This is a genomic window from Pseudomonas sp. GW704-F2 (genome assembly GCF_059423025.1).
In genome coordinates this window covers 1-50,514 of record NZ_JBWKXO010000040.1, presented here as the reverse complement: position 1 = coordinate 50,514, position 50,514 = coordinate 1, and the positions used below count along the sequence as shown (strand labels likewise).

At 62.0% G+C, this 50,514-nt stretch carries 45 protein-coding genes and 1 pseudogene; 19 read left to right on the top strand and 27 right to left on the bottom strand.

All coding sequences use genetic code 11. The features are described from left to right. Positions 1–108: 108 nt before the first annotated feature. The 4 genes from mapR to AC07W0_RS25225 form a co-directional block, all read right to left on the bottom strand. Entirely contained in the window at positions 109–1,518 is a 1,410-nt protein-coding gene (gene mapR / locus AC07W0_RS25240; protein ID WP_017848443.1) for a GntR family transcriptional regulator MpaR, read from the bottom strand. 94 nt (positions 1,519–1,612) lie between these two features. Then, positions 1,613–3,028: a cytochrome c oxidase accessory protein CcoG gene (gene ccoG, locus AC07W0_RS25235; protein WP_102618721.1), complete on the bottom strand. Its 1,416-nt coding sequence runs from the start codon at positions 3,026–3,028 to the stop codon at positions 1,613–1,615. A gap of 184 nt (positions 3,029–3,212) precedes the next feature. After that, the gene (locus AC07W0_RS25230; protein WP_046483643.1) at positions 3,213–3,452 is read right to left on the bottom strand and encodes a DUF3203 family protein; all 240 of its coding nucleotides are present in this window, start codon (positions 3,450–3,452) and stop codon (positions 3,213–3,215) included. 13 nt (positions 3,453–3,465) lie between these two features. Further along, positions 3,466–3,633, bottom strand: coding sequence for a hypothetical protein (locus AC07W0_RS25225; protein WP_164887046.1), 168 nt, complete (start codon positions 3,631–3,633; stop codon positions 3,466–3,468). Positions 3,634–3,837: 204 nt separating this feature from the next. On the opposite strand from AC07W0_RS25225, the gene AC07W0_RS25220 reads away from it, so the two are divergent. From AC07W0_RS25220 to AC07W0_RS25205, 4 genes are all read left to right on the top strand, one after another. After that, positions 3,838–5,826 (top strand): alpha-1,4-glucan--maltose-1-phosphate maltosyltransferase, encoded by a 1,989-nt coding sequence (locus tag AC07W0_RS25220; protein WP_102618720.1) that lies wholly within the window; start codon positions 3,838–3,840, stop codon positions 5,824–5,826. 145 nt (positions 5,827–5,971) lie between these two features. Beyond that, positions 5,972–9,319: a maltose alpha-D-glucosyltransferase gene (gene treS / locus AC07W0_RS25215; RefSeq protein ID WP_017848448.1), complete on the top strand. Its 3,348-nt coding sequence runs from the start codon at positions 5,972–5,974 to the stop codon at positions 9,317–9,319. Further along, positions 9,316–11,553, top strand: a complete 2,238-nt coding sequence (gene glgB / locus AC07W0_RS25210; protein WP_102618719.1) for a 1,4-alpha-glucan branching protein GlgB — start codon at positions 9,316–9,318, stop codon at positions 11,551–11,553. The genes treS and glgB overlap by 4 nt, the downstream gene beginning before the upstream one ends. A gap of 51 nt (positions 11,554–11,604) precedes the next feature. Next, complete coding sequence (locus AC07W0_RS25205) at positions 11,605–12,771, top strand: GGDEF domain-containing protein (protein WP_046483636.1); 1,167 nt, start codon at positions 11,605–11,607, stop codon at positions 12,769–12,771. Between the two features lie 3 nt (positions 12,772–12,774). Here AC07W0_RS25205 and AC07W0_RS25200 read toward each other — a convergent pair whose 3' ends face one another. The 3 genes from AC07W0_RS25200 to AC07W0_RS25190 all read right to left on the bottom strand — a co-directional run bounded on the left by AC07W0_RS25200 (position 12,775) and on the right by AC07W0_RS25190 (position 17,370). Then, the gene (locus tag AC07W0_RS25200) at positions 12,775–14,961 is read right to left on the bottom strand and encodes a GAF domain-containing protein (protein WP_102618718.1); all 2,187 of its coding nucleotides are present in this window, start codon (positions 14,959–14,961) and stop codon (positions 12,775–12,777) included. A 158-nt stretch (positions 14,962–15,119) separates the two neighbouring features. Next, positions 15,120–15,974 carry a CAP domain-containing protein gene (locus AC07W0_RS25195; RefSeq protein WP_017848452.1) on the bottom strand — a complete coding sequence of 285 codons (855 nt, stop codon included), beginning with the start codon at positions 15,972–15,974 and terminating at the stop codon, positions 15,120–15,122. Positions 15,975–16,167: 193 nt separating this feature from the next. Continuing rightward, the gene (locus AC07W0_RS25190; protein ID WP_102618717.1) at positions 16,168–17,370 is read right to left on the bottom strand and encodes an MFS transporter; all 1,203 of its coding nucleotides are present in this window, start codon (positions 17,368–17,370) and stop codon (positions 16,168–16,170) included. 113 nt (positions 17,371–17,483) lie between these two features. Between AC07W0_RS25190 and AC07W0_RS25185 the strand changes: the two genes are divergently transcribed. Beyond that, positions 17,484–18,365 (top strand): LysR family transcriptional regulator, encoded by an 882-nt coding sequence (locus tag AC07W0_RS25185; protein WP_102618716.1) that lies wholly within the window; start codon positions 17,484–17,486, stop codon positions 18,363–18,365. A gap of 136 nt (positions 18,366–18,501) precedes the next feature. Continuing rightward, entirely contained in the window at positions 18,502–19,179 is a 678-nt protein-coding gene (locus AC07W0_RS25180) for a GNAT family N-acetyltransferase (RefSeq protein WP_102618715.1), read from the top strand. Positions 19,180–19,189: 10 nt separating this feature from the next. Here AC07W0_RS25180 and AC07W0_RS25175 read toward each other — a convergent pair whose 3' ends face one another. Then, positions 19,190–19,801: a TetR/AcrR family transcriptional regulator gene (locus AC07W0_RS25175; protein ID WP_017848456.1), complete on the bottom strand. Its 612-nt coding sequence runs from the start codon at positions 19,799–19,801 to the stop codon at positions 19,190–19,192. A 69-nt stretch (positions 19,802–19,870) separates the two neighbouring features. On the opposite strand from AC07W0_RS25175, the gene AC07W0_RS25170 reads away from it, so the two are divergent. Together AC07W0_RS25170 and AC07W0_RS25165 are read left to right on the top strand one after the other, a co-directional pair. Beyond that, positions 19,871–20,470: an NAD(P)H-dependent oxidoreductase gene (locus tag AC07W0_RS25170; protein ID WP_017848457.1), complete on the top strand. Its 600-nt coding sequence runs from the start codon at positions 19,871–19,873 to the stop codon at positions 20,468–20,470. Positions 20,471–20,543: 73 nt separating this feature from the next. Continuing rightward, entirely contained in the window at positions 20,544–20,921 is a 378-nt protein-coding gene (locus tag AC07W0_RS25165) for a hypothetical protein (protein WP_102618714.1), read from the top strand. Between the two features lie 67 nt (positions 20,922–20,988). Here AC07W0_RS25165 and AC07W0_RS25160 read toward each other — a convergent pair whose 3' ends face one another. The 3 genes from AC07W0_RS25160 to AC07W0_RS25150 all read right to left on the bottom strand — a co-directional run bounded on the left by AC07W0_RS25160 (position 20,989) and on the right by AC07W0_RS25150 (position 23,310). Further along, positions 20,989–21,375 (bottom strand): hypothetical protein, encoded by a 387-nt coding sequence (locus AC07W0_RS25160; RefSeq protein WP_046383210.1) that lies wholly within the window; start codon positions 21,373–21,375, stop codon positions 20,989–20,991. Between the two features lie 32 nt (positions 21,376–21,407). Continuing rightward, on the bottom strand, positions 21,408–22,664 hold the full coding sequence (gene aroA / locus AC07W0_RS25155) for a 3-phosphoshikimate 1-carboxyvinyltransferase (RefSeq protein WP_102618713.1): 1,257 nt from the start codon (positions 22,662–22,664) through the stop codon (positions 21,408–21,410). A 91-nt stretch (positions 22,665–22,755) separates the two neighbouring features. Beyond that, a complete protein-coding gene (locus AC07W0_RS25150) occupies positions 22,756–23,310 on the bottom strand; it encodes a UPF0149 family protein (protein ID WP_102618712.1) in 555 nt (184 codons plus the stop codon). Positions 23,311–23,515: 205 nt separating this feature from the next. On the opposite strand from AC07W0_RS25150, the gene AC07W0_RS25145 reads away from it, so the two are divergent. Both AC07W0_RS25145 and nudC read left to right on the top strand, forming a co-directional pair. Continuing rightward, the gene (locus AC07W0_RS25145; protein WP_017848462.1) at positions 23,516–24,328 is read left to right on the top strand and encodes a crotonase/enoyl-CoA hydratase family protein; all 813 of its coding nucleotides are present in this window, start codon (positions 23,516–23,518) and stop codon (positions 24,326–24,328) included. A gap of 5 nt (positions 24,329–24,333) precedes the next feature. After that, positions 24,334–25,167, top strand: a complete 834-nt coding sequence (gene nudC, locus AC07W0_RS25140; protein WP_017848463.1) for an NAD(+) diphosphatase — start codon at positions 24,334–24,336, stop codon at positions 25,165–25,167. Here nudC and AC07W0_RS25135 read toward each other — a convergent pair. From AC07W0_RS25135 to AC07W0_RS25125, 3 genes are all read right to left on the bottom strand, one after another. Further along, entirely contained in the window at positions 25,135–25,914 is a 780-nt protein-coding gene (locus AC07W0_RS25135; RefSeq protein WP_102618711.1) for a TSUP family transporter, read from the bottom strand. The two genes, nudC and AC07W0_RS25135, sit on opposite strands and share 33 nt — an antisense overlap. 122 nt (positions 25,915–26,036) lie before the next feature. Beyond that, entirely contained in the window at positions 26,037–26,753 is a 717-nt protein-coding gene (pcsA, locus tag AC07W0_RS25130) for a phosphatidylcholine synthase (protein ID WP_017848465.1), read from the bottom strand. Between the two features lie 148 nt (positions 26,754–26,901). Next, complete coding sequence (locus AC07W0_RS25125; protein WP_046483619.1) at positions 26,902–27,828, bottom strand: class I SAM-dependent methyltransferase; 927 nt, start codon at positions 27,826–27,828, stop codon at positions 26,902–26,904. A gap of 191 nt (positions 27,829–28,019) precedes the next feature. Between AC07W0_RS25125 and mdeB the strand changes: the two genes are divergently transcribed. Further along, the gene (gene mdeB / locus AC07W0_RS25120; protein ID WP_102618710.1) at positions 28,020–30,710 is read left to right on the top strand and encodes an alpha-ketoglutarate dehydrogenase; all 2,691 of its coding nucleotides are present in this window, start codon (positions 28,020–28,022) and stop codon (positions 30,708–30,710) included. A gap of 94 nt (positions 30,711–30,804) precedes the next feature. Here the strand turns inward: mdeB and AC07W0_RS25115 are convergent, their stop codons facing one another. Continuing rightward, a complete protein-coding gene (locus AC07W0_RS25115) occupies positions 30,805–31,293 on the bottom strand; it encodes a DUF1289 domain-containing protein (RefSeq protein ID WP_017848468.1) in 489 nt (162 codons plus the stop codon). 55 nt (positions 31,294–31,348) lie between these two features. Next, entirely contained in the window at positions 31,349–32,599 is a 1,251-nt protein-coding gene (locus AC07W0_RS25110) for a ribonucleotide-diphosphate reductase subunit beta (protein ID WP_079443666.1), read from the bottom strand. Positions 32,600–32,958: 359 nt separating this feature from the next. On the opposite strand from AC07W0_RS25110, the gene AC07W0_RS25105 reads away from it, so the two are divergent. The 3 genes from AC07W0_RS25105 to AC07W0_RS25095 all read left to right on the top strand — a co-directional run bounded on the left by AC07W0_RS25105 (position 32,959) and on the right by AC07W0_RS25095 (position 34,940). Continuing rightward, positions 32,959–33,477 carry a sigma-70 family RNA polymerase sigma factor gene (locus tag AC07W0_RS25105; RefSeq protein WP_046486489.1) on the top strand — a complete coding sequence of 173 codons (519 nt, stop codon included), beginning with the start codon at positions 32,959–32,961 and terminating at the stop codon, positions 33,475–33,477. After that, positions 33,474–34,382 (top strand): FecR domain-containing protein, encoded by a 909-nt coding sequence (locus AC07W0_RS25100; protein ID WP_102618899.1) that lies wholly within the window; start codon positions 33,474–33,476, stop codon positions 34,380–34,382. The genes AC07W0_RS25105 and AC07W0_RS25100 overlap by 4 nt, the downstream gene beginning before the upstream one ends. A gap of 342 nt (positions 34,383–34,724) precedes the next feature. Further along, positions 34,725–34,940, top strand: a complete 216-nt coding sequence (locus AC07W0_RS25095; RefSeq protein WP_003173733.1) for a TOBE domain-containing protein — start codon at positions 34,725–34,727, stop codon at positions 34,938–34,940. Between the two features lie 515 nt (positions 34,941–35,455). Here AC07W0_RS25095 and AC07W0_RS25090 read toward each other — a convergent pair. Together AC07W0_RS25090 and AC07W0_RS25085 are read right to left on the bottom strand one after the other, a co-directional pair. Further along, a complete protein-coding gene (locus tag AC07W0_RS25090; RefSeq protein ID WP_146013204.1) occupies positions 35,456–35,878 on the bottom strand; it encodes a hypothetical protein in 423 nt (140 codons plus the stop codon). Positions 35,879–35,995: 117 nt separating this feature from the next. Continuing rightward, complete coding sequence (locus AC07W0_RS25085; protein ID WP_046383215.1) at positions 35,996–37,141, bottom strand: MalY/PatB family protein; 1,146 nt, start codon at positions 37,139–37,141, stop codon at positions 35,996–35,998. A 180-nt stretch (positions 37,142–37,321) separates the two neighbouring features. Here AC07W0_RS25085 and ggt point away from each other — a divergent pair, with 180 nt between their 5' ends. Beyond that, complete coding sequence (gene ggt, locus AC07W0_RS25080) at positions 37,322–39,046, top strand: gamma-glutamyltransferase (RefSeq protein ID WP_017847249.1); 1,725 nt, start codon at positions 37,322–37,324, stop codon at positions 39,044–39,046. A 109-nt stretch (positions 39,047–39,155) separates the two neighbouring features. Here the strand turns inward: ggt and AC07W0_RS25075 are convergent, their stop codons facing one another. From AC07W0_RS25075 to AC07W0_RS25065, 3 genes are all read right to left on the bottom strand, one after another. Beyond that, positions 39,156–39,674, bottom strand: coding sequence for an AAA family ATPase (locus tag AC07W0_RS25075; protein WP_102618900.1), 519 nt, complete (start codon positions 39,672–39,674; stop codon positions 39,156–39,158). Beyond that, entirely contained in the window at positions 39,671–40,237 is a 567-nt protein-coding gene (gene pnuC / locus AC07W0_RS25070) for a nicotinamide riboside transporter PnuC (RefSeq protein WP_017847251.1), read from the bottom strand. The genes AC07W0_RS25075 and pnuC overlap by 4 nt, the downstream gene beginning before the upstream one ends. Positions 40,238–40,344: 107 nt before the next feature. Continuing rightward, positions 40,345–41,979 carry a methyl-accepting chemotaxis protein gene (locus AC07W0_RS25065; RefSeq protein WP_102618901.1) on the bottom strand — a complete coding sequence of 545 codons (1,635 nt, stop codon included), beginning with the start codon at positions 41,977–41,979 and terminating at the stop codon, positions 40,345–40,347. 230 nt (positions 41,980–42,209) lie between these two features. Here AC07W0_RS25065 and AC07W0_RS25060 point away from each other — a divergent pair, with 230 nt between their 5' ends. Further along, positions 42,210–43,040: an undecaprenyl-diphosphate phosphatase gene (locus AC07W0_RS25060; RefSeq protein ID WP_046486484.1), complete on the top strand. Its 831-nt coding sequence runs from the start codon at positions 42,210–42,212 to the stop codon at positions 43,038–43,040. Then, positions 43,037–43,420, top strand: coding sequence for a DUF1294 domain-containing protein (locus AC07W0_RS25055; protein WP_017847254.1), 384 nt, complete (start codon positions 43,037–43,039; stop codon positions 43,418–43,420). The genes AC07W0_RS25060 and AC07W0_RS25055 overlap by 4 nt, the downstream gene beginning before the upstream one ends. On the opposite strand, the gene AC07W0_RS25050 is transcribed toward AC07W0_RS25055, so the two are convergent. Beyond that, positions 43,409–43,765 carry an MmcQ/YjbR family DNA-binding protein gene (locus tag AC07W0_RS25050; RefSeq protein ID WP_046383220.1) on the bottom strand — a complete coding sequence of 119 codons (357 nt, stop codon included), beginning with the start codon at positions 43,763–43,765 and terminating at the stop codon, positions 43,409–43,411. The genes AC07W0_RS25055 and AC07W0_RS25050 overlap by 12 nt on opposite strands. Then, complete coding sequence (locus tag AC07W0_RS25045; protein ID WP_017847256.1) at positions 43,762–44,670, bottom strand: LysR substrate-binding domain-containing protein; 909 nt, start codon at positions 44,668–44,670, stop codon at positions 43,762–43,764. The genes AC07W0_RS25050 and AC07W0_RS25045 overlap by 4 nt, the downstream gene beginning before the upstream one ends. Before the next feature lie 124 nt (positions 44,671–44,794). On the opposite strand from AC07W0_RS25045, the gene AC07W0_RS25040 reads away from it, so the two are divergent. Further along, positions 44,795–45,406 (top strand): FMN-dependent NADH-azoreductase, encoded by a 612-nt coding sequence (locus AC07W0_RS25040; protein WP_017847257.1) that lies wholly within the window; start codon positions 44,795–44,797, stop codon positions 45,404–45,406. 229 nt (positions 45,407–45,635) lie between these two features. After that, on the top strand, positions 45,636–46,673 hold the full coding sequence (locus tag AC07W0_RS25035) for an alpha/beta hydrolase family protein (RefSeq protein ID WP_102618902.1): 1,038 nt from the start codon (positions 45,636–45,638) through the stop codon (positions 46,671–46,673). Here AC07W0_RS25035 and AC07W0_RS25030 read toward each other — a convergent pair. From AC07W0_RS25030 to AC07W0_RS25015, 4 genes and pseudogenes are all read right to left on the bottom strand, one after another. After that, a complete protein-coding gene (locus AC07W0_RS25030; protein ID WP_102618903.1) occupies positions 46,667–47,842 on the bottom strand; it encodes an MFS transporter in 1,176 nt (391 codons plus the stop codon). The genes AC07W0_RS25035 and AC07W0_RS25030 overlap by 7 nt on opposite strands. Before the next feature lie 155 nt (positions 47,843–47,997). Next, positions 47,998–49,584: an ABC-F family ATPase gene (locus AC07W0_RS25025; RefSeq protein ID WP_026140064.1), complete on the bottom strand. Its 1,587-nt coding sequence runs from the start codon at positions 49,582–49,584 to the stop codon at positions 47,998–48,000. Between the two features lie 20 nt (positions 49,585–49,604). After that, positions 49,605–49,921 (bottom strand): annotated as a pseudogene (locus tag AC07W0_RS25020) (site-specific integrase); the annotation flags it as partial. A 145-nt stretch (positions 49,922–50,066) separates the two neighbouring features. Then, positions 50,067–50,514 (bottom strand): FMN-dependent NADH-azoreductase (locus AC07W0_RS25015; protein WP_218260426.1); only part of this gene is annotated, 448 nt, incomplete at its 5' end.

The window sequence follows — 50,514 nt, the reverse complement described above, 5'->3', positions numbered from 1 at the left end:
GGGCAGGGGTGCAGGCCTTGGGGGTACAGAAACGCTCATAGGAAACCTCTGGTTCGAACCAGGAATAGTGAGTGTCCTGTGTGGTACGTGCGTCGATCTGGTTCCGCGTCAAAACGAGCGCACAATGCGTCCCAACGTCTCCATCGCTTTTTCCGATGCTTCCGACCACGGGCTGCCGTAGTTCAGGCGGATACAGTTCCTGAAACGCTGGGTCGCCGAGAAAATCGGCCCCGGCGCGATGCTGATGCCCTGGGCCAAGGCCATCTGGAACAACTTCAATGAATCCGTCTGCTCCGGCAATTCCAGCCAGAGGAAATACCCGCCGGCCGGCTGGCTGACCCGCGTCTGCGCCGGAAAATACCGGGCGATGGCCGCGAGCATGGCGCTTTGCTGTTCTTCCAGGGCGTAGCGCAATTTGCGCAAGTGCCGGTCATAGCCGCCATGTTGCAGGTAGTCGGCAATCGCCGCCTGGGCGGGCATCGACGGGCACAACGAGGTCATCAGCTTCAAACGCTCGACCTTCTGCGCATAGCGCCCGGCCGCCACCCAGCCAATGCGATAACCCGGTGCGAGGCTCTTGGCGAAGGAGCCGCAGTGCATCACCAGGCCCTCGGTGTCGAAGGCCTTGGCGGGTTTCGGTGCCTGTTGTCCGTAGTACAACTCTGCGTAGACGTCGTCCTCGATCAACGGCACCTGATGGCGGCGCAGCAGCTCCACCAATTCCTGTTTCTTCGCTTCCGGCAGCGTGGCGCCCATGGGGTTCTGGAAACTGGTCATGGTCCAACAGGCTTTGATCGGGTAGCGCTCCAGGCTTTGCGCCAGGGCGTTGAGGTCGATGCCGTCACGCGGATGCACGGGGATTTCCACCGCTTTGAGTTTCAGGCGTTCGAGCACTTGCAGGCAGGCATAAAACGCCGGCGCTTCAATGGCCACCAGATCGCCCGGCTCGGTGACGGCCTGCAGGCACAGGTTCAGGGCTTCGAGGGCGCCGTTGGTGATCAGCAGCTCTTCCATCGGCAACATCAGGCCGCCGACCATATAACGCAGGGCAATCTGCCGGCGCAGTTGCGGGTTGCCCGGCGACATGTCGGTAACCACCAGGCGCGGGTCCATCTCACGGGCAGCGCTGGCCAGGGAGCGAGCCAGGCGGGGCAGCGGGAACAGCATCGGGCTGGGGAAGGCCGAGCCGAACGGCACGGTATTCGGGTCTTTGATGGACTCGAGCACCGAGAACACCAATTCGCTCACATCGACTTCGGTGGATTCATGCACGTGTTCACTCACCACCGGTTCGGAGAACGGGCTGGGCGCATGGGTGTTGACGAAGTAGCCAGAACGCGGTCGCGCCCGGATCAGGCCGCGGCGTTCCAGCAGGTAGTACGCCTGGAACACCGTGGACGGGCTGACGCCGTAGGTCTGGCTGGCATAGCGCACCGAAGGCACTCGCTGGCCAGGGCCGAGCACGCCGGAGCGGATCAGTTCTGCGATGTCGTCGGCGAATTTTTCGTAGCGTTTCATGGTAGCCAAATTAATCTTCTCAAGATGTACGCAGGGCGAAATGTGGCCGCCGGCTTAGCGGCTGCCACATTTGATCTCTTATGCTGGCCAACCCTCAGCGGTTCAGCGGTGCCACGAAACGGCTGTCTGCAGCGCTGTAGACCCATGGTTCGTCGACGTCGGTGACCTTGAAGCGCAGGATCTGCGAACTGCTCGCCGGCTTGTCCGCCAGCAACGCCACCGACACCGGCACGTCGCTGATTTCCCCCGGGGCCAGGCTGATCTGGGTCTTGCCTTGCAGCTGGAAGCCTTCGCCATCCACCAGTTCCAGGCGGTAGTCCTGGGGTTGCTGGGTCTTGTTGATGACCTTGAGGCTGTAGATGTTTTCGATCAGGCCCTGGCTGTTTTCGCGGAACATGCCGCGGTCCTTGGTCACGTCCAGCGACACCATCGGCCGCTGCACCAGTGCCACGACCAACGCCGCGATCATCACCAGCAGCACCGCACTGTAGCCGATCAGACGTGGCCTGAGCAGGTGGGTCTTGCCGCCTTGCAGTTGATGTTCGCTGGTGTAGCTCACCAGGCCGCGGGCGTAGCCCATTTTGTCCATGATCGAGTCGCAGGCATCGATGCACGCCGCGCAGCCGATGCATTCCATTTGCAGGCCGTCGCGGATATCGATGCCGGTGGGGCACACTTGCACGCACAATTGGCAATCGATGCAGTCGCCGAGGCCGACGTCCGCCGGTTTGGCTTCACGCTTGCGCGGGCCGCGGTGTTCGCCACGGGCCGCATCGTAGGAGATGGTCAGCGTGTCTTTGTCGAACATCACGCTCTGGAACCGCGCATACGGGCACATGTGCATGCACACCGCTTCGCGCAGCCAGCCGGCGTTGAGGTAAGTGGCGGCGGTGAAAAACACTACCCAGAACAGGCTCACGCCGCCCATCTGCCAGGTCAGCAGTTCGCTGGCCAGCGGGCGAATGGGTGTGAAGTAACCGACAAAGGTCAACCCGGTTAGCACGCTGATCCCCAGCCACAGCGTATGTTTGGCCGAGCGCCGCGCCAGTTTGTTCAGGCTCCAGGGTGCCGCTTGCAGCTTGATACGCTGGTTGCGCTCGCCTTCGGTGACTTTTTCGCACCACATGAACAGCCAGGTAAACGAGCTTTGCGGGCAGGTGTAGCCGCACCACACCCGGCCGGCGAACACAGTGATCGCAAACAGGCCGAAGGCGCAGATGATCAACAGCGCCGACAGCAGGATGAAGTCCTGCGGCCAGAACGTGGCGCCGAATATGTGGAACTTGCTTTCGGCCAGGTCCCACAGTACGGCCTGGCGACCGCCCCAGTTCAGCCACACCGTGCCGAAAAACGCCAGGAACAGAAAGCCTGCACCAGCCACGCGCAAGGTGCGGTACAGGCCGGTGAAGCTACGGGTATGGATCTGGTTATCGCTGGATTTGGCCGTCACCTTCTTCGGGTGCGCAGGCTCGTGGATTTCCACGGTTCGGACGGGGATCATTTCGCTCATGGTCGTTTGCTCATCAGCCTCCATCAGGCCGGTGAACTATGCTCGTCGTGCTGTTTGCATAACAGACTCAGGTGTGGCGATAAAAAGCGGATCAGATGCGCTGCAAAGGCCCTGCTGCGACAATGTGCTGCACCCCGTGGCGCCTGGGGCGCAGCTCGATTCAGCGTGTGCTGATACAGATCAATCAAATCACCGAATCACTGTCGCTGGCCTTCAGGTGTTTGCGCCCATCCTGGGCGCCGGCGACGGTCAGCGCGTCGGCCTCGACCTCGGTGATGTAGATCCGGTCGTCGTTCAGCGCCACAAAAGACATGGATTTTTCGCTGTCGGTACTGATGGTGACCTGGGACGCCGGCAGGCTTTGTTCCTGGCCGTTGTCATCGACCGTGAAGTAGCAGATCTGGTTTTCGATACGTACAGGCATGGTGAACTCCTTGTCATCGTCTGGTGATGGTGAGGGGATAGCATTGGGCTGAGGGTTCCTCCACCCGCACGGGCGGGTCTTGCGGCGGTTCCTCCTCAGGAGGCGCAGCCGGTTCGGTGGGCGGCAGGGTCGGCTTGTCGATATTCGGATCGGGCGTTTGCGCGGGGATCGGGATATTCATCGGTGTGGCCTCCTTTGTGCTTTGCTCTATCGGTGGACAGCCGCCCGGGGGAATTGATTCCCCCGTCGATGGCGGCACATCCACCTGAACTTTTCACCCGGCCCCGGGCTCGGACCTTATGTGGCCCTGCTCAGGGAGAGCGGTGCCGTATCAGAATTCGGATCAAGCAAAGAGCGTCCACAGGGCGTAAGGGGAAGATGCTCGATGACTGCTGAAACACTGACTCCAGACGATTGTGTATTGCCGCTGTCCCAGGCGTTGTTGCTGCCTCGCATAGCGATTGAAAGCACCATGCCGGTGATCGACGGCGGCGAATTTGCGGTCAAGGCCGTGGTGGGCCAACGCATCAATGTCACCAGCAAGGTGTTCGCCGACGGCCACGACACGCTCGCGGTGCTGATCCGCTGGCGCGCCTTGCACGATGAAAGCTGGCACAGCGAGGTCATGGCCGATATCGGCAACGACGGCTGGGAGGGCGCGTTTACCGTCACCGCCCAAGGGCCCCATGAATATTGCATCGAAGCCTGGATCGATAGCTTTGCCAGCTTCTGCTACGAACTGCGCAAGAAACATGAGGCTGGCGTGCCGGTCAGCCTTGAGTTGCAGGAAGGCCGCAGCCTGGTGCTGCTGGCCGCCGAGCGCAGTGACAGTGAGCTGCGCGAGCGCCTGATGCGCTTGTACCACGAGCTCTCCGGCCTGCTGGAAACCGAGCAGGTTGCGCTGTTCCTGCACGAAGACAGTGCGTACCTGATGACCCGGGCCGATCACCGCGCCTATTTGAGCATCAGTCCCGCGTACCCGCTCGACGTGGAGCGCGAGCGTGCGCAGTTTGCCAGTTGGTATGAGCTGTTTCCGCGCTCTATCACCGACCATCCAGCGCGTCACGGTACGTTCCTCGACGTGCATTCGCGGCTGTCGATGATCCATGACATGGGGTTCGACGTGCTGTACTTCCCGCCGATCCACCCCATCGGCCGCAGCCACCGTAAAGGCAAAAACAATGCCTTGAGGGCCGAGCAGCACGACCCGGGCAGCCCCTACGCGATCGGCAGCGAGGAGGGCGGCCACGACGCGATTCATCCGCAACTGGGCAGCCGCGACGATTTTCGGCGCCTGGTCAAGGCCGCCGCCGACCATGGCCTGGAAGTCGCCCTGGACTTCGCCATTCAGTGCTCCCAGGACCACCCGTGGCTCAAGCAGCACCCGGGCTGGTTCAACTGGCGCCCGGACGGCACGATCAAATACGCGGAAAACCCGCCGAAAAAGTACCAGGACATCGTCAACGTCGATTTCTACGCCGCCGATGCGATCCCCAGCCTGTGGACCGAACTGCGTGACATCGTGCTCGCTTGGGTCGAGGAGGGCGTGAAGACATTCCGCGTCGATAACCCTCACACCAAGCCGCTGCCATTCTGGCAATGGCTGATCAGCGATGTGCGGTCCAAGTACCCGGAGGTGATCTTCCTCGCCGAAGCATTCACCACACCGGCGATGATGGCGCGCCTGGGCAAGGTCGGTTACTCCCAGAGCTACACCTATTTCACCTGGCGCAACACCAAGGCCGAGCTGAGCGAGTACTTGGCGCAATTGAACGAGTCGCCCTGGCGCGAGTGCTACCGGCCGAACTTCTTCGTCAACACCCCGGACATCAACCCCGCTTTCCTGCATGAGTCCGGGCGCCCGGGCTTCTTGATCCGCGCCGCGCTGGCGAGCATGGGCTCGGGGTTGTGGGGCATGTATTCCGGCTTCGAACTGTGCGAAGCCGCGCCGGTGCCGGGCAAGGAAGAGTACCAGGACTCGGAAAAATACGAGATCCGCCCCCGGGACTTCACCGCACCCGGCAACATCATCGCCGAGATCGCCCAACTCAACCGCATCCGCCGGCAAAACCCGGCATTGCACACGCATCTGGGGCTAACGCTCTACAACGCCTGGAACGAGAACATCCTGTACTTCGGCAAGCGCAGCGAAGACGGCAGCAATTTCATCCTGGTGGCGGTCAACCTCGACCCATTCAATGCCCAGGAAGCGCAATTCGAATTGCCGCTGTGGGAGCTGGGCCTGCCGGACGACGCCCACACCCAGGGCGAAGATTTGATGAACGGCCATCGCTGGACGTGGTACGGCAAGACCCAATGGATGCGGCTGGAGCCGCAGATGCCGTTCGGGATCTGGCGCATCACCACGTACTAAGGAGCGACATGTGGGCGGGGGCTTGCTCCCGAAAGCGCTATGCCAGCCTATGGATCAAGTGACTGTCCTGCCGCTATCGGGCGCAAGCCCCCGCACTTCGACCCGCTTCAGTCCGCAAGAATCCTCGAGTTTTCAGGAGTTTCCAATGGCGAAGAAACCCAAGGCTGCCACCTTTATCAAAGACCCGCTGTGGTACAAGGACGCGGTGATCTATCAGGTTCACGTCAAATCCTATTTCGACTCCAATAACGACGGCATCGGTGACTTTCCCGGGCTGATCGCCAAACTCGACTACATCGCCGACCTCGGTGTGAACACCATCTGGCTCCTGCCGTTCTACCCCTCGCCACGTCGCGACGACGGTTATGACATCGCCGAGTACCGCGGCGTGCACAGCGACTACGGGACCATGGCCGATGCCCGGCGCTTTATCGCCGAAGCCCACCAACGCGGGCTGCGGGTGATCACCGAACTGGTGATCAACCACACCTCCGACCAGCACCCGTGGTTTCAGCGCGCACGCAAGGCCAAGCCCGGCTCGGCGGCGCGGGACTTCTACGTGTGGTCCGACGACGATCAGAAGTACGACGGCACGCGCGTCATCTTCCTCGATACCGAGAAGTCCAACTGGACCTGGGACCCGGTGGCCGGCCAGTACTTCTGGCACCGTTTCTATTCGCACCAGCCCGACCTCAACTTCGACAATCCGCAAGTGATGAAAGCCGTGCTGTCGGTGATGCGCTTCTGGCTCGACATGGGCATTGACGGCCTGCGCCTGGACGCGATCCCGTACCTGATCGAGCGCGACGGCACCAACAACGAAAACCTGCCGGAGACCCACGACGTCCTCAAGCAGATCCGCGCCGAGATCGACGCTCATTACCCCGACCGCATGCTGCTGGCCGAAGCCAACCAGTGGCCGGAAGACACGCAGATGTACTTCGGTGACAAAAAGGGCGACGACGGCGATGAATGCCACATGGCCTTTCACTTCCCGCTGATGCCGCGCATGTACATGGCGTTGGCCCAGGAGGACCGTTTCCCGATCACCGACATCCTGCGCCAGACCCCGGAAATCCCGGCCAATTGCCAATGGGCGATCTTCCTGCGCAACCACGATGAACTGACCCTGGAAATGGTCACCGACAAAGAACGCGACTACCTGTGGAACTACTACGCCGCCGACCGTCGCGCGCGGATCAACCTGGGCATTCGCCGCCGCCTGGCGCCGCTGATGGAGCGTGACCGCCGTCGCGTCGAACTGCTCAACAGCCTGCTGTTGTCGATGCCGGGCACGCCGACCCTGTATTACGGCGATGAAATCGGCATGGGCGACAACATCTACCTGGGCGACCGCGACGGCGTGCGAACGCCGATGCAGTGGTCCATCGACCGCAACGGCGGCTTTTCCCGCGCCGACCCGGCCAGCCTGGTGCTGCCGCCGATCATGGACGCGCAATACGGCTATCAGTCGGTCAACGTCGAAACCCAGGCCCAGGACCCGCATTCGCTGCTCAACTGGACCCGCCGCATGCTCGCGGTGCGCAAGCAGTCCAAGGCCTTCGGCCGCGGCAGCTTGAAGATGCTCTCGCCGAGCAACCGGCGCATCCTCGCCTATACCCGTGAATTCACCGGGGACGACGGCCGCACCGAGATCATCCTGTGCGTGGCCAACGTCTCGCGCAGCGCCCAGGCGGCCGAGTTGGACCTCTCGGCCTTCGCCGGCATGGTGCCGGTGGAGATGCTCGGCGGTAATGCGTTCCCGCCCATCGGCCAGTTGAATTTCCTGCTGACCCTGGCGCCGTATGGCTTCTATTGGTTCGTGCTGGCGGCGGAAAACCAGATGCCCAGTTGGCATGTGGAACCGGTGCAAAGCATGCCGGACTTCACCACCCTGGTTCTGAAAAAGCGCATGGAGGAGCTGCTCGACGCACCGTGTCGCGCCGTCCTGGAGCACACCTCGCTGCCGGCCTGGCTGCCCAAGCGCCGCTGGTTCGCCGGCAAGGACACGGCCATCGACAGCGTGCATATCGCCTACGGCGTGCGGTTCGGCGACCTGCAGCACCCGGTGCTGCTCAGCGAAATCGAGGTGAGCGCCGGGGGGCAGGTCAGCCGTTACCAGTTGCCGTTCGGCTTTCTCGGCGAAGACCAGTTCACCAGCGCCTTGCCGCAACAACTGGCCCTGGCCCGTGTGCGGCGCGTGCGTCAGGTGGGGTTGGTGACCGATGCGTTCAGCCTGGAACACTTTATCCGCGCGGTGATCCAGGCCTTGCAGGCCGGCACCGTGTTGAACAGCAGCGAGGGCGAGCTGCGCTTTGAAGCCACGCCGCAACTGGCCAGGCTGGCGCTGACCGATGAGTCGCCCGTGCGCTACCTGGCCGCCGAGCAGTCCAACAGCTCGGTGGTGGTGGGCGAGAGCCTGGTGCTCAAGCTGATCCGCAAGGTCAGCGCCGGGGTCCATCCGGAGCTGGAGATGAGCGCCTACCTGACCGCAGCCGGTTACCCGAACATTTCGCCGTTGCTCGGTTCGATGATTCGGCGTGACGGCCAAGGCCAGGACAACCTGTTGATGATTGCCCAGGGCTACCTGAGCAACCAGGGCGACGCCTGGGGCTGGACCCAGAACAACCTGGAGCGCGCGATCCGCGACGAACTGGCCGAAGCGATGTCCGAACAGGAGCAGCATTACAACGCCTTGGGCGAGCTGGCCGACTTTGCCGGCTTGCTCGGGCAGCGCCTGGGTGAAATGCACGGCGTGCTGGCGGCGCCGACGGCCAACCCAGACTTCCAAGCCGAAGTCACCACCGCCAAGGATGCCGAGGCCTGGGCCAAGGACATCGCGGCGCAGATCGAGCGCGCCCTGCAATTGCTCAAACTGCATCAAAACCAATTGAACCCGGCCGATCAGGCGCGGGTCAGTGAATTGTTGGAGCAGAAAAAAGCCATCGGCGCTCAGGTCCGGGCGTTGGCGCAGGCCACGTTGGGCGGCTTGCGCATTCGCGTCCACGGTGACTTGCACCTGGGCCAGGTGCTGGTAGTGAAAGGCGACGCCTACCTGATCGACTTTGAAGGGGAACCGGCGCGGCCGCTGCACGAACGGCGCGGCAAGCACAGCCCGTATAAAGACGTCAGCGGCGTGCTGCGTTCGTTTGATTACGCGGCGGCCATGGCCCTGAATGTGCAAGGCGTGGACCACTCGCCCGCAGCGGACGCGGCGCGCCAGCGTGTGACCGAGCGCTACCTGATTGAGGCGCGTCTGGCATTTATCAAGGCTTATCACGCGGCGACGGCTACACTGGCGCATGACTGGCAGGATGCCAAAGGCCAGGACGCAGCGCTGACCTTGTTCAGCCTGGAAAAGGCCGCGTATGAAGTGGCTTATGAAGCGGAAAACCGCCCGACCTGGCTGCCGGTGCCCTTGCAGGGTTTGCACGGTTTGCTCAGCGGGCTCATACCTGGATCGAAATCTGTACGCGGTGGGGAGACGTCATGAGTTTTACGAATAAAGAACCGCTGCAGCCGAAACTGACAGCAATGCCGGCGTCCAAGGACGTCGAAGCGCTGGTGCGCGCCGAACACCATGATCCGTTCTCGATTCTCGGGCCCCATGATGACGAGCAGGGCGGCCAGTTTGTCCGTGCGTTCCTGCCGGAGGCCTTGAGCGTCCAACTGCTGAGTCGCGACAGTGGCGAGCCGATCGGCAGCCTCGACGCGACCCAGGTGCCGGGTCTGTTTATCGGGCATTTCAGCAGCCGCCAGGCCTACCTGTTGAAGATCCAATGGGCCGGTGGCGAACAGATCACCGAAGACCCTTACAGTTTCCAGCAACTGCTGCTGGGGGAAATGGACCTGTACCTGTTTGCCGAAGGCAATCACCGTGACCTCAGCAGTTGCCTGGGTGCCCAGTTGACCACGGTCGATGGCGTGCAGGGCGTGCGGTTTGCCGTGTGGGCACCGAACGCCCGGCGCGTGTCGGTGGTCGGCGACTTCAATATCTGGGACGGCCGCCGCCACCCGATGCGCCTGCGCCATCCGGCCGGTGTGTGGGAGATCTTTATCCCACGCTTGCAAGCGGGCGCGGCGTACAAATACGAGATTCTCGGGGCCCACGGCATTTTGCCGCTCAAGGCCGACCCGATGGCCCTGGCCACCCAGATGCCGCCCGACACGGCATCGAAAGTCGCGTCGCCGTTGCAGGTCGACTGGCAGGATCACGCGTGGATGCAGGCGCGTGCGCAAAAGCACAAGCCCACGGCGCCGCTGTCGATTTATGAGTTGCACCTGGGCTCCTGGCAGTGCGAACTGGACGAGGCCGGTGAGGTTTCGCGCCAGTACGGCTGGGGTGAACTGGCCGAGCGGCTGATTCCGTATGTGCAACAGTTGGGCTTTACCCATATCGAGCTGATGCCGATCATGGAACACCCGTTCGGCGGCTCCTGGGGCTATCAAGCGTTGTCCCAGTTCGCGCCGACTGCGCGCTTCGGTTCGCCGCAAGCATTCGCCGAGTTCGTCAATGCCTGTCACCAGGCCGACATCGGCGTGATCCTCGACTGGGTGCCGGCGCATTTTCCCACCGATGCCCACGGCCTCGCGCAATTCGATGGCACGGCGTTGTACGAATACGCCAACCCGCTGGAAGGCTTCCACCAGGATTGGGACACGCTGATCTACAACCTGGGTCGCACCGAAGTACATGGCTTTATGCTGGCCTCGGCGCTGCATTGGCTCAAACACTTCCACGTCGATGGCCTGCGCGTCGATGCCGTGGCCTCGATGCTGTATCGCGACTATTCGCGCAAGGCCGGCGAATGGGTGCCCAACCGCCATGGCGGCCGCGAGAACCTCGAAGCCATCGACTTCCTGCGGCACTTGAACGACGTGGTCGCCCTCGAAGCCCCCGGCGCGCTGGTGATCGCCGAAGAATCCACGGCCTGGCCGGGCGTCAGCCAGCCGACCCAACAGGGCGGCCTGGGCTTCAACTACAAGTGGAACATGGGCTGGATGAACGATTCCCTGCATTACATCCAGCAAGACCCGGTGTACCGCGCCCACCATCACAATGAACTGAGTTTTGGCCTGGTGTATGCCTGGTCCGAGCGTTTCATCCTGCCGATCTCCCACGATGAAGTGGTCCACGGCAAGCACTCGCTGATCGACAAGATGCCCGGCGACCGCTGGCAGAAATTCGCCAACCTGCGCGCCTACCTGAGTTTCATGTGGACGCACCCGGGCAAGAAGCTGCTGTTTATGGGCTGCGAGTTCGGCCAATGGCGCGAGTGGAACCACGACCAGCAACTGGACTGGTACCTGCTGCAATACCCCGAACACCGTGGGGTGCAGAAGCTGGTGAGTGACTTGAATCGGCTGTACCGCGAGGAACCGGCCCTGTATGAACAGGACGACGCGCCCCAGGGCTTCCAGTGGCTGATCGGCGACGATGCGATCAACAGCGTCTACGCCTGGCTGCGCTGGAGCAAGGACGGCAGGCCGGTGCTGGTGGTGGCCAACTTCACCCCGGTGCCCCGTGAAGCCTACAAGGTCGGCGTGCCGTTCGCCGGGCGTTGGAGCGAGGTGATCAACAGCGATGCGGACACGTATGCCGGTTCGAATTATGGCAATGGCGGGGGGGTATTCACCGAAGATGAACCGCATCATGGTCAACCGGTGTCGCTGTCGTTGAATCTGCCGCCATTGGGCGTGCTGATTTTGCGTCCGCAAGACAGTTAACGGCGCCAAGGTGCTGGCGTCTATTGTCCGCGCTAGTGGCAGGGTGCCACAATGGCACCTTTGTCGCGGCAGTTGAATCAGGCGGTTTTCATGAATGGCCTTGGGCATGAGCAAGACCAGGATTGCGTTATTGAGGGGCAGGTGCGAACCGACCGTTTGCATCAGCTGTTTCGTCAGTCATTTGCCGCCATTTTCGGCAGTTATTTCGCGGCGGCGATGCTTTGCTGGCTGTGTTGGGACCGTTTTGACCACCAGGTCATGCAGGTATGGCTGGCGGTGCTGGCGGCGTCATCGCTGCTGCGGGTGAAAATGTTCCTCGAGTGGTTTCGCAGCCCCCACAGCGAGCGCACGCCGGAACGCTGGGAGCGCCGTTACTGGCTCACCTTGATACTGTCCGCGAGCATCTGGGGCGCCGGTGCCTTTGCGGTAATGCCCAGCGACGACCGGATGTCCCAAGTACTGGTGATGTTGTTTACCGTGGGCATGTCCGTCAGTGCTGTCTCGTGCTATTCGGCCTATCGCTACATGACCATGGTGTCCATGGGCCTGGTGTTGCTGCCGTGTACGCTGTGGCTGCTGTTTCAGCCGTCGTCGATGCAGGTCGGCGTGGCGATTGCGGTGCTGGTGTTTTCCTCGTTTGTGGTCAGTGCCTCGCGCAAGTTGTCCGGCGCCCTGGAAAAAGCCTTCCGCCTGACCAGGCAGATGGAACGCGCCCACACTATTTCCGCGCGCGCCGCACAGACCGATGAACTGACCGGGCTGATGAACCGCCGCGCGTTTTTTGAACATGCACAATTGCTGTACGCGCAGTGCCGCCTCAACCGGCAGCCGCTGTGCGCGTTGATGATCGACATGGACCACTTCAAGGAAATCAACGATACCTACGGCCACCAGGCCGGCGACCAGGTATTGCGGCAGATCGGCGGAGTGATCACCGCGTCGTTTCGCCAGGCCGATGTGTACGGTCGTCTGGGGGGCGAGGAGTTTGCGGTGTTGCTGCCCAATACCTCGCTGGAAACCGCCCGGGGTATCGCTGAGCAGTTGATCAAGGCCATCTCCTGCATGGCTTCCGAACCTGTGCAGGGCATGACCGCCAGTCTCGGCGTGGCGTCGACCTGCACCTTGGATGGCGACCTGCACGCGTTGATGAACACCGCCGACAAGGCGCTATACCGCGCCAAGGCCCTCGGCCGCAATCAAGTGGCCGTGGCGGAGTAGGGCTCAGTCCTTGAACATGGCCTTGGCCAGCACCCGCGCCACCTGGTCGGCGGAGTAGGGCTTGGCGAGGAACTCGAACCCTTCGTAGCCGCTTTCCGCGAGTTCTTCGCTGTAGCCGGAGGTGAGCACCACCGGCAGGTCGGCGCGACGTTGGCGCAGGAGCTTGGCCATCGCCACGCCGGTCATGCCCGGCATCACCACGTCCGAGAAAATCGCGTCGAAAGCCGCGGCATCCGGACCGGCCAGCGCCAGCGCCTGTTCGGCATCGGTCGCCCAGGTGGTCTGGTAACCGAGGTCCTGGAGGATCTGGTTGGCGAAACGGCCTACGTCCAGGTTGTCTTCCACGATCAGGATGTTGCGCAGGGTCGTGTCGTGGGGCGGTGCCGGGTCACTAGGGGAAGGCTCGTGGCGGGCGTCCTCCGGCTCGACCTCGGGCAGGTACAGGGTAAACACCGTGCCCTGGCCAAGACGGCTGGCCACGTCGACATTGCCACCGGACTGCTTGGCGAAGCCGAACACCTGTGACAACCCCAGGCCCGTGCCTTTGCCCACGGCCTTGGTGGTAAAGAACGGCTCGAAAATGCGCTCGAACGTTTCCCCCGGAATGCCGCTGCCGGTGTCGGCCAGGGCCACCGTGACAAACGGCTGGCAGGCTTGGGCATCGCCCCGGATGCGCGGCATCGTATCCAACGTGTCCACGCGCAGGGTCAGGGTGCCCTGGCCGTCCATGGCATCGCGGGCGTTGAGTGCGATATTGATCAGCGCGGTTTCGAACTGGCTCGAGTCGACCCGGACATGGCACGGCCGCTCGGGCAATTGAACCTGCACATGAATGCGCGCACCGGTGACACTCTCGAGCATCTCGCCAATGTCCTTGACCCGCTGCGCCACATCGAAGACTTCCGGGTTCAGCGGTTGGCGGCGGGCGAACGCAAGTAACTGGCTGGTCAACTTGCTGGCGCGCTCGACGGTGTCCGACACTGCGCGCATGTAGCGTTGGCGCCGTTCTTCGGGCAGCCCGGGCTGACGCAAAAAGTCCACCGACGAACGAATGATGGTCAGCAGGTTGTTGAAGTCATGGGCCACGCCGCCGGTCAATTGGCCGATGGCTTCGAGTTTCTGCGATTGACGCAACGCCGCTTCGGCCTGGGCCAGCGCAGCGGTGCGTTCTTCCACACGCTGCTCGAGGGTGGCGTTCAATTCGGTAAAGGCCGCCAACCCTTCGCGCACGGCGGCATCGGCGCGCACCCGTTCGATGTGCGCCCAGGACCGCTCGGTGACTTCGGCCAACAGCGCCAGGTCATACGGCGACCAGGTCCGCTCTGCTGTGCTGTGAACCGCCATCAAGGCCGTAAGACGACCGTGTTTGATCAGTGGTATGCAGATCGTGGCGGTGATGCCCAGGGCCTGGAACGCCGCGGCTTCCTGCGCGGGCAGTTCGAGCCGGTTATTGCCGATCACCAGTGGCTCACCGGCCCGCAGGCACCTGACCGCGGTTTGCCCGAAGGCCTGCAGGCGGTAGTGGCCGACGATGCTGGGCGAGCCGGGAGCCGTCCAGTTGTCACGGATGGTGAAGCCGTCTTCATCGGCGTCCATATCGGCGTAGGCGCAGATGGACACTTGCAGGTGCTGCGCCAGCAGGTGCGTGGTGGCGGTCACGATGGCTTCGGCATCGGTGGCATTGGCGACCGTGCTGCCGATGGTATCCAGCACCGCAAGGCGGCGCGAAAGGAACACCGTGGCGGTGGTTTCGGTCACGGTGTCGAGCATGCCGACGACGTGGCCCCGCGGGTCGCGGATCGGGCTATAGCAGAACGTGAAGTACGCTTGTTCCGGCGCCGCGCCGCGTTCGATCACCAGCGGGAAGTTTTCGATATAGGTCGCATGGCCCTGGAAAGCCGCATCGGCGATGGGGCTGATGTCGTCCCAGACCTCGCTCCAGATCTCGCTGAATGGACGCCCCAGGGCATAGGGTTTATTGCCCAGTATCGGAATGAACGCGTCGTTATAGAGGGTCGTCAATTGAGGCCCCCACACGATGGCTTGGGGGAAACTTGAAGCAAAGCACAGCGCCACGGTGGTCTTGAGCACATCCGGCCAGTGTTCCAGCGGACCCAGGGGCGTACTGGCCCAGTCGTGCTGGCGTACCCGCTCGGCCATGTCGCTGCTGCTTTGCAGCCAATTCATCATCGGGTGAACACCTTGTTTGCCACGGTCTGTTTGGATGCCTGATGCGTCAGGCCAATAAGCAACAGACAGAAATGATTGCTGCCGGTTCAGCGCAATTATCCATGAGATGGCACTTTGATGCTTCACCCGCTGGGATAGATCTCATCGCGGGTGTTCACTTACTGTTGTGTTCCGAACACCGCTGTCCAATAAATGCCTGCATCGCTCTTCGGGTCCATGGCGTAGGCGGCGCCCACTTCACGGAATTGCGGGTTCATCAGGTTGGCGCAATGGCCGGGGCTGGCGAGCCAGCCGTCCACCACTTTGCGCGGGGTGTCGAGGCCGGCCGCGATGTTTTCGCCGATGTTCTTCGCGCTGTACCCGGCCAGCTCGGCACGGTCGCCCGGGGTGCGGCCGTCGTGGTCCAGATGGTCGAAGAAATTGCCGTTGGCCATGTTGCGTGTGTGGCTGTTGGCGGCACTGGCCAAGGTGTCGTTCCACGACAGTGGCGTGGTCGCGGTGAACGCCTGGGGACCGCATTGGCGCGGTTGTGTGCGGGCGGCGTTGATCAGGTTCAGCAATTGCCTGCCTTCGGTCTGCCAATCGCCCAGGCCGCTGGACAGCAGTGGGCGGGCGAGCACGATGCGCCAGTCCTGGCCGCTGTTGCTCACGCCGATGTCGACGAATTGCGGGTCCAGCACCACGCGGCAGAAACTCTCGCGCACGGCTTTCATGGCCGCCTGGGCATCCTTGGGCCCGGACAGGCTGATTGCCTGCACGTTGACCATCGGGTACGCCGCGCGGGCCAGGGCCTGCTGCAAGTCGCCGACATTACTGGCCGGCAGCACCAGGCGTGTATCGCTGGCCAGCGGTGGCAGTTCCTGGGAACCTTGGTCGCCGCAGCGTTGCACCTGGCTGCGGTAAGCGTTGATCTGTTGCACTAACTGACTTTCTTCATTCGCCATCGCGCTGGCGCAGAACACCAGGCTGGCGGCCAGCGTCGTCAGACCCATCATCAATGACAGCACGCGCATGGACGTTACCCTTGAACTTGAAAGTGCCCATGATGCGCGATGTAGGGGCGTCCATGCACCCGTTGGTCCGAACTTTTTTCCTCGGGTTTTGAATACCGGATGCTCACGGCCCTGGTCATACAAGGCAAACGCCACCACCCGCCGCGCCGGCATGGCGAGGCTGATCCACCCGTCATGAGCGAGGATATTCGGCTCACGCCAGCTGACGCGCGGGTTGTCGCCGCCATGCCATGGCGCTGGCGAGCAGGATCAAAGCGAACGCTGCGGTAAAGGTTGCGTGCAGACCGTCAGCCACGGATTGCGGCGTGGCATGGGTGACATCGGGAGTGGTCCAGGCAAACATCGCGCCCAATGCCGACGCACCGAAAATCAGCCCCAGGTTGCGTGACAGGTTCAGCAGGCCTGAGATCGTGCCTCGGCGTGCCGCATCGGCTTCGCTCATCACCGCAGTGTTGTTGGCGGCCTGGAACAGGCTGTAGCCCGCCGTCAGCGTAATCAGTGAGGCAAGATAAGTGACCAGCCCGGACGCCAGGCACAGCGACAGGGCGCCACTGCCGCAGACAGCCAGCCCCACGAGTGTCATGACGTGGCTGCCAAAGCGTTCGCTCAGACGACCGGCCGGAATGCCGGTGAGCGCCGCGACACCAGGGCCGACAGCCATTGCCAGGCCCATCCCGGCCGGATCGAGCCCAAGCCCTCGGGACAAGTAGAACGGCCCGACGACAAAGGTGGCCATGATCACCGCCGACACCAACGCGCTCATCGCCAGGCCGGCGCGCAACGAGGTCGACTGCAATAAGCGCCAAACGCCACCGCCGCCGACCAGTGGCGCGGGTGGCTGATCCACCGGCAAGTAGCGCCAGGCGAGGGCGGCCGCGAGCAAGCCCAGCGGCATCCCCATCAGAAACAGCGCGCGCCACCCCCACACACTGAGCAACAGGCCGCCCACGCCGGGGCCCATGGCGGTACCGACGGCTGACATCGTGCCGAGCAAGCCCATGACACGCGCAGTGCGCGCTTGGGGGACGGTGTCGCCGACCATCGCTAACGTCATCGCCATCATGATCGCCGCGCCCAAACCTTGCAGGCTGCGCGCCGCAATCAGCCACCGCAGGCCAGGCGCGACACCGCATAACCCGCCGGCCAAGGCGAACAGCAGCAAGCCAGCGATCAACAGCCGCCGTCGCCCCAGCCGATCGCCCAGGCGCCCGGCATTGACGATGACCGCTGTGATCGCCAGCAGGTAGGTGAGCACCACCCATTGCGTCGCGTGAAAGGATGCATTGAAGGCCTGCGCGAGGCTGGGCAGGCCGACATTGGCGATGCTGGTGCCAAGGGCGGCCAGCAACATGGACAGGCACAGGCTGACAAGACCGCCACGGGAAGAGGTATGCATGGAAGATTCCTTGAATGAACGCAACTGTCGCAAATCTACGGCGTGACCTAACATGGAGGAAGACGCATGAGTTGCACTAAATACCTGCATGTGACGCCTACCATGGAGCGCTGATGCCCGATCTCAATTTGCTGATCACCCTGGATATATTGCTCGCCGAAGGCAGTGTCGCCCGTGCGGCCAAGCGCCTGCGGTTGAGCCCTTCGGCCATGAGCCGGGCGTTGGCGCGCTTGCGTGCGACCACCGGCGACCCGTTGCTGGTCCGCGCTGGCCGTGGCCTGGTGCCGACGCCACGGGCGTTGGCACTGCGCGAACAGGTCAGCCAACTGGTGCAGGGCGCCCAGGCGGTGTTGCGCCCGGCACAGGCGCTGGAGATGGCCCACGTGGTCCGCACCTTCACCCTGCGAACCAGCGAGGAGTTTGTCGAAGGCTTCGGTTCGGCGTTGCTCGCCCGTCTCGCCGAGGACGCCCCCGGCGTGCGCCTGCGCTTCGTCAGCAAGACCGACAAGGACACTGCGCAACTGCGCGAAGGCCGCGTCGACCTGGACATCGGCGTGGTCGACCCCATGGCCAGCCCTGAAGTGCTGACCCAGGCGCTGTTTCGCGATCGCTTGATCGGCGTGGTGCGCAGCGGCCATCCCCTGAGCCAAGGCGAGATCAGCGCTGCACGGTTTGCCGAGGGCCGACACCTTTACGTATCGCGGCGCGGCCAGGACCGCGGCCAGATCGACGACGTCCTCGAAGCCCAGGGCCTGACGCGGCAGATCGGCAGCATCGTCGCGAGTTTTTCCAGCGCCATCGCCCTGGCACGCAACACCGACCTGATTGCCTCGGTGCCCGAGCGCTATACCCCAGACCGGCGCGACCTGTTCTGTTTTGCGCTGCCGGTGGCGTTACCCGCGTTTACCGTGGCAATGCTCTGGCACCCACGGTTGGACGCCGACCTGGCCCATCGTTGGTTGCGCGGATGTTTGCGCGAGGTGTGCGGACGATGACAGTGCGGCCCGTCCCCGGGGCGATGTGCATGCGAGCCGCCAGGCGTGCAGAGCATGGCGGGCATGCCTATCGATCCCGAACCTGCTGCAACAGGTACAATCCCATCTGCCTTGACGCGAAACCTCAGGAATTTGCATGTTCAGCCTTACCCGCTACACCACGCCGTGCCCCGAACCGGTCAACAGCCAGATCCTGCAGATGGTGGTCGACAACCTCACCGACATCAGCAGCGTCGCGCTGCCGCCGAGTAACCTGCTCTACAACATTTACCAATATGCCATCGGCTTTGAGGTGCATTTGTACCTGCAGGCGCTGGACGGGTCGAAGGGGATCGCGGTCGAACTGATCGTCGCGACGTCTGCGCAAGACCCGGAAAAAGTCATTGGGTTTTTGCTGTACTTGCCGGTCAAGGACGACCCAGAAGCCTGCGGTGTGGCGTTCATGGCCGTACAGGCAGGCAGCCGGCGCCAGGGCGTGGCGCGGGGCATGATGCAAGAGGTGCTGGCACGTTACCCTCACGCCGAACTGGCCTGCGCCGTGGACAAAGTGCCGGCCTTCGCGGCGATGGGCTTTCAGGTGCGCGGCGCGCGCGGCACGCAGGTGCTGATGAACACCCGCGCCTACGCCACCGATGGCTTGATGGGCGTGCTGGATGTAGCCGCTATCTATAGCTCATTGGAAGTGCGGCAGATTCATACCTACCTGCTGCAAAAACATGGCAAGCGCGCCATGGTGGATGCCGAGAAGCAACGCGACCGGCACCTGGATCAACTGGCGCACAAGGTCCGCTTGTTTGTGCAGGGGCGAGGCTGAAAAACGCCTCTCAACGGGCGCTGCGCGCCCCGCGATTGACCATTGCCAGAATGGTCGCCAGCAACTCCTGTTGCGCCTCTTCACGGCTGAGCTCACCGCTGGCCGCCGCATGAGACAAGGCCTCCGCCGCCCCGAGCATGGCCCGCAGCCCGGCCTGGGACACGCTGCCGCCCGGCGCGAAGGGGGCCATGACGTCGCGGCACTTATCGAGAAAGAGTGCTTCGTACTTGCGCTTGAGGCTTTCCAGCTCCGGCGAGCTGCTCAGCGCCGCGATCACCCCCGGAATTTCCCGGCCCTGCAACAACACGCAGTCGACATAGGATGAGGCGATCACCCACGCGCGATCTTCCAGGGTCGGGCTGCTGGCTTCGAGGGCGTCGGCAAGCACCTGATTCTGGCGCCCATCGAAATCCTCATACAACGCCGCCAGCAACCCCGCGCGGGTAACGAAATGGTCATAGACCACCGGCTTGGTCACGCCCGCTCGTTCCGCCAGGTGGCCGAGGGTCAGGGCTTCGGTGCCTTCTTCACGCACCAGTTGCCAGGCCACGTCCAACAATTGGCGCAGACGATCTTCACGCGACAGGCGACGACGCGGGGCAGGGGATTCACTGCTTGACATGCTTATATACCAAAAGTAACTTACCAAAGGTAACTTAAGCCCAGCATAAACCCAATGGGAGTCACTGTCATGCACGCACTGATCGTTGTAGCTCATCACGACCCGCAATCCCTCACCCACAGCCTCGCCGCGCAAGTCGCCGCCGGGCTGAGCGCGTCTGGCCATACGTTCGAAATCGCCGACCTTGCCGCCGAAGGCTTCGACCCGCGCTACAACGCTGCCGACCAGCGCGTACATCGCACCCGCGCCGAACCGCCGGCTGACGTCGCCGCCGAACAAGCCCGCATCGACCGCGCCGACGCCCTGGTTTTGGTGTTCCCCATTTACTGGTGGTCGCTGCCAGGCCTGCTCAAGGGGTGGATCGACCGCGTGTTCGTCAACGGCTGGGCGATCGACTACGGCCCCGACACTCCGGTGGTGAAGAAACTGCGGCACTTGCAGGTTCACCTGCTGGCCCTCGGTGCTGCCGATCAAAGCGCGTTTGAGCGCCATGGTTATGCCAAGGCCATGCACACGCAGATCGATTACGGGATCTTCGATTACTGTGGCGCGCAGGTGCTGACGTCAGCGTTGCTGCTGGAGTCGGAAAGCGGCCAGGTGCAGGTGCATCTGGATCACGCCAAGGCAGTGGGCCAGGGTCTGTTCGAAACCGAGACGGTCGCCGGATGATTTCGTTGCGAGCAGGGAACCAGAAACCGTTCGACGACCAATCAAGGCGTTCACAATCACTGGAGATTTGATAATGACTTCAATTTCTGCTGCATCTGGATCCGCACCGATTGCTCCTCCCATTGACACATCCCAGGGAAAACCCACGCAAGATCAAGTGAGACAAGAGCAGGAAAACAATGCGAACGAAGACAGTCCGTTTCCAAATCTATCGAATGGCGACCTGCAAAACTTGACCTTTGACCAACACAATACGCTCGATAAATATCCCAATATGAACTTTCAGCAAGTGGTGGATGCACATGGGAAAGAGTTTCCAAATATATCGCCTAGAGAAGTTCAAGATTTGAACTCCGAGCAAGTGGACAGGCTTATCAAGTATCCCACTATGACTTACCGGGACGTGCTTAATGGGCATGGCGTGAAAGGCGGCGATAATTTCATCTGGTAACTACGTTAGTTGCGGCACGCCTCAGGCCTGGAGCCGCAGCTTGGTGCCGATGCACTGAAAGGACCGACTAGAGTCCAAGCAGGTCATGTGCATCCAGCAGCCGGTAGGCAATCTCCGGTCGTTTCTCCAGGCCTCGGCGAATCGCCGCCGGGATCGATTGCCGGGTCTTGCGGCACAGGCCGGGCAGTTCGTCGATGACGATCTGAATCCCGCGCATGCTCTTGACCTCGGTGTGCCCCGGCGCGACCTGCACGCGGATACCCAATAGCGCGTACATGCGCTGCTGCATGTGTTCGAGGTCTTGCAGGCTTTGCAGGTCTTCCAGGCGTTCGATCAGGCGTTTTTCTTCCTGGCGCGTCAGGTTGAGGATGCGCAGGTCGGCGCCTGGGGTTTGCAGCAGCTGTTCGCGGTCACAGACACAGGCGCCGGGCGGGCAGGGTTGGCGAATGTTCATGATCAAGCCCTCCCCATCTCGACGCCGCGGACTCAGTAGCGCAGGGCGACACCCAGGCTGCCCAGTGCCTTCCAGTAGTCAGGATAGGTCTTGGCCACGCAGTCCGGGTCCTGAATACGAATACCCGAGACCTTCAGCCCGGCCAGGGCGAAACACATGGCGATGCGGTGGTCGGCGTGGGTGTCGATCAGTGCAGTGCAGGCCGTGCCTGCCAGTGCCGGATCGCTGGCCACCAGCAGGTCATCGCCTTCGATGCGGGCCAGGCCTGGGCGGATCTGGTTGAGGCCGTCGTGCAGCGCCTGCACGCGATCACATTCCTTGACCCGCAGGTTGGCCAGTTCGGTGAAGCGCACCGGGCTGTTGTTGAACGCGGCCAGCACGGCAAGCGTCGGGATCGCGTCCTGCATTTGCGAACCCACCACCGTGGCCTGCATGTTCGGGAACTGCGCGATCAGCGCCTGGGCCTTGGCGTCCGGCTGGGTGAAGTCGTGTGCGGCGACGCCGATATCGATGTGCCCGCCGGTCAGCACTTCAGCCGCCCACAGGTAGGTGGCGGCGGAGGCGTCCGGTTCGATCAGGTAGTCATGGGCGGTGTAGCCGCTGGGAGCGACGCGCCAGGTGGTGTCGTCGACCACCTCGACCTGCGCGCCGAATGCACGCATGCAGTCGAGGGTCAGGTCCACATAGCCGCGGGCGCCGATGTCCTTGCCGGTCAGCGCCACTTCAATCGGCGCTGCGCCGCAGGCCGCGAGCATCAGCAAGGCCGATACGTATTGGCTGGACAGACCGCCGTCGATCTCAAAGCGCTTGGCCTGGACCTTGCCCACGCCATGCACGGTAACCGGCGGGCAACCGGTCGGGCTGTCGACCTGGATGCCGTTCTGGCCGAGGGTGGCGAGCAGCGGGCCGATCGGGCGTTTGCGCATGTAGTCGTCGCCGTCCAGCACCACGGTGCCTTGCACGGTGGCGACGGCGGCGGTGAGAAAACGCATCGCGGTGCCGGCATTGCCGAGGAACAGCGGCTGCGCAGGTAATTGCAGCAGGCCTTGGCCCGTGACCACGAAGGTGGTGTCGTCCGGCTCGTCGATGATCACGCCCATCTGGCGCAGGGCCACCGACATGTGCCGGGTGTCATCGCTCTTCAACGCGCCGCTGAGGCGGCTGGTGCCCTTGGCCAGGGCGGCGAGCAACAGCGCGCGGTTGGTAATGGATTTGGAGCCGGGGGGCGCGACCTTGCCATTGAGGGGGAAAGTGGGCGGTGTAACGGTCACGGTTTTCTGCGAACTCAAGGTACAAGGCTCCTGATTCAAGGCAAGGTGGCACGGAGTGGCCGACGGGCGGACCCGAATAATCGGGCATAGACGTCACGCTTGTCGAGGCTTAGCGCTGGGCGAGCGAGTAATCATGCAGCGCCCGCGCCGCCGGTTCGATCTCGCTGACGCGCTGCTGATGCGCCTGTACATCGAGGTCCGCCGGCAGTTCGAAGTTGTCCTGTTCGGCGCACCAGGAGATTTTCTCCAGCAGTGCGGCCTGTTCGGCGGGCAGTTCAGGCCAGTTGCCGATAGCGGCGCCACGGATATAGCCAAAGCACCATTCTTCGGCGAGGGTCAGGGTCTGGCCCTGATGCTCCGTGTCGTCGAAGCGCGCCCGGAAACCTTTGGCGTCGGTGGCCAGTTGGGCGGCGCGGGCGTTCATGTGGCGAACGCACAGTTCGAGGAACTGCTTGGCTTCTTCGGCACTTTCCCACTGCGGGTTCTGCCCGCCCCAGATCGCCGGGAACCACTCGGCGATATCCACCGGTGCCGGGCTGGACACCAGTGCACAGAAGTAACCATCGAGTTCGGCGAGGTTCAGCACCGAGTGGTCGTCACCGTACTTGAGCAGGGTTTCTTCGATCAGGCCGAAATCGGCGGGGGCCAGAGGTTGGGTGAGCATGGGGCGTATCCTTTAAACGTCGAGCGCCGCTGCGGCAGCGGCTTAAAGCGCGAAGGATGGCGCCTGAGGCGGTTTTTATCCAGCCTTTTCCAAGGCCGACGGCCCGTCCCGGATGAATTTTAGCAGTCCCGTTTTTGGCTGATGCGCCGTGGCTCACCCTTGTTATAGTTCGGCTCTTATTACTCGCCAGTCAGGGATCACTGCCATGTCCGAATACCAAGCTTTCGTCGTCGAGCTCATTGGCAGCGTTGCCCATGTGCAGATCAACCGCCCGGAAAAGATCAACGCCATGAACGCGGCGTTCTGGACCGAGATCATCGATATCTTCCGCTGGGTCGACGACACCGACGCCGTGCGCGCCGTGGTGCTCAGCGGTGCCGGCAAACATTTCTCGTCCGGCATCGACCTGATGATGCTGGCCTCGGTGGCCAATGATTTTGGCAAGGACGTGGGCCGTAATGCACGCCTGTTGCGGCGCAAGATCCTCGAACTGCAAGCCTCGTTCAACGCCGTCGACACCTGCCGCAAGCCGGTGCTGGCCGCGATCCAGGGCTACTGCATCGGTGGCGCCATCGACCTGATCAGCGCCTGCGACATGCGTTACGCCGCCGAGGATGCGCAGTTTTCCATCAAGGAAATCGACATCGGCATGGCGGCCGACGTCGGCACCCTGCAGCGCCTGCCGCGCATCATCGGCGATGGCATGCTGCGCGAGCTGGCCTACACCGGTCGCCAGTTCGGCGCCGAGGAAGCGCGCAGTATCGGCCTGGTCAATCGCGTGTATCCCGATCAGGAAAGCCTGTTGGCCGGCGTACTGGACATCGCTCGGGAAATCGCCGCCAAATCGCCGATTGCCGTGACCGGCACCAAGGCCATGATCAGCTACATGCGTGACCATACAGTCAATGACGGTTTGGAATACGTTGCTACCTGGAACGCGGCTATGTTGCAATCCAACGACTTGCGCGTGGCCATCGCGGCCCATATGAGCAAGCAGAAACCCGAATTCGTGGATTGACTGATATGACCCCAGGCTGGATTACCACCACACTGCTGGACAACCAAACCCCCGGCGGCTGGGCCGTCGCGCGCAGCCGCGAGGGTTTTTTACACGACACCAATGGCGCGCTGTTCCCGCGGGAATGGCTCAAGCGCCAGGACCTGGCGGTGTTCGCCGAACACGGCATCGGCCATCTTGACGGCGAGCCGGTGTACCTGCTCGAACTCAATGCCGCCAGCGACGTGCCTGGATGCAGTTGGCAAGGCCTGCGCGGCTTCATGCTGCAAGGCGATCACCGGCTGTACAAAGTGCTGGCCTATGCCGCGCAGATCGGCACCTGGGCGCGGGAACACCGTTTTTGTGGCAGTTGCGGCCAGGCCATGGTCCAGGTCCCTCGGGAGCGGGCGATGTTCTGCGAGGCTTGTGACCTGCGCAGCTACCCGCGCATCTCGCCGAGCATGATTGTGCTGGTGACCCGTGGCGACGAGATCCTGCTGGCGCGGTCGCCGCGCTTTGTCCCCGGGGTCTACAGCACGCTGGCGGGGTTTGCCGAGCCGGGTGAGTCGGCCGAAGACTGCCTGATCCGCGAAGTTCACGAAGAAGTGCAGCTGGAAGTCCGCAATATCCAGTACGTGGGCAGCCAGTGCTGGCCGTTTCCCCATTCGATGATGCTGGGCTTCCATGCCGAGTACGCCGGTGGCGATATCGTGCCCCAGGCCGATGAGATCGAGGACGCGCAGTGGTTCAACATCCACGACTTGCCGCCGTTGCCGGCGTCACGCTCGATTGCGCGTTACCTGATCGACCTCTACGTGGCCCGCCGCTTAGGCCACGCTGAACCAGTGCTGCCAGGCTAGGCGCACCGTCAGGCCGAGGACCACGGTGATAAACACCGGGCGAATGAATTTGGCGCCGCCGCTGATTGCGCTGCGTGCGCCAATGAACGCGCCCACCATCACCGACACGCCCATGGCCAGCCCGACGATCCAGTCCACCGAACCGTTGATGATAAACACCGCCAGCGCCGCCGCGTTGCTGACGAAGTTCATGCTGCGCGCCACGCCGCTGGCTTTGACCAGGTCGATGGGGTGCAGCAGCATCGTGCTCACCGTCCAGAACGCGCCAGTGCCGGGGCCGGCCACGCCGTCGTAGAAGCCCAGGCCGAAGCCTTGGGTGGCCTGCCATTTCTTCTTGATCGGTGCGTCGCCCTCCAGCGGCGCCTTGGGCGTGCCGCCGAACAACAGGTACAGGCCACAACCGAAGACGATCACCGGGAGCATCTTGTTCAGGGTTTCGGCGGGCAGGTAGTGGGCGACGATGGCGCCGGCCAGGGCGCCGATAAACGTACCGACGATGGCATGTACCCACTGGCGCGGGTGAAACAGCTTGCGTCGGTAAAAGGTGAAACTGGCGGTGGCCGAGCCGAAGGTGGAGCTGAGTTTGTTGGTGCCCAGTACCAAATGGGGCGGCATGCCGGCGGTGAGCAGGGCCGGGGTGGTGAGCAAGCCGCCACCGCCGGCGATGGCGTCGATGAAGCCGGCGATGAACGCAACGACGGCCAGGATGGCGAGGGTAGTGAGGTCTACGCTGAGTTCGAAGGGCATGGGCAGGGCTTATGGTTGGCAGGGCGCTATGCGAAAGGCGGCCATCTTACCTGCCCGGTGTACGCAAATCCAAATGTGGGAGGGCGCAAGCCTCCTCCCACATTCAAACGGTGCCGGCCTGGCTATTTGTGGGTGCCCAGCCACTCCAGCGCGGTGCGCCAGATGCAGATCCCGAGGAAGTACGCCGACATCAGCGACCACAACCCAAACGTCCACGGGTTGGTGTTCGGGTAATCCACCACCATCAAGAAGCTGCACAGCAACCAGAGCGTGGTCACCGCGATGTTGATCGGCATGAACCGCTTGACCCGGAACGGGTGCAGGAACTTCATCGGCGTCACGGTCAGCAGCGCCAGGCCAATCACCGTGAGCAACGTCACCCACGCGTCGGGCTGGATGATATACACGCAGAGGGCCACCACGTTCCAGGCGGCGGGGAAGCCGACGAAGTAGTTGTCCTTGCTTTTCATGTTCACGTTGCAGAAGCAGAACAGCGACGACACCAGGATCACCGACACCGTGAACAGGTGGGTAAAGTCCGGCAGGTCGATATAGCGGTAGATAAACAGTGCTGGGATAAACACATAGGTCAGGTAATCAATCACCAGGTCCAGCACCGAGCCGTCAAAGCTGGGCAGTACCGTGCTGACATTCACGCGGCGGGCCAGGGAACCGTCGACGCCATCGACCACCAGTGCCAGGCCCAGCCACAGCAGGCACGCCTTGGGTGAGTTCTCCAGCAAGGCCAGCGTGGCCAGGAAGGCCAACACCACTCCGGTGGCAGTGAAGCCGTGGGCGCCCCAGGCTTTCAGTCTGGCTACATGCAGGGTCGATATCACGGGCGGTTCTCCAAAGGGTGAAACGGGGCAGCCGACGCTGTGGCAGCGTCGAGTCTGGCCAGGGGATGCAGGTATCGACCGGGAAGGGGAGGATAAGGTTCACCACCCCGGTGATTGCTTAGCGTAGCAAGCGTCGGACGTTTCGGCATCAGCCTTGGCGGAACACCAAGGCTTTCAAGCCGCTTTGCCGATCGATATCCGGGAATTCCGGCGGGTTTTCCAGCCGTTCGACAAAGCGCAGGCCCGGTGCTTCGCGGGTCACGCCATCGATCAGGAAGTCCTCGCCGAACGCCGGGTCATTCATGCACGCCAGCACCGTGCCTTGTGGCGTGAGCAAATCCGGCAGGCGGCGCAGCACGCGCTGGTAATCCTTGGTCAGCAGGAAACTGCCTTTCTGGAAGGACGGCGGGTCGATGATCACCAGATCATAGGGGCCGCTGTGGATGACCTTGGCCCAGGACTTGAACAAGTCGTGGCCAAGAAAGGTAACGCGGCTCAGGTCATGCCCATTCAGGCGATGGTTGTCGCGACCTCGGCTCAGGGCGCCGCGGGCCATGTCCAGGTTCACCACATGCTCGGCGCCGCCCTCGATGGCCGCCACGGAAAACCCGCAGGTGTAGGCGAACAGGTTGAGTACCCGCAGCCCCTTGGCCTGTTCGCGCACCCAGTTGCGGCCGTAGCGCATGTCGAGAAACAGCCCGCTGTTCTGTTTTTTACCGAGGTCGATCAGGTAGCGCAGGCCGCCTTCGGTAATCGTCAGCTCATCGATCGCATCGCCCACCAGCCATTCGGTGGTGCTTTGCGGCAGGTAGCGGTGCTGCAGGGCTACCGTGTGGGCGCCGGACTGCGCCCATTCGAACTGAACCAGCAGCTGTTTCAGCGCGTCCAGATGCGCCGCCTCCGGCTCCTTGAACAGCGCGACCAGCACCACGCCCTGCAGCCAGTCCACGGTCAGTTGCTCCAGGCCCGGCCAGCAACGGCCGCGCCCGTGGAACAGGCGCCGGGTTTCGGTCGGTGGCGTGGCCAGGGCGGTCAGCAGGTGGGCGTGCAGTGTGGCGAGGGCGTCGGGGTTCATCGTTGAGCGTCGTTCGTTGAGCGGGCGGCATTTTAAACACAATGGCGAGGTTTCGGGGGGTTAGAGCACAACGTGCTGGGAAACGTCTGATTGGCAGCGATTCATGCTCAAAATACGCTTTGGTACGCCTGACATCAGGCAAAAAATCCTCAGTCATCGACATAAACTGAAAAAAAAGCCTGGAGGTGCCCATGAACGGTTTTGCGAGCGCAGTGAATCACACCACAACGGATCAGCTCGCCGGTGATCAAATCGAACAGGACGAGTGGCGCGACGCCCTGGCCTCGCTGGTGGCCAACGCCGGCCCCGCGCGGGCGCGGCAGATCCTCGACGTGCTGGCCCGTGAAGGCGGCGCCCCGCACATCGACTGGAAACCCCGTCACGGCACCCCGTATATCAATAGCATCAGCGTCGAGCAGCAGCCGGCGTTTCCCGGCGACCTGGCCACCGAAGAACGCCTGGCCTCGCTGGTGCGCTGGAACGCCCTGGCCATGGTGGTGCGCGCCAACCAGGCGTATGGCGAACTCGGCGGTCATATCGCCAGCTACGCCAGCGCGGCGGATTTGTTCGAAGTGGGCTTCAATCACTTTTTCCGTGCCCGCCACGACGGCTTTGGCGGCGACCTGGTGTTCTACCAGCCGCATTCCGCGCCGGGCATTTATGCGCGGGCGTTCCTGGAGGGGCGCCTGAGCGAGCAGGACCTGGCGCACTACCGGCAGGAAATCGGCGGGGCCAAGGTCGGCGCGCGCGGTTTGTCGAGTTACCCGCACCCGTGGTTGATGCCGGACTTCTGGCAGTTTCCCACCGGCTCCATGGGCATCGGCCCGATCAGCTCGATTTTCCAGGCGCGCTTTATGCGCTACCTGCAGCACCGCGGCTTGCAGGACACCACCGAGCGCCACGTCTGGGGCGTATTCGGCGACGGCGAAATGGACGAGCCGGAAAGCATGTCGGCCCTGACCCTGGCCGCCCGCGAAGGCCTGGACAACCTGACCTGGGTGGTCAACTGCAACCTGCAACGCCTCGACGGCCCGGTGCGTGGCAATGGGCGGATCATCGATGAACTGGAGGCGTTGTTCGGCGGCGCCGGCTGGAATGTGATCAAGCTGGTGTGGGGCTCGGACTGGGACGCCTTGCTCGCCAAGGACAGCGACGGCGCCCTGGTCAATACGCTGTCGCAGACCGTGGACGGGCAGTTCCAGACCTTCGCCGCCAAGGACGGCGCCTACAACCGCGAGCACTTCTTCGGCCAGAGCGCGTCCCTGGTCAAGCTGGTCGAGGGCATGAGCGACGAACAGATCGACCGCCTCAAGCGCGGCGGCCACGACATGGTCAAGATCCACGCCGCCTACCACGCGGCGCGGCGGGTCAAGGGCAAGCCCACGGTGATCCTGGCCCAGACCAAAAAAGGCTTCGGCATGGGCGAAGCCGGGCAGGGCAAGATGACCACCCACCAGCAGAAGAAACTCGATCGCGAGGCGCTGATCGCCTTCCGCAATCGTTTCCAGTTGCCGCTGACGGATGAGCAGACCGAGTCGTTGAGTTTCTTCAAACCGGCCGCTGACAGCCTGGAGTTGCGCTATCTGCATCAACGGCGCAACGCCCTGGGCGGCTATGTGCCCAGTCGCTGCCAGGCCGCCGCGCCGGTCAGTGTGCCGCCTCTGGCCGGTTACGCCGGCTTCGCCACGGCTGCCGCGGGTAAGGAGATGTCCACCACCATGGCCTTCGTGCGTATGCTCACCAACCTGCTCAAGGACAAGCACCTGGGGCCACGCATCGTGCCGATCGTCGCCGACGAGGCGCGTACCTTCGGCATGGCCAACCTGTTCAAGCAGATCGGCATCTATTCCAGCGTCGGCCAACGCTACGAGCCGGAAGATATCGGCTCGATCCTCAGCTACCGCGAAGCCACCGACGGGCAGATCCTCGAAGAGGGCATCAGCGAAGCCAGCGCCATCAGCTCCTGGGTCGCGGCGGCCACCAGCTATTCGGTGCATGGCCTGCGCATGTTGCCGTTCTACATCTATTACTCGATGTTCGGCTTTCAGCGCGTGGGCGACCTGATCTGGGCCGCCGCCGATCAGCGCGCCCGTGGCTTCCTGCTGGGCGCCACTGCTGGCCGCACCACCCTCGGCGGCGAGGGCCTGCAGCATCAGGACGGCAGCAGCCACCTGAGCGCCGCCAGCGTCCCCAACTGCCGTGCCTACGACCCGGCGTTCGCCGGGGAGTTTGCGGTGATCCTCGACCACGGCATGCGCCAGATGCTGGAGCATGATGTCGACGAGTTCTACTACGTGACCCTGATGAACGAAAACTACCCGCAGCCGAGCCTGCCCGAGGGGGTGGAAGCGGCGATCATCAAAGGTATGTACCGCTTGCAGGGCGCGCCTGACGCCCAGGTGCGCCTGCTCGGTTCGGGTACGCTGGTGCGTGAAGCCCAGGCGGCTGCGCAGCTATTGGCGGACGATTGGCAGGTGGCGAGTGAGGTCTACAGCGTGACCAGCTTCAGCGAACTGGCCCGGCAGGCGCGGGAGGTGGAGCGTTGGAATCGCTTGCATCCGCAGGCGATCCAGCGCGTCAGTCATGTGAATGATTGCTTGCCCAAGGGCGCCCCGGTGGTTGCGGTGTCGGACTACGTGCGGGCGGTGCCGCAGATGATTGCTTCGTACCTGGATTCCCCCTACACCGTACTCGGCACCGACGGTTTCGGGCGCAGCGATACACGGGCGGCGTTGCGGGATTTTTTTGAGGTCGATCGCCATCACCTGGTGTTGGCGGCGCTAACGGCATTGGCGGAGCAGGGCAGTCTGGATCGGCAGGTATGCCAGCAGGCAATTGAACGCTATGGCCTCCAGGCGGAGCGTGCAGCGTCCTGGACCTAAATGTGGGAGGGGGCTTGCCCCCGATTGCGCCGGGTCAGTGACATATAAGCTGACTGACACACTGCTATCGGGAGCAAGCCCCCTCCCACATCATTTAGAGCGTGGCGATCAGGGCTGGCCCAAAGGCCTCTTTCAGGAACACGGGGGCGATATACCGCTGGTAATGCGCCTCGGACAGCAGGAAAAACTCGCGATCAATTCCATCGCGCAAATCCGCCAGGCTGTGCTCGCGAAACTCCGGCAGCAACACCAGGCCATATGCATCCAGCCTGGTAATCACCCGCGCACCCCGGGCAATCAACTGGTAGGCCCAGCAATACGGCGACTGATGCGGCATAAAGCGAATCTTGCGGCTTTCCAGTTGCTGGCGCAGGCGCTGTGGGTCGAACACGTCCAGCTTGGAGGCCATCACCTGCACCAGCAGTTGCTCAAGGCGCAGCCACACCGCCTGTTTTTCCTCGGCGTTGTAGCCATTCCACTGGATGACTTCATGGTGATAACGCTTGCACCCGCGGCAGACCAGATCACCGTAAACGGTGGAGCACAGGCCGACGCAGGGGGTCTTGATGGTTTGATTGGGCATAAAAAAACATCGACAGGTGAAACAACACGGCCCCTGAAGGGGCCGTTTTTTTCAATCAATCCCAGCTCAACGCACCGCCAGTCTGGTACTCGATCACACGGGTCTCAAAGAAGTTCTTCTCTTTCTTCAAGTCCATGATCTCGCTCATCCATGGGAACGGGTTAGTCGTCCCTGGATACTCTTCCTTCAAACCGATCTGCGACAGACGACGGTTAGCGATGAACTTGAGGTAGTCCTCCATCATCGCCGCGTTCATGCCGAGTACACCGCGTGGCATGGTGTCGCGCGCGTATTCGATCTCCAGTTGGGTCCCTTGCAGGATCATCTGGGTCGCTTCTTCCTTCATCTCGGCGTCCCACAGGTGTGGGTTTTCGATTTTGATCTGGTTGATCACGTCGATGCCGAAGTTCAGGTGCATCGACTCGTCGCGCAGGATGTACTGGAACTGCTCGGCCACGCCGGTCATTTTGTTGCGGCGGCCCATGGAGAGGATCTGGGTGAAGCCGCAATAGAAGAAGATGCCTTCCAGTACGCAGTAGTAGGCGACCAGGTTGCGCAGCAGCTCTTTGTCGGTGTCGACGGTGCCGGTTTCGAATTTCGGGTCGGAGATGGAGCGCGTGTATTTCAGGCCCCAGGCGGCTTTTTTCGCGACCGATGGGATCTCGTGGTACATGTTGAAGATCTCGCCTTCATCCATGGCCAGCGATTCGATGCAGTACTGGTAGGCGTGGGTGTGGATCGCTTCTTCGAAGGCCTGGCGCAGGATGTACTGGCGGCACTCCGGGTTGGTGATCAGGCGGTACACGGCCAGGACCAGGTTGTTGGCGACCAGCGAGTCGGCGGTGGAGAAGAAGCCGAGGTTGCGCATGACGATGCGACGCTCGTCGTCGGTCAGGCCTTCGGGGTTTTTCCACAGCGCGATGTCGGCGGTCATGTTGACCTCTTGCGGCATCCAGTGGTTGGCGCAGCCGTCGAGGTATTTCTGCCAGGCCCAGTCGTACTTGAAGGGCACGAGCTGGTTGAGGTCGGCGCGGCAGTTGATCATGCGCTTTTCGTCGACAGCGACGCGGGCGGAAGCGCCTTCGAGCTCGGCGAGGCCTTCGGCGATGTCGAGTTTGTCGAGGGCAGCCTTGGCGCGGATGATCGCGGCGGAGTCGTTGGCGGTGACGGCGCGGGCTTCGATGGCGGCAGCGGCGCCGGCACCGTCGAGGCGGTCCATGTTGGCTTCGGTGGCGTGGCCGGCGTTGGCGCCTCTGATCACCGCTGCACCGGTGTCTTCGTTGTCGACTTCATCCCAACTCAGCATTGAAATACTCCTTCCTGGTCTGTGCTGACGGTGTGTGAACCCGTCCAAAAATAAGTGATTTGCAGGCTTCAAGGCATTGAAATACTGCGCATAGTGTGGTCAGCATTTTACGAGTTCGCACACTATGTAGTGGTTGTTTGTTGGTGTGGGCACACTATATGGGGTGTGATCAGCATGGTCAACGGACAACGTGTGCGGTTTTAGGTCGCTGCCAGGCACACCTGTGGTGGCAAAGCCTGGGTTCACTGGCCTTTGATGCCCGTATGAACGCCCCGTTGAAAAGAACGTGGTGTCTCGCCGCGATATTAATTAGAATTAATCTCATTTGAGACTCAATCGCGCTGCGCAGGTTGCTTGCCATGAATGATGCTGTTGTCCCTTCGCACGCCGCCGAACCGACGTTGTCGAGCCTGTATCGCGACCATCGCAGTTGGTTGGAAAGCTGGCTGCGGCGGCGCCTGGGCAATGCCTGGGATGCGGCTGACCTGAGCCAGGACACTTTCGTGCGGGTGCTCGCCAGTGCCCAGCCGCTCGCGCAGATGCAGGAACCGCGGGCCTATCTGGTGACGGTGGGCAAGCGCCTGCTGGTCAATTTTCATCAGCGACGCAGCCTTGAGCAGGCTTATCTGACCGCACTCGGCAACCTGCCGCCAGCCTGCGTGCCATCTCCCGAGCAGCGCTGGCTGGTGTTGGAAACCCTGCAAGCCCTGGATGAATTGCTCGACGGCTTGCCTGTACTGGTGCGCCGGGCGTTTCTCTGGAGTCAGCTGGAGGGCCTGGGCTATCGAGAGATTGCCGAGCGGCTTGAGGTGTCGGAGCGCACGGTCAAGCGTTACATGGCGCAAGCCTATGAACATTGCCTGCTGGTGGACCTGTGAACCGTGAGGTTGCGCGAGCGGCCGCGCAATGGCTGGCGCTGCTGGAATCGGGGGCGGCCACTGAACGCGATCATGCCGCGTTGCAGCACTGGCGCGACAGTCATCCGCAGCACGAACACACCTGGCAGAAAGCCCAGGCCCTGCGCCAGCGCTTCAGCGCGCTGCCCCAGGCGTTGGCAATGGCCAGCCTCGACCGCCCGCAAGTGGGGCGGCGGGCGTTGCTCAAGCGTGCGTTGGGCGTGGCGGCGCTGGTGCCGACGGCCTGGTTGATCAGTCGCCAGTTACCTATAGATAGTTGGCGCGCCGACCTGCACACCGCCACCGGCGAGCGCAGGCGCCTGCCGTTGGCCGAGGGCGGCAGCCTGCAACTGAACACCGCCACGGCCGTGGATGTGGACCCGGCGCAACGGCGCATCACGCTGGTGGACGGCGAACTGGCGCTGAACGTGCCGGGCGCACACGCGATGACGCTACGCACGCGCTACGGCGAGGTGCGGGTCAGTCAGGCCGAGGTGTGCGTGCGCCAACTGGCTGCCGGCTGCCGGGTGTCGGTGCTCAAGGGCCGCGTGCAGGTGCGCGACGTGAACGGGCAACTGGCGACGTTGCAGGACGGCCAGCAAGCGCCATTAAGCGCCGGCGGGCTCGGTGCGCGGGCGCCGTTCGATGTGTTGCAACTGGGCTGGCGCGACGGCGTGCTGACCGCACAGAACCAGGCGCTGGGGGATTTTCTGCGCGAGCTGGCGCGCTATCGCCCAGGCGTGTTGCGCTGGGCGCCGAACCTGGAGACGTTGCGGGTGACGGGCAGTTTTCGCCTGGATGACACCGACCGAATCCTCAGCCTGCTGGCCTCGAGTCTAGGGTTCGAGGTGCAGGCGCGGACGCGGTATTGGGTCACACTCACTTGAAGACACTGGCGATCAAAAATGTGGCAGTTGTTTTGTTTTGTTTTGTTTTGTTTTGTTTTGTTTTGTTTCGTTTCGACGGAAGGTTTCAGACACTGGGGCCCAGCAGGCTGACGGCTTCGCGTGGTTGCAAGGCCACCCACGCATGTTTACGTGGTTTCGAGCGGAGAAGGCTGTAGCGGGGAGGGCAAGCTGTTGATCGACTGTTGGCGGTGAAACAGTCTTGATATACCCGCATGGAATAAACAAATAGTTATATATTCCTTTTAATGTTTTTGTGGGTGGCGCACTTTGAGGCTCTGCACATTCGTGCAGATCGACCTAACAGCCAAAAGGAAAGCCGACATGACCATTAAAGCGATCAACGTGCGTAATCAGTTCAAGGGCGTGATCAAGGAGATTCTGCTGGGGGAAGTGGTGTCGGAAATCGACGTGCAGACCGCGTCCGGCATCGTTACTTCAGTGATCACTACGCGCTCGGTGCGTGACCTGGAGTTGAAGGTGGGCAGTGAAGTGATTGCCTTTGTGAAATCGACTGAAGTTTCCATCGCCAAACTCTAAAGACTTGCGTAATTCACTGTAGGCGCCCGCTTGCCGGCGATGGCGGCGCTGTTGACGCCGAGGCTCTGGTCGCCGGCGTTCTGGCTGGCAACTACGCCGCAGAGGGACTCGAAGTCCTGGCTGAGTCGAACCTGTCGGAGTATTCAAAGGGTGCATGGTTTTTATGAGCGTTGGTGCAGGGTATAAAATAAGATAAATGCCTGGAACTTAGTGAGGGGGCGCTGCAGGTAGTCAAACAGTTTGGGAGTGTCGTTGTGGGTTTCGACCTTCTTACTGTTGGCGCTGTTTTTGAGCCGCGTATGGAGCTGCGTACCGATCTTGGGTGGAAGGGGGCAAGGGCATTGGTCGCGCGTATTCTTTAGTGTTTGAGTTTCAGGCGTGCAGTCGAAATATATTGTTATCAAACGATAATGACGGTAAATAGATAAGTCTGACAGTTGAATGCTTTTTGCTTTGCTAGTGTTTTCCGATCAAGGCATTCATCTATACAGGGAACTTAAGTCGATAATATCATACTAACGACCCCCTATAAAGAAGATGGAGCGGACAAAGTAGCCCGATACGCGGGGCACGTCGTTAACTTCAAGACGAATACGATCTCGATAAAAACCCAGGAATCGAATACGGAAGGGCTGAAGAAAATCGCGCATTTCCAGTCTTTTTCCAATGTGACTACGGTTGAACGACTGCAAAGTTTTATCCAGGGTAATGATGAGAACCATATGTTCACGCTCAACGGTCAACTCTGGCTGGCGTGTTTCGCCCACCGGTGATTTATCCCTTGATACGAGCGGCGATACGCCGTGGAATAGCCGCGCACTTGTCTTCAACAATGCCTTTTCCAGCGATACGGAGGATGATCGGGCACGACCAATGTTCATCACCAACGACGGTGTGACTATGGTGATAAATGCGCCACGCCAAGCGGGCTCATCCATCCGGACTGTGCAGGTGAGCAGTGTGAAGGTTGAAACTGGTCATCCTCAAACCTGACGCACGCCCAAGGGTGGGTCAACACCATCGAACGACTGGCCCCGGGAAGGGGCCAGTCAGTTTTAACGGGTGAGCAAGCTGCGTTCCATCCGCTGCAGACCCTCTTCCAGCAACGCCCGCGGGCAGCCGAAGTTCAGGCGCACGAACTGCTGGCAGTCATCGCCGAATTCGATCCCCGCGCTCAAACCGACCTTGGCCTGTTCCAGGAAGAACTGTTGCGGGTCGTCCAGGCCTAGGGCGCTGCAATCCAGCCACGCCAGAAAGGTGCCTTGAGGCGCATGCATGACCACGCCGGGCAGGCGGGTTTTTACCGCGTCGAGCAGGTAGTCGCGGTTGGCCTGCAAGTACTGCAGCAATGCCTCGAGCCAGTCGCTGCATTGGCTGTAGGCCGCGCGGGTGGCTTCCAGGCCCAGGGGGCTGACGCTGTCGACCATGCCGCAACGCGCCTGGTTGAAGCGCTCGCGCATCTCGGCGTTTTGCACTACGGCAAAACAGGTCTTCAGGCCGGCCACGTTGTAGGCCTTGCTCGCGGACATCAGCGTGATGGTGCGCTGGGCGATTTCCGGGCTGAGGCTGGCGGTGGGGATGTGGCGACGGCCGTCGAAGCACAGCTCGGCGTGGATTTCATCGCTGATGATCAGCGCGCCCTGTTCCAGGCAGGCATTGGCCACTGCGAGCAGTTCTTCGCGGGGGAAGACTTTGCCCACCGGGTTGTGCGGGTTGCTCAGCAATAATGCGCCGGCCCCTGTCAGCGCCTGGCGCAGCAGCGGCATCGGTGTGATGTACTGCGCGTTGACCAGCTTGAACGGCACTTCGATGCGCGGCAGGTTCCAGTTTCCGGGCGCCAGGCGAATCGGCCGATAGTTGGGGGTTTGCAGCACCACCGCTTGGCCGGGCTGCACGAAGGCATGCAGCGCCATATTGAAACCGGGTTCTACCCCGGGCAGAAACAGCAATTCGTCCGGTTGCACGCGCCAGGCGTATTTGGCCCACAGGTCGGCAACGATGGCCGCGCGCACGTCCGGGCCGGCCACGCTGTAGCCGAGAATCTGCTGGTCGAGACGCTGGTGCAGGGCTTGAAGCACGGCGGGTGGCGCGGCGATGTCCATGTCGGCGATCCACATCGGCAACACGTCGGGCGGGTAACGGTTCCACTTGGTGCTGCCGGTGCCGAGGCGGGGGTGGATCGTGTCGAAATCAAAGCTCATGGGGAGGCTCGTGTCGGAGAGTCAGGTGAAGAATGGCGCCGATTCTAGCGCCATTGGCCGTCGAGGCCAGCGCTGAATCGTTCCGTGACCGACAGGTTCTGTCATAAAAACGCCACTGCGCTGGGGATTGCATCCAAGTCGGGCTATTTTGGTGCATCTCAATAACCCGAGTAGCCAAGGATGAAATACCAACCCTTCAGCCGTACTTTGATTGCCACTGCGCTGGTATTGACGGTCAGCGGCGTGCAAGCCGCCTCCCAGGCCCCGGTGGCCGGTGAAAATGGCATGGTGGTAACGGCCCAGCATTTGGCCACGCATGTCGGTGTGGATGTGCTCAAGGCCGGCGGCAACGCGGTGGATGCCGCCGTGGCCGTGGGCTACGCGTTGGCAGTGGTGTACCCGGCGGCGGGTAACCTGGGCGGCGGCGGCTTCATGACCGTGCAACTGGCCGACGGGCGCAAGACCTTCCTCGACTTCCGCGAAAAAGCCCCGCTGGCCGCCACCGCCGACATGTACCTGGACAAGGCCGGCAACGTCGTCGAAGGCCTGAGCGCCAAGGGCCACCTGGCCGTCGGCGTCCCCGGCACCGTGTCCGGCATGGAGCTGGCCCTGAGCAAATACGGCACCCTCAAGCGCGCCCAGGTGATTGCCCCGGCGATCAAGCTGGCGGAAAACGGCTTCGCGCTGGAGCAGGGTGATATCGACCTGCTGCACACCGCCACCGGCGAGTTCGAAAAAGACAAGGACCTGCGCGCAATCTTCCTGCACAACGGCCAGCCGTTGCAGGTCGGCCAGAAGCTGGTGCAGAAAGACCTGGCCAAGACCCTCAAGGAAATCTCCGCCAAGGGCAGCGACGGTTTCTATAAAGGCTGGGTCGCCAAGGCGTTGGTGGATTCCAGCCAGGCCGGCAAGGGCATCATCACCCAGGCCGACCTCGACAAGTACAAGACCCGTGAACTGGCGCCCATCGAGTGCGACTATCGGGGCTACCACGTGGTCTCGGCACCGCCGCCGAGCTCCGGTGGCGTGGTGATCTGCCAGATCATGAACATCCTCGAAGGCTACCCGATGGCCGACCTGGGCTACCACTCGGCCCAGGGCCTGCACTACCAGATCGAAGCCATGCGCCACGCGTATGTGGATCGCAACAGCTACCTCGGCGATCCGGACTTCGTCAAGAACCCGATCGAACACCTGCTGGACAAAAACTACGCCACGAAACTGCGGGACGCCATCGAGCCGAACAAGGCCGGCGACTCCCAGGCGATCAAACCGGGAGTAGCGCCCCATGAAGGCAACAACACCACCCACTATTCCATCGTCGACAAGTGGGGCAACGCGGTCTCGGTGACCTACACCCTCAATGACTGGTTCGGTGCCGGCGTGATGGCGAGCAAGACCGGGGTGATTCTCAACGATGAAATGGACGATTTCACCGTCAAGGTCGGCGTGCCGAACATGTACGGCCTGGTCCAGGGTGAAGCCAACGCCATCGCACCGGGCAAGGCGCCGCTGTCGTCGATGAGCCCGACCATCGTGACCAAGGATGGCAAGGCCGTGATGGTGGTCGGCACGCCGGGCGGCAGTCGCATCATTACCGCGACCTTGCTGACGATTCTCAACGTCATCGATTACAAGATGAACATCCAGGAGGCCGTCGACGCGCCGCGTTTCCACCAGCAGTGGATGCCGGACACCACCAACCTCGAGACCTTCGCGGTCAGCCCGGATACGCAGAAGATCCTTGAGAGCTGGGGCCACAAGTTTGCCGGGCCACAGGATGCCAACCACTTGGCGGCGATCCTGGTGGGCGCGCCATCCCTGGACGGCAAGCCGGTCGGCAACAACCGTTTCTATGGGGCCAACGACCCGCGTCGCAATACCGGCCTGTCCCTGGGCTACTAAGCGCCGCAACTCACTGTAGGAGCGAGCTTGCTCGCGAAGAGCGTCAACGATAACGCGGGTATTCTGGATTAACGCGGTGTTCTTGCGTTTTTCGCGAGCAAGCTCGCTCCTACAGTATCTGTTTGACGGCTGCGAAGGCTTTGGCGCGGCGTTCTTCCCAATTTCCCCTGATCACCACCAGGGCCTGGCGATGCTGCTGCATCCAATCCAGGCTGTGCTGGAAAAACGCCTGGCGGTCGGCCAGTTCCGGCTGGCAACGCTGGCCGTCGGCGGTCCATTCCACGTCGTCGGGGGACAGCAGCAGGTGCAGGTCGTAGTGGCGGGCCAGCAGTTCGTCGTCGAGCCATGTCGGATAGTCGCCGAACAGGGTCTGGCTCCAGAGTCTGTTGGTCAGCAGGTGCGTGTCGAGGATCAACAGCGCAGGGCGCTCGGCGCGGGCGGCATCTTCCCAGGCCAGTTGTCCACGGGCGATGGCCGGGATGTCGGCCAGCGTGGTGTCGCGCTGATGGTGGTCGATGAAGTGCCGCACGTACTCGCCCACCATCAGCCCGCCGAACTGCATTTGCAACTGCGCGGCCAACCAGCTTTTACCGCTGGATTCGGGGCCGGCCAGGACCACCACCTTCATGCGCGCAACGCCGCGTCGGCACGCCATTCGCGCCAGCCTTGCACGGCGATCGCGGTGAACAGCGCATAGAGCGCGGCGGTGAGGTAGAGGCCTTTATAGAGGAACAGCCCGACGAAAATCACATCTACGACAATCCACAATGGCCAGCACTGCACGCGCTTTTGCGCCATCCACATCTGCGCCACCAGGCTGAAGCCGGTGAGGGCGGCGTCGAGCCAGGGTTGGGCGGCGTCGGTCCAGTGAGCCATGGCGGCGCCGAGCAACAGGCTGCCGACCGCGCCGATAGCCAGGCTGGTAAGGATCGCGGACCAGCCCAGGCTGGTGACTTGGCGACCTGGCTTGATGTCCCCGGCGCGTCGGGTCCACTGCCACCAGCCGTAGACTTGCAGGGCGGCGTAGACCACCTGCAACAGCATGTCGGAATAGAGTTTCACGTCGTAGAACACCCAGGTGTAGAGCAGCACCATCACCAGGCCGATGGGCCAGCACCAGGGGTTTTGTTTGACCGTCAGCCAGACAGCGATCACCCCCAGCGCGGCGGCGAACAGTTCAAGCCCGGACATGGTGGTTCCTTGGGAGAGAGGGAAAGGGCGGGGATTGTAACCAATCTTCAAAACACAGGAAGGCAAATGTGGGAGGGAGCAAGCCCCCTCCCACAGTTTGAGTGGCGTCAGACTTTGAATTGACGCAGCAGGCCGTCGAGCTGCTCGCTCAACCCGCGCAAGTGTGCGCTGGCCACGCTGGACTGTTCGGCCGCCACTGCCGTGTTGTGGGACAACCCGGCGGCCTGGGTCACGTTCTGGTTGATGTCCTCGACCACGTGGGCCTGTTGCAGGGTGGCGCTGGCGATCGAGGCATTCAGCCCATTGAGGTTGCGCAGGGCCTGGCCGATGGCAGTGAGGCTGGCCCCGGCCTGGCCGGCCTGTTCGATGGTCAGTTGCGACGCGCTGTGGCTGTCGCTGATGACCTTGACCGCCGCTTCCGAGTGACCTTGCAGACGCTCGATCATGACCTGGATTTCAGCAGTGGATTTCTGCGTGCGTTGGGCCAGCAGCCGCACTTCGTCCGCCACCACCGCAAACCCGCGGCCTTGCTCACCGGCACGCGCGGCTTCGATGGCGGCGTTGAGGGCGAGCAGGTTGGTCTGGTCAGCGATGGAGCGGATCACTTCGAGCACGCCACCGATCTGCGTGCTTTCGCTCGACAGGGTGCGAATCACTTCCACGGCCTGGCTGATGGTGGTGGACAGTTGGTCGATCTGCTGCAAGCTGCTGTCGATGTTCACTTGGCCTTGCTCGGCCTGGGCCTGGGCATCGCGCATTTCGCTGGCGGCATGCTCGGCGTTCTTGGCCACGTCCTGCACGCCGTAGGTGACTTCATTGATCGCGGTGGCCACCAGTTCCATCTGTTGCGACTGTTGCTGGCTGCGGTCGTGGGCCTGGCTGGCGTTGTTGCCCAGCTCAGTGGAGGACTGGCCCAGCGCATTGGCGCACATCTGCAACTGGCCGACGACGTGGCGCAGCTTGGCGGTGAAGCTGTTGAAGTGCTGGGACAGTTGAGTGACTTCGTCGCGGCCATGGGTGTCGAGGCTGCGCGTCAGGTCGCTCTCGCCGCTGGCGATACTGGCCATGGCATTCACGGCGGCCTGCAGCGGGCGCACGATGCTGCGCACAATCAACGAAACCAGCAGGGCCATGACCACGGCGATGCCCAGGCCGACACCCGAGGCTTTCCACACTTGCGCGTTGAATTCGGCTTGCACGTCATCCACATACACGCCGGAGCCGATGATCCAGCCCCACGGTTCGAACAACTGGATATACGAGGTTTTTTCTATCGGCGTATCGGCACCCGGCTTCGGCCAACGGTAATTGACGATACCGGCACCCTTGGCCTTGGCCAGGCTCACGAACTCGTTGAATATCGCAAAGCCGTCCGGGTCGCGAATCGACGAGAGGTTCTGGCCATCGAGCTTGGGGTTGGCCGGGTGCATGATCATCACCGGCGTCAGGTCGTTGATCCAGAAATATTCGTCTTTGTTATAGCGCAGGCCGCGCACCGCGCTCAGGGCTTGTTTTTGTGCCGCTTCACGGGGCATGACGCCGCTGGTTTCGAGGCTGTGATAAAACGTCAGGATTCCACTGGCGGTCTGTACGACGTGTCGGGTCTGCAGGCTTTTGGCTTCATAGAGGTCGTCATGGATCTGTTTGAGCATCAGCAAACCCAGGGCCAACAGCATCAACACGGCAACTACCAGGATCAACCAGAGACGGCGGCTGATCGACATATTGCGTAAACTGTTCATCGTCCTGTCACTCCGTGCTTTTTATAATTGTCGGCGCTGCATCGACTTTTACGCCTTGTCTGATAGGCTTTCGGCCTGAAATCGAAAAACCTGAGTACTGCCTGATTTTTCACGGAATTTTTGCAGACCGGCGTTGATTATCAGCACCGGGCCTTTTTGTGCGCTCGTCGTCAGTGAACCATTAAAAAGACTAACGAGGCTTGTCTTAGAACAAGACCTTTGGGGGACGTATGGATTTGTGGACCGCCGCACAGGCGTTGATACTCGGCGTGGTAGAAGGGCTGACGGAGTTTTTGCCGATCTCCAGTACCGGCCACCAGATTATCGTCGCCGATTTGCTCGACTTTGGTGGCGAACGCGCCATGGCGTTCAACATCATCATTCAGCTCGGTGCGATTCTGGCGGTGGTCTGGGAGTTTCGCCGCAAGATCCTCGACGTGGTGACCGGTTTGCCGACCCAGCGCAATGCGCAGCGCTTTACCGTCAACCTGCTGATCGCATTCCTGCCGGCCGTGGTGCTGGGGGTGATTTTCGCCGACCTGATTCACCATTACCTGTTCAACCCGATCACCGTCGCCACGGCGTTGGTGGTGGGCGGCATCGTGATGTTGTGGGCCGAGCGGCGCGAGCATGAAGTGCATGCCGAGAGCGTTGATGAGATCAGTTGGAAGGACGCGCTCAAGGTCGGTTTTGCCCAGTGCCTGGCGATGATCCCGGGCACCTCGCGCTCGGGCTCGACCATTATCGGCGGCCTGCTGTTCGGCCTGTCGCGCAAGGCCGCCACTGAGTTTTCGTTCTTCCTGGCCATGCCGACCATGGTCGGTGCGGCGGTGTATTCGGGCTACAAGTACCGCGACCTGTTCCAGCCGGCTGACCTGCCGGTGTTTGCCATCGGGTTTGTCACCTCGTTCATCTTCGCGATGATTGCGGTCAAGGGCCTGCTCAAGTTCATCGCCAGCCATAGCTATGCGGCATTTGCCTGGTATCGGATTGCATTCGGCTTGCTGATCCTGGCGACCTGGCAGTTCGGCTGGATCGATTGGTCTGCGGCCAAGGCATGATGATTCAGCACCCACGCCTGAAGGCGCTGATCTTTGCGCTGTTGTGCGCGGCGCCGTTATTGGGCTCGGTATTGGTGTGGCATCGCGGCGAGACCGTGCTGCCGCTGGCGGCCTATGGCGTGGTCAGCGTGATTGCGTTTTTGCTGTACTGGAGCGACAAGCACAAGGCGCGTACCGACGCTCGGCGCATTCCCGAAAACATCCTGCACGCCGTCGAGCTGGCGGGCGGATGGCCGGGGGCGCTGATTGCCCAGCAGGTGTTCCGGCACAAGACGCGCAAGGTCTCGTATCAGGTGCTGTTCTGGGCAATCGTGCTGTTGCATCAGGTGTTCTGGCTTGACCAGTTGTTCCTCAGCGGCACGCTGGGGTCAGTCCTCTAGCAACAACCCGACCTGCGTGCGCTTGGGCAACTTGCTCACCACCAACTGGTGAGATCGCTGCAACAGGCCACGCAACTCCTCGGTGCCCAGCGGGTAGGGCGTGTTCATGATGATCCACTGCGCGCGCGCCAGGTACGGCGCCGGGTGGATGCCCGGGCGGTCCACATGGCCGAGGAACAGTTCCTTGTCGACCTTGAACGCCAACGAGTCACCCCGCAGGTTCTGCAAGGCGAACATCTTGTTGCCGGCAATCGAAAACACTCGCACGCCACCCCATTTATAGTCTTCCCGCGCGCCGGGCAGGCTCAGGCAGAAGTGCGCGACTTGTTCTTCGGTCATGCTCATAACAGGCGGTCTCCACAGCTTTTAAAGCCTTCTTCCAGGTAATCGATCCACGCACGAATCGCCGGCAGCACGCCACGGCGATGCGGGTACACGGCCTGCAACCAGCCGCCCGGCAGCGACCATTGCGGCAGCAGTTGCACCAGTTGGCCGCTGGCCAGTTCTTCTTCGCAATACATCATCGGCAGCACGGTGAAGCCCAGGCCCTTGAGTGCGCTGGCTTTGCGCACGATGAAATCATCGATGCCCAGGCGGGCTTCCATCACCAGGTCTTCGGCGTTGCCTTGGGGGTCGAGCAGGCGCAGGTGGACCATGCGGTCGGCTTCCAGGGCGCCGAGCACCGGCAATTGTTTGAGGTCGTCGAGGTTGTCGACCTGTCGGCCGCGCATGAAGTCCGGGCTGGCGACCAGCAGCGTTTGGGCCTGGCGCAGGCGCTTGGTGACCAGCAGCGGGTCTTCATCGCCGAGCTCGCGCACCCGCAACGCCACGTCAATGCCTTCGGCCACCAGGTCGACGCGGCGGTTGACCAGGGTCATTTCCAGCTGCACCTGGGGGTGGGCGGCGAGAAACCCGGCGACCAGCTCCGGCAGGATGTGCTGGGCCATGCCCACCGGGCAACTGACCCGCAGCCGCCCGCGGGGTTCGCTGGACATGCTGGCCACGGCTTCATCGGCCATTTCCGCTTCCAGCAGCATCGCCTGGCAATGGCGCAGGTAACGCTCGCCGACGGCGGTCAGGGTCAGTTGCCGGGTGGTGCGCTGCAGCAGGCGCGCGCCAAGGCGTTCTTCCAGCTCGGCGATCCGCCGCGACAGGCGTGACTTGGGAATCCCCAGCAGGCGCCCGGCCGCCGCGAAGCCGCCGGCTTCCACGACTTTGGCGAAATAGTAGAGGTCATTGAGGTCTTGCATGCTCGGCCTATTGTCCTGTCAGTAGGACGAACTATCGCATTTCAACTACCTTATCGGCTATTGGTTTCATGCGTAGGCTTAACACCATCTGATTCGCACCGCTGATCTTATTTGGAGCTTACCCATGAAACTGTTGCACATCGATTCCAGCATCCTCGGCGACAACTCGGCTTCGCGCCAGCTCAGCGCCGGCGTGGTCAAGGCCTGGCAAGCGGCCGAGCCGGGTGTGGAAGTGACTTACCGTGACCTGGCCAGCGAAGCTATCAACCACTTCTCCGGCGCCACCCTGGCTGCGCTGGGCACGCCGGCCGAACTGCGCGACGCCGCGCAGCAGCACGAAGCCGACCTCAGCGCGTCGACCCTGGCTGAATTCCTCGCCGCCGACGCCGTGGTGCTGGGCGCACCGATGTACAACTTCACCATCCCGTCCCAGCTCAAGGCCTGGATCGACCGCATTGCAGTGGCCGGCCAGACCTTCCGTTACACCGAAGCCGGCCCGGAAGGCCTGTGCGGCAACAAGAAAGTCATCATCGTCTCCACGTCCGGCGGCCTGCATGTTGGCCAGGCAACCGGCGTGGCCCACGAGGAATACTTGAAAGTCATGCTGGGCTTCCTCGGCATCACCGACATCGAATTCGTCCGCGCCCAGGGCCTGGCGTATGGCGATGAGTTCCGCAGCAAGTCCCTGAGCGACGCCAACGTTGTCATCAACGAACAATTGTTCGCCGCCGCGTAAGGCTTGTGTAAATTTCGCTGTTGCTCGGTTTCAATCTGAAGCCGGGCGCCTAAACTCTGTATTCTGCTCGCCTGAACGCGACCGGAGTACGGAGTTTTTTCGTTGGCCCGCTGTCTTTACTTTGGCCCAGGTTATGCACGCATGGGTTTATCACTCGGTGCGAGTACCTTGAACCATGGACATCTTGAATAGACATGCCGGTTATCGCGCAGCAAAGGTGGACATCCTCATGATGCGTCTTTGTACTGTTTTGGTTCTTTCCCTGCTTGGCGGCCTGGTTTCAGTGCACGCCGCGCCTGCGCCGCACCCGCATTGGAGTGTGGGCTTCCACCGCATGAGTTTTCTCGACCCGCTGGATCTGCAGCCGATGAATGCCATCGCGTTCTATCCGTCCACCGACGTTGAGCACACCACCCGGGTGGGTGGATATCACGTGGCCGCCACGGAAGATTCGAAGATCGCTATCGGCCGTTTCCCGATGCTGATGCTGTCCCACGGCAACACAGGAACGCCGCTGGCCCTGCATGACCTGGCGACCTCCCTGGCGCGCAAGGGCTTTGTAGTCGTGGCGGTGCTGCACCCTGGCGACAACTACAAGGATCACAGCCGCCTGGGCACGTTGAGCAACCTGTATGGGCGGCCGATCCAGATTTCCGAAGCGATCACCGCGACCCTGGGCGACTCGATGCTGTCACCGTTCGTCAACGTCGACCAAGTGGGTGTCATCGGCTACTCGGCCGGTGGCGAAACCGCGTTGATCCTGGCGGGCGCCAAGCCCGATTTCGACCGCCTGCGCCGCTATTGCCAGGAGCGTCCGGAAGACCGCGACGCCTGCACCACCAAAGGCGAGCTGGTGGTGGACCGTGATGACTTGCAGCCACAAGCCGACCCACGCATTCACGCGTTGATGTTGATGGCGCCGCTGAGCTTGATGTTCGGGCGCCACACCCTGGCCGACGTCCACGTGCCGGTGCTGCTCTATAGCGGTGATGGCGACAAGCTGGTGGCGGTGGACAAGAACGCCGCCGCCCTGGCGCGCAAGCTGCCCGAACCGCCGGACTTCAAATTGCTGGCCGGGGCCGGGCATTTCGTGTTCATGGCGCCCTGCGACAGCGATCAATTGGCGCTGATGCCGGCGATCTGCACCGATGCCGATGGCGTCGACCGCGAAGGCATTCACCGCGATCTGACCTCCGAGGCCGGGCGCTTTTTCGCTCACACCCTCGGGCGATCCACCCGTGCCGGCCTGCAGACGGCGGATCAGTAAGCGCGACGTTTGAGCAACAAAGTCACGCCCAAGGCGCTGAGCGACAGCAGTGCGGCGCAGAAGAAGATCCAGCCGTAGCCGAGGTTCAACGCCACCGCCCCCATCAAGGGCCCGGCAATCGCCAGGGCCAGGTCGAAAAACACGGCGTAGGCACTCAGCCCCGCGCCACGGCTGCTGTTGGGCACCTGCTTGATCGCTTCCACGCCCAGCGCCGGGTACACCAGCGACAAACCGAAGCCGGTCAGCCCTGCACCGATCAATGCCACGCCGGTAGACGGCGCGAGCCACAACAGCGTCAGGCCCAGGGTCTCGATGATCATGCACCCAATCGCCGCGCGGAAGCCGCCAAAGCGGCTGATGGCCGAGATAAACACCAGGCGCGAAACGATGAAACACACGCCAAATACCGTCAGGCAATAGGCCGCGCCAGCCCAGCCGCGATTGAGGTAATACAGGGTGATAAAGGTGGTCAGGGTGCCGTAGCCGATGGACGCCAGGCACAGGCTGGCGCCAAACGGGGCGATACGCCCGAACACCGCCCAGAACGGCAGGCGCTCGCCGCGGACCACCGGCACTGACGGTTTATTGCGGATCAGCACCAGGCCCAGCGCCGCCAGCACCGACAGGGCGATGCCAAGGCTGTTGTAGCCGTATTCGGCGACCATTACCACGCCCAGCGGCGCGCCAATCGCGATGGCGCCGTAGGACGCAATGCCGTTCCAGGAAATCGAGCGCCCCGTATGCTCGGCGCCGACCTTGCCCATGCACCAACTGATGGTGCCCACCCCAATCAGGCCCTGGGCCACGCCGAGCAACAAACGAGCGACGATCAGGATGCCCAGGCTCAACAGCGGCAGGCTTTGCAGCAGTGTTGCCAGCAGCGTCAGCCCGCCGCTGACCAGGATGCCGCCCAGGCCGAGCACGATTGCACGTTTGGTGCCCACGCTATCGGACATGCGCCCGGCCATGGGGCGGCTGAGCAGGGTGGCGAGGTATTGCGAACCGATGGTCAGCCCGGCCACCACCGCACTGAAACCCAGTTGCTCGTGTACGTAGCCTGGGATCACCGCGATCGGCAGGCCGATGCAGATAAAGGCAATAAAGGTGTAGAAGACGATGGAGACGATCTGCAGGGTGATCGACAGTGAACTCGGGGCGGCGGCAGACATGAGCACTCGTTCGCGGGCGGGCGGTGAGGGCATCATCGCAAGGGCTCGGGGGAAAAGAAAGCACCCTAACTATCAACCCGGCTGACCGACAGATACAAAAAGCCCCGTCGCAGTGGACGGGGCTTTTTCTTGTTGCTAACAGCTGATCGCAGTGCTTAGAAGACCACGCCTTGGCTGCGCAGGTAGTCGTCATAGGTGCCGCTGAAGTCGATCACGCCGTTGGCGCTCAACTCGATGATGCGGGTGGCCAGGGACGATACGAACTCACGGTCGTGGCTGACGAAGATCAGCGTGCCCGGGTAGTTTTCCAGTGCCAGGTTCAGCGCTTCGATGGATTCCATGTCCAAGTGGTTGGTCGGTTCGTCCATGATCAGCACGTTCGGCTTTTGCAGGATCAGCTTGCCGAACAGCATGCGGCCTTGCTCACCACCGGAGATGACCTTGACCGACTTGAGGATCTCGTCGTTGGAAAACAGCATGCGCCCCAGGGTGCCGCGGATCACTTGCTCGCCCTGTGTCCACTGGCCCATCCAGTCGAACAGGCTCATGTCGTCTTCGAAGTCGTGGGCGTGGTCCTGGGCGTAGTAGCCCAGTTCGGCGGCGTCGGTCCACTTGATGCTGCCGGCATCCGGCGTCAGTTCGTTGACCAGGGTGCGCAGCAGGGTGGTCTTGCCGATACCGTTCGGGCCGATGATCGCCACGCGCTCGCCGGCTTCAACCTGAAAGCTGAAGTCCTTGAACAGCGGCTTGCCGTCGAAACCTTTGGCCATGCGATCGACGATGACCGCCTGGCGGTGCAGCTTTTTGGTTTGTTCGAAACGGATGAACGGGCTCACACGGCTCGAAGGCTTGACCTCGGCCAGCTGGATCTTGTCGATCGCCTTGGCACGGGAAGTGGCCTGCTTGGCTTTCGAGGCGTTGGCCGAGAAGCGGCTGACGAAGGATTGCAGTTCGGAGATCTGCGCTTTTTTCTTGGCGTTGTCCGACAGCAGTTGCTCGCGGGACTGGGTCGCCACGGTCATGTACTCGTCGTAGTTGCCCGGGAACAGGCGCAACTCGCCGTAGTCCAGGTCAGCCATGTGGGTACATACGCTGTTCAGGAAGTGACGGTCGTGAGAGATGATGATCATCAGGCTGGAGCGCTGGGTCAGGATGTTTTCCAGCCAGCGGATGGTGTTGATGTCCAAGTGGTTGGTCGGTTCGTCGAGCAACAGCACTTCAGGGTCGGAGAACAGCGCCTGGGCCAGCAATACGCGCAGTTTCCAGCCGGGGGACACTTCGCTCATCGGGCCGAAGTGCTGTTCCAGCGGGATACCCAGGCCCAGCAGCAGTTCACCGGCGCGGGATTCGGCGGTGTAGCCGTCCATCTCGGCGAACTCGGTTTCCAGCTCGGCCACGGCCATGCCGTCGTCTTCGCTCATTTCCGGCAGCGAGTAGATGCGATCGCGCTCGGCCTTGACCTTCCACAGTTCTTCGTGACCCATGATCACGGTGTCGAGCACGGTGAATTCTTCGTAGGCGAACTGGTCCTGGCGCAGTTTACCCAGGCGCACATTCGGTTCCAGCATGACCTGGCCGCCGGACGGGTCCAGGTCGCCACCGAGGATTTTCATGAAGGTCGACTTGCCGCAACCGTTGGCACCGATCAAACCATAACGGTTACCGGCGCCGAATTTGACCGAGACATTCTCGAAGAGCGGCTTGGCGCCGAACTGCATGGTGATGTTAGCTGTGGAGATCAATTACTTTACCTATCAATAGCTTAGGGTGCGCTTATTTGAGCTGGGACCAATTTGGGACCAATCTGGAGCTCTTCCGATTCGCTCCAGTCCGAGCTTGGGTTGATCCAACGCGCATAAGTCGAGAGCAGCATCTGCGCACGATGGCCGAGCTGCTGGGAAATGAAGGCGGGGTTCATGCCAGACATACTGCATATTGTCGCATAGGTGTGACGACAGTTGTATGGCGGTCGACGACGGATGTTCAACACTTTCGGTGTTGGAGTCACCTGTAGTGCAGGTCGGTCGTCTGCTTCATGCACTCCGAGTGCGTCGGTGGCGAGAAAATCAACGGCATTTTCAAGTCGGATAAAAGGTCCAGTCGGAGTCGCAACTTTTTGGGCAGAGCGAAACGCGTACCGCTCAGTTGCTGCCGCATAAGTGAATCCCCGTTTAACCACACGTAGTCGATCGAGCAGAGTCGTATGGCTAAGGAAAACAGCTGTCTAAACCAGCGACTTTTGAATTTGATGATCAAATGTCTCTAGAAAGTCCTGCATGCTGAGTTCTCCGAGATCTACGGTTTTAGCGCCGCCGGCCGCGATAAAGGTTATGTCAGTGATACCCAGGACGTTCAGGATCAGTTTCAAATAGTGGGTCGCAATGTCACGGTCTTTAATCGGCGAGTCGTCGGTATATACACCTCCCGAGGCGAGCAGCACTGTTGCTTTTTTACCGGTCACCAGTCCTTTGCCATCAACGCCCAGGGTCAGGCCTTTACGCACCACATGATCGACCCAGGCCTTGAGTGCCGCAGGGACGTTATAGTTGTAGACGGGTGTTGAAATAACCAAGTGATCGGTTTCCAGCAACTCGGCCGCAAGTTCATCGGATAGTTGCAACACCGCTTTCATTTCAGGCGAATGTTGGGGGGGCGGGGGTGAAGTAAGCCTG

Excerpts from the sequence above, each read along its gene's own strand:
- AC07W0_RS25075 (WP_102618900.1), bottom strand. The coding sequence starts at position 39,674 with ATGAAGGTGGTGGTCCTGGCCGGCCCCGAATCCAGCGGTAAAAGCTGG.
- AC07W0_RS25205 (WP_046483636.1), top strand. The coding sequence starts at position 11,605 with ATGGCACCTTTGTCGCGGCAGTTGAATCAGGCGGTTTTCATGAATGGC.
- ggt (WP_017847249.1), top strand. The coding sequence starts at position 37,322 with ATGAAATACCAACCCTTCAGCCGTACTTTGATTGCCACTGCGCTGGTA.
- AC07W0_RS25135 (WP_102618711.1), bottom strand. The coding sequence starts at position 25,914 with ATGCCCTTCGAACTCAGCGTAGACCTCACTACCCTCGCCATCCTGGCC.
- AC07W0_RS25145 (WP_017848462.1), top strand. The coding sequence starts at position 23,516 with ATGTCCGAATACCAAGCTTTCGTCGTCGAGCTCATTGGCAGCGTTGCC.
- mdeB (WP_102618710.1), top strand. The coding sequence starts at position 28,020 with ATGAACGGTTTTGCGAGCGCAGTGAATCACACCACAACGGATCAGCTC.
- nudC (WP_017848463.1), top strand. The coding sequence starts at position 24,334 with ATGACCCCAGGCTGGATTACCACCACACTGCTGGACAACCAAACCCCC.
- AC07W0_RS25125 (WP_046483619.1), bottom strand. The coding sequence starts at position 27,828 with ATGAACCCCGACGCCCTCGCCACACTGCACGCCCACCTGCTGACCGCC.
- AC07W0_RS25115 (WP_017848468.1), bottom strand. The coding sequence starts at position 31,293 with ATGCCCAATCAAACCATCAAGACCCCCTGCGTCGGCCTGTGCTCCACC.
- mapR (WP_017848443.1), bottom strand. The coding sequence starts at position 1,518 with ATGAAACGCTACGAAAAATTCGCCGACGACATCGCAGAACTGATCCGC.
- AC07W0_RS25085 (WP_046383215.1), bottom strand. The coding sequence starts at position 37,141 with ATGAGCTTTGATTTCGACACGATCCACCCCCGCCTCGGCACCGGCAGC.
- AC07W0_RS25060 (WP_046486484.1), top strand. The coding sequence starts at position 42,210 with ATGGATTTGTGGACCGCCGCACAGGCGTTGATACTCGGCGTGGTAGAA.
- AC07W0_RS25195 (WP_017848452.1), bottom strand. The coding sequence starts at position 15,974 with ATGCGCGTGCTGTCATTGATGATGGGTCTGACGACGCTGGCCGCCAGC.
- AC07W0_RS25055 (WP_017847254.1), top strand. The coding sequence starts at position 43,037 with ATGATGATTCAGCACCCACGCCTGAAGGCGCTGATCTTTGCGCTGTTG.
- AC07W0_RS25095 (WP_003173733.1), top strand. The coding sequence starts at position 34,725 with ATGACCATTAAAGCGATCAACGTGCGTAATCAGTTCAAGGGCGTGATC.
- glgB (WP_102618719.1), top strand. The coding sequence starts at position 9,316 with ATGAGTTTTACGAATAAAGAACCGCTGCAGCCGAAACTGACAGCAATG.
- AC07W0_RS25165 (WP_102618714.1), top strand. The coding sequence starts at position 20,544 with ATGACTTCAATTTCTGCTGCATCTGGATCCGCACCGATTGCTCCTCCC.
- ccoG (WP_102618721.1), bottom strand. The coding sequence starts at position 3,028 with ATGAGCGAAATGATCCCCGTCCGAACCGTGGAAATCCACGAGCCTGCG.
- AC07W0_RS25035 (WP_102618902.1), top strand. The coding sequence starts at position 45,636 with ATGATGCGTCTTTGTACTGTTTTGGTTCTTTCCCTGCTTGGCGGCCTG.
- AC07W0_RS25090 (WP_146013204.1), bottom strand. The coding sequence starts at position 35,878 with ATGGATGAGCCCGCTTGGCGTGGCGCATTTATCACCATAGTCACACCG.
- AC07W0_RS25105 (WP_046486489.1), top strand. The coding sequence starts at position 32,959 with ATGAATGATGCTGTTGTCCCTTCGCACGCCGCCGAACCGACGTTGTCG.
- AC07W0_RS25150 (WP_102618712.1), bottom strand. The coding sequence starts at position 23,310 with ATGCTCACCCAACCTCTGGCCCCCGCCGATTTCGGCCTGATCGAAGAA.
- AC07W0_RS25030 (WP_102618903.1), bottom strand. The coding sequence starts at position 47,842 with ATGTCTGCCGCCGCCCCGAGTTCACTGTCGATCACCCTGCAGATCGTC.
- AC07W0_RS25200 (WP_102618718.1), bottom strand. The coding sequence starts at position 14,961 with ATGATGAATTGGCTGCAAAGCAGCAGCGACATGGCCGAGCGGGTACGC.
- AC07W0_RS25180 (WP_102618715.1), top strand. The coding sequence starts at position 18,502 with ATGTTCAGCCTTACCCGCTACACCACGCCGTGCCCCGAACCGGTCAAC.
- AC07W0_RS25225 (WP_164887046.1), bottom strand. The coding sequence starts at position 3,633 with ATGAATATCCCGATCCCCGCGCAAACGCCCGATCCGAATATCGACAAG.
- treS (WP_017848448.1), top strand. The coding sequence starts at position 5,972 with ATGGCGAAGAAACCCAAGGCTGCCACCTTTATCAAAGACCCGCTGTGG.
- AC07W0_RS25175 (WP_017848456.1), bottom strand. The coding sequence starts at position 19,801 with ATGTCAAGCAGTGAATCCCCTGCCCCGCGTCGTCGCCTGTCGCGTGAA.
- AC07W0_RS25160 (WP_046383210.1), bottom strand. The coding sequence starts at position 21,375 with ATGAACATTCGCCAACCCTGCCCGCCCGGCGCCTGTGTCTGTGACCGC.
- AC07W0_RS25045 (WP_017847256.1), bottom strand. The coding sequence starts at position 44,670 with ATGCAAGACCTCAATGACCTCTACTATTTCGCCAAAGTCGTGGAAGCC.
- pnuC (WP_017847251.1), bottom strand. The coding sequence starts at position 40,237 with ATGTCCGGGCTTGAACTGTTCGCCGCCGCGCTGGGGGTGATCGCTGTC.
- AC07W0_RS25230 (WP_046483643.1), bottom strand. The coding sequence starts at position 3,452 with ATGCCTGTACGTATCGAAAACCAGATCTGCTACTTCACGGTCGATGAC.
- AC07W0_RS25065 (WP_102618901.1), bottom strand. The coding sequence starts at position 41,979 with ATGAACAGTTTACGCAATATGTCGATCAGCCGCCGTCTCTGGTTGATC.
- AC07W0_RS25220 (WP_102618720.1), top strand. The coding sequence starts at position 3,838 with ATGACTGCTGAAACACTGACTCCAGACGATTGTGTATTGCCGCTGTCC.
- AC07W0_RS25050 (WP_046383220.1), bottom strand. The coding sequence starts at position 43,765 with ATGAGCATGACCGAAGAACAAGTCGCGCACTTCTGCCTGAGCCTGCCC.
- AC07W0_RS25040 (WP_017847257.1), top strand. The coding sequence starts at position 44,795 with ATGAAACTGTTGCACATCGATTCCAGCATCCTCGGCGACAACTCGGCT.
- AC07W0_RS25170 (WP_017848457.1), top strand. The coding sequence starts at position 19,871 with ATGCACGCACTGATCGTTGTAGCTCATCACGACCCGCAATCCCTCACC.
- AC07W0_RS25185 (WP_102618716.1), top strand. The coding sequence starts at position 17,484 with ATGCCCGATCTCAATTTGCTGATCACCCTGGATATATTGCTCGCCGAA.
- AC07W0_RS25190 (WP_102618717.1), bottom strand. The coding sequence starts at position 17,370 with ATGCATACCTCTTCCCGTGGCGGTCTTGTCAGCCTGTGCCTGTCCATG.
- AC07W0_RS25110 (WP_079443666.1), bottom strand. The coding sequence starts at position 32,599 with ATGCTGAGTTGGGATGAAGTCGACAACGAAGACACCGGTGCAGCGGTG.